This is a genomic window from Streptomyces sp. NPDC001980, from assembly GCF_040296885.1.
Lineage (GTDB): Bacteria > Actinomycetota > Actinomycetes > Streptomycetales > Streptomycetaceae > Streptomyces.
This window is the reverse complement of the sequence record NZ_JBEOYD010000024.1, coordinates 56,513-113,057: the sequence shown is the minus strand read 5'-3', so window position 1 is coordinate 113,057 and position 56,545 is coordinate 56,513. Positions and strand designations below refer to the sequence as shown.

The 56,545-nt window shown below is 71.4% G+C and carries 52 protein-coding genes, 1 tRNA gene and 1 pseudogene (2 of these 54 cut by a window edge); 25 read left to right on the top strand and 29 right to left on the bottom strand.

Going from position 1 to position 56,545, the window contains the following annotated elements:
* On the top strand, positions 1–854 hold the 3' portion of the coding sequence (locus tag ABT137_RS31465; protein WP_351714499.1) for an aldehyde dehydrogenase family protein. 574 nt of this gene lie to the left of the window's left edge; the window shows 854 of its 1,428 coding nt (coding positions 575–1,428); its start codon lies off the left edge, out of view; it ends in the stop codon at positions 852–854.
* 34 nt (positions 855–888) lie between these two features.
* Here the strand turns inward: ABT137_RS31465 and ABT137_RS31460 are convergent, their stop codons facing one another.
* Positions 889–1,038 carry a hypothetical protein gene (locus ABT137_RS31460; RefSeq protein ID WP_351714498.1) on the bottom strand — a complete coding sequence of 50 codons (150 nt, stop codon included), beginning with the start codon at positions 1,036–1,038 and terminating at the stop codon, positions 889–891.
* Positions 1,039–1,133: 95 nt separating this feature from the next.
* Here ABT137_RS31460 and ABT137_RS31455 point away from each other — a divergent pair, with 95 nt between their 5' ends.
* The 3 genes from ABT137_RS31455 (at position 1,134) to ABT137_RS31445 (ending at position 3,521) form a co-directional block, all read left to right on the top strand.
* Entirely contained in the window at positions 1,134–1,610 is a 477-nt protein-coding gene (locus tag ABT137_RS31455; protein WP_351714497.1) for an MEKHLA domain-containing protein, read from the top strand.
* Between the two features lie 116 nt (positions 1,611–1,726).
* Positions 1,727–2,179: a MarR family winged helix-turn-helix transcriptional regulator gene (locus ABT137_RS31450; protein ID WP_351714496.1), complete on the top strand. Its 453-nt coding sequence runs from the start codon at positions 1,727–1,729 to the stop codon at positions 2,177–2,179.
* Positions 2,180–2,300: 121 nt separating this feature from the next.
* Complete coding sequence (locus tag ABT137_RS31445) at positions 2,301–3,521, top strand: low temperature requirement protein A (RefSeq protein ID WP_351714495.1); 1,221 nt, start codon at positions 2,301–2,303, stop codon at positions 3,519–3,521.
* A gap of 83 nt (positions 3,522–3,604) precedes the next feature.
* On the opposite strand, the gene ABT137_RS31440 is transcribed toward ABT137_RS31445, so the two are convergent.
* From ABT137_RS31440 to ABT137_RS31425, 4 genes are all read right to left on the bottom strand, one after another.
* Positions 3,605–5,134, bottom strand: a complete 1,530-nt coding sequence (locus ABT137_RS31440) for a GMC family oxidoreductase (RefSeq protein ID WP_351714494.1) — start codon at positions 5,132–5,134, stop codon at positions 3,605–3,607.
* A 79-nt stretch (positions 5,135–5,213) separates the two neighbouring features.
* Entirely contained in the window at positions 5,214–6,092 is an 879-nt protein-coding gene (locus ABT137_RS31435) for an LLM class F420-dependent oxidoreductase (RefSeq protein WP_351714493.1), read from the bottom strand.
* Between the two features lie 86 nt (positions 6,093–6,178).
* The gene (locus ABT137_RS31430; protein WP_351714492.1) at positions 6,179–6,718 is read right to left on the bottom strand and encodes an HdeD family acid-resistance protein; all 540 of its coding nucleotides are present in this window, start codon (positions 6,716–6,718) and stop codon (positions 6,179–6,181) included.
* 121 nt (positions 6,719–6,839) lie between these two features.
* Entirely contained in the window at positions 6,840–9,734 is a 2,895-nt protein-coding gene (locus ABT137_RS31425; protein ID WP_351714491.1) for an AAA family ATPase, read from the bottom strand.
* 84 nt (positions 9,735–9,818) lie between these two features.
* Here ABT137_RS31425 and ABT137_RS31420 point away from each other — a divergent pair, with 84 nt between their 5' ends.
* Positions 9,819–10,268, top strand: a complete 450-nt coding sequence (locus tag ABT137_RS31420) for a MarR family winged helix-turn-helix transcriptional regulator (RefSeq protein ID WP_351714490.1) — start codon at positions 9,819–9,821, stop codon at positions 10,266–10,268.
* Positions 10,269–10,348: 80 nt separating this feature from the next.
* On the opposite strand, the gene ABT137_RS31415 is transcribed toward ABT137_RS31420, so the two are convergent.
* Entirely contained in the window at positions 10,349–10,939 is a 591-nt protein-coding gene (locus ABT137_RS31415) for a cysteine hydrolase family protein (RefSeq protein ID WP_351714489.1), read from the bottom strand.
* A gap of 79 nt (positions 10,940–11,018) precedes the next feature.
* On the bottom strand, positions 11,019–12,443 hold the full coding sequence (locus ABT137_RS31410; protein ID WP_351714488.1) for an MFS transporter: 1,425 nt from the start codon (positions 12,441–12,443) through the stop codon (positions 11,019–11,021).
* A 348-nt stretch (positions 12,444–12,791) separates the two neighbouring features.
* Here ABT137_RS31410 and ABT137_RS31405 point away from each other — a divergent pair, with 348 nt between their 5' ends.
* The 4 genes from ABT137_RS31405 to ABT137_RS31390 are packed head-to-tail and all read left to right on the top strand — an operon-like array spanning position 12,792 to position 18,593.
* Positions 12,792–14,054 carry a bifunctional glycosyltransferase family 2/GtrA family protein gene (locus ABT137_RS31405; RefSeq protein WP_351714487.1) on the top strand — a complete coding sequence of 421 codons (1,263 nt, stop codon included), beginning with the start codon at positions 12,792–12,794 and terminating at the stop codon, positions 14,052–14,054.
* A 26-nt stretch (positions 14,055–14,080) separates the two neighbouring features.
* Entirely contained in the window at positions 14,081–16,318 is a 2,238-nt protein-coding gene (locus tag ABT137_RS31400) for an ArnT family glycosyltransferase (protein WP_351714486.1), read from the top strand.
* A 20-nt stretch (positions 16,319–16,338) separates the two neighbouring features.
* Positions 16,339–17,085, top strand: a complete 747-nt coding sequence (locus ABT137_RS31395) for a response regulator transcription factor (protein WP_351714485.1) — start codon at positions 16,339–16,341, stop codon at positions 17,083–17,085.
* Positions 17,082–18,593, top strand: coding sequence for a sensor histidine kinase (locus tag ABT137_RS31390; RefSeq protein WP_351714484.1), 1,512 nt, complete (start codon positions 17,082–17,084; stop codon positions 18,591–18,593). Before ABT137_RS31395 ends, ABT137_RS31390 begins: the two co-directional genes overlap by 4 nt.
* Positions 18,594–18,607: 14 nt before the next feature.
* Here ABT137_RS31390 and ABT137_RS31385 read toward each other — a convergent pair whose 3' ends face one another.
* The gene (locus tag ABT137_RS31385) at positions 18,608–19,045 is read right to left on the bottom strand and encodes a PaaI family thioesterase (protein WP_351714483.1); all 438 of its coding nucleotides are present in this window, start codon (positions 19,043–19,045) and stop codon (positions 18,608–18,610) included.
* An 81-nt stretch (positions 19,046–19,126) separates the two neighbouring features.
* On the opposite strand from ABT137_RS31385, the gene ABT137_RS31380 reads away from it, so the two are divergent.
* Positions 19,127–19,552: a MarR family winged helix-turn-helix transcriptional regulator gene (locus tag ABT137_RS31380; protein WP_351714482.1), complete on the top strand. Its 426-nt coding sequence runs from the start codon at positions 19,127–19,129 to the stop codon at positions 19,550–19,552.
* A 6-nt stretch (positions 19,553–19,558) separates the two neighbouring features.
* Here the strand turns inward: ABT137_RS31380 and ABT137_RS31375 are convergent, their stop codons facing one another.
* The 6 genes from ABT137_RS31375 to ABT137_RS31350 form a co-directional block, all read right to left on the bottom strand.
* Positions 19,559–20,182 (bottom strand): DedA family protein, encoded by a 624-nt coding sequence (locus ABT137_RS31375; RefSeq protein ID WP_351714542.1) that lies wholly within the window; start codon positions 20,180–20,182, stop codon positions 19,559–19,561.
* Positions 20,183–20,307: 125 nt separating this feature from the next.
* Positions 20,308–21,489: a substrate-binding domain-containing protein gene (locus ABT137_RS31370; RefSeq protein ID WP_351714481.1), complete on the bottom strand. Its 1,182-nt coding sequence runs from the start codon at positions 21,487–21,489 to the stop codon at positions 20,308–20,310.
* Positions 21,486–22,571 (bottom strand): ABC transporter permease, encoded by a 1,086-nt coding sequence (locus tag ABT137_RS31365; RefSeq protein ID WP_351714480.1) that lies wholly within the window; start codon positions 22,569–22,571, stop codon positions 21,486–21,488. The genes ABT137_RS31370 and ABT137_RS31365 overlap by 4 nt, the downstream gene beginning before the upstream one ends.
* Positions 22,568–24,184: a sugar ABC transporter ATP-binding protein gene (locus ABT137_RS31360; protein ID WP_502984600.1), complete on the bottom strand. Its 1,617-nt coding sequence runs from the start codon at positions 24,182–24,184 to the stop codon at positions 22,568–22,570. The genes ABT137_RS31365 and ABT137_RS31360 overlap by 4 nt, the downstream gene beginning before the upstream one ends.
* A 106-nt stretch (positions 24,185–24,290) precedes the next feature.
* Positions 24,291–27,350, bottom strand: coding sequence for a SpoIIE family protein phosphatase (locus ABT137_RS31355; protein WP_351714478.1), 3,060 nt, complete (start codon positions 27,348–27,350; stop codon positions 24,291–24,293).
* A gap of 128 nt (positions 27,351–27,478) precedes the next feature.
* A complete protein-coding gene (locus ABT137_RS31350) occupies positions 27,479–28,447 on the bottom strand; it encodes a cyclase family protein (protein ID WP_351714477.1) in 969 nt (322 codons plus the stop codon).
* A gap of 295 nt (positions 28,448–28,742) precedes the next feature.
* Between ABT137_RS31350 and ABT137_RS31345 the strand changes: the two genes are divergently transcribed.
* Positions 28,743–29,993 carry a PP2C family protein-serine/threonine phosphatase gene (locus tag ABT137_RS31345; RefSeq protein WP_351714476.1) on the top strand — a complete coding sequence of 417 codons (1,251 nt, stop codon included), beginning with the start codon at positions 28,743–28,745 and terminating at the stop codon, positions 29,991–29,993.
* A 32-nt stretch (positions 29,994–30,025) separates the two neighbouring features.
* Here ABT137_RS31345 and ABT137_RS31340 read toward each other — a convergent pair whose 3' ends face one another.
* Complete coding sequence (locus tag ABT137_RS31340; RefSeq protein WP_351714475.1) at positions 30,026–30,604, bottom strand: TetR/AcrR family transcriptional regulator; 579 nt, start codon at positions 30,602–30,604, stop codon at positions 30,026–30,028.
* Positions 30,605–30,789: 185 nt separating this feature from the next.
* On the opposite strand from ABT137_RS31340, the gene ABT137_RS31335 reads away from it, so the two are divergent.
* The 3 genes from ABT137_RS31335 (at position 30,790) to ABT137_RS31325 (ending at position 32,990) form a co-directional block, all read left to right on the top strand.
* Entirely contained in the window at positions 30,790–32,217 is a 1,428-nt protein-coding gene (locus ABT137_RS31335; RefSeq protein ID WP_351714474.1) for an MFS transporter, read from the top strand.
* 45 nt (positions 32,218–32,262) lie between these two features.
* Positions 32,263–32,336: transfer RNA gene (locus ABT137_RS31330), tRNA-Pro, on the top strand.
* A gap of 48 nt (positions 32,337–32,384) precedes the next feature.
* Complete coding sequence (locus ABT137_RS31325; RefSeq protein WP_351714473.1) at positions 32,385–32,990, top strand: phage integrase N-terminal SAM-like domain-containing protein; 606 nt, start codon at positions 32,385–32,387, stop codon at positions 32,988–32,990.
* Positions 32,991–33,009: 19 nt separating this feature from the next.
* Here ABT137_RS31325 and ABT137_RS31320 read toward each other — a convergent pair.
* Positions 33,010–34,100 (bottom strand): annotated as a pseudogene (locus ABT137_RS31320) (IS701 family transposase); the annotation flags it as partial.
* 344 nt (positions 34,101–34,444) lie between these two features.
* Between ABT137_RS31320 and ABT137_RS31315 the strand changes: the two are divergent.
* The 3 genes from ABT137_RS31315 to ABT137_RS31305 all read left to right on the top strand — a co-directional run bounded on the left by ABT137_RS31315 (position 34,445) and on the right by ABT137_RS31305 (position 36,411).
* Positions 34,445–35,359: an NAD-dependent epimerase/dehydratase family protein gene (locus tag ABT137_RS31315; RefSeq protein ID WP_351714472.1), complete on the top strand. Its 915-nt coding sequence runs from the start codon at positions 34,445–34,447 to the stop codon at positions 35,357–35,359.
* A gap of 175 nt (positions 35,360–35,534) precedes the next feature.
* Complete coding sequence (locus tag ABT137_RS31310; protein ID WP_351435597.1) at positions 35,535–35,939, top strand: Dabb family protein; 405 nt, start codon at positions 35,535–35,537, stop codon at positions 35,937–35,939.
* Between the two features lie 94 nt (positions 35,940–36,033).
* The gene (locus tag ABT137_RS31305; protein WP_351714471.1) at positions 36,034–36,411 is read left to right on the top strand and encodes a nuclear transport factor 2 family protein; all 378 of its coding nucleotides are present in this window, start codon (positions 36,034–36,036) and stop codon (positions 36,409–36,411) included.
* 5 nt (positions 36,412–36,416) lie between these two features.
* On the opposite strand, the gene ABT137_RS31300 is transcribed toward ABT137_RS31305, so the two are convergent.
* Complete coding sequence (locus ABT137_RS31300; protein ID WP_351714470.1) at positions 36,417–36,680, bottom strand: hypothetical protein; 264 nt, start codon at positions 36,678–36,680, stop codon at positions 36,417–36,419.
* Positions 36,677–37,003: a MerR family transcriptional regulator gene (locus ABT137_RS31295; RefSeq protein ID WP_351714469.1), complete on the bottom strand. Its 327-nt coding sequence runs from the start codon at positions 37,001–37,003 to the stop codon at positions 36,677–36,679. Before ABT137_RS31295 ends, ABT137_RS31300 begins: the two co-directional genes overlap by 4 nt.
* A 249-nt stretch (positions 37,004–37,252) precedes the next feature.
* Between ABT137_RS31295 and ABT137_RS31290 the strand changes: the two genes are divergently transcribed.
* A complete protein-coding gene (locus ABT137_RS31290; RefSeq protein WP_351714468.1) occupies positions 37,253–37,951 on the top strand; it encodes a LuxR C-terminal-related transcriptional regulator in 699 nt (232 codons plus the stop codon).
* Between the two features lie 434 nt (positions 37,952–38,385).
* On the opposite strand, the gene ABT137_RS31280 is transcribed toward ABT137_RS31290, so the two are convergent.
* The gene (locus tag ABT137_RS31280) at positions 38,386–38,994 is read right to left on the bottom strand and encodes a TetR/AcrR family transcriptional regulator (RefSeq protein ID WP_351714467.1); all 609 of its coding nucleotides are present in this window, start codon (positions 38,992–38,994) and stop codon (positions 38,386–38,388) included.
* 93 nt (positions 38,995–39,087) lie between these two features.
* On the opposite strand from ABT137_RS31280, the gene ABT137_RS31275 reads away from it, so the two are divergent.
* From ABT137_RS31275 to ABT137_RS31260, 4 genes are all read left to right on the top strand, one after another.
* The gene (locus ABT137_RS31275) at positions 39,088–39,828 is read left to right on the top strand and encodes an SDR family NAD(P)-dependent oxidoreductase (protein ID WP_351714466.1); all 741 of its coding nucleotides are present in this window, start codon (positions 39,088–39,090) and stop codon (positions 39,826–39,828) included.
* Between the two features lie 11 nt (positions 39,829–39,839).
* Entirely contained in the window at positions 39,840–40,493 is a 654-nt protein-coding gene (locus ABT137_RS31270) for an NADPH-dependent F420 reductase (RefSeq protein ID WP_351701064.1), read from the top strand.
* A 120-nt stretch (positions 40,494–40,613) separates the two neighbouring features.
* Positions 40,614–41,006, top strand: coding sequence for an ester cyclase (locus ABT137_RS31265; RefSeq protein ID WP_097283084.1), 393 nt, complete (start codon positions 40,614–40,616; stop codon positions 41,004–41,006).
* 83 nt (positions 41,007–41,089) lie between these two features.
* Complete coding sequence (locus ABT137_RS31260; RefSeq protein WP_351714465.1) at positions 41,090–41,776, top strand: SDR family NAD(P)-dependent oxidoreductase; 687 nt, start codon at positions 41,090–41,092, stop codon at positions 41,774–41,776.
* Positions 41,777–42,587: 811 nt separating this feature from the next.
* On the opposite strand, the gene ABT137_RS31255 is transcribed toward ABT137_RS31260, so the two are convergent.
* Positions 42,588–43,355, bottom strand: a complete 768-nt coding sequence (locus ABT137_RS31255; protein WP_351714541.1) for a TetR/AcrR family transcriptional regulator — start codon at positions 43,353–43,355, stop codon at positions 42,588–42,590.
* Between the two features lie 245 nt (positions 43,356–43,600).
* On the opposite strand from ABT137_RS31255, the gene ABT137_RS31250 reads away from it, so the two are divergent.
* On the top strand, positions 43,601–45,814 hold the full coding sequence (locus ABT137_RS31250; protein ID WP_351714464.1) for an MMPL family transporter: 2,214 nt from the start codon (positions 43,601–43,603) through the stop codon (positions 45,812–45,814).
* 199 nt (positions 45,815–46,013) lie between these two features.
* Here ABT137_RS31250 and ABT137_RS31245 read toward each other — a convergent pair whose 3' ends face one another.
* On the bottom strand, positions 46,014–46,595 hold the full coding sequence (locus tag ABT137_RS31245; RefSeq protein WP_351714463.1) for a TIGR03086 family metal-binding protein: 582 nt from the start codon (positions 46,593–46,595) through the stop codon (positions 46,014–46,016).
* Between the two features lie 85 nt (positions 46,596–46,680).
* On the opposite strand from ABT137_RS31245, the gene ABT137_RS31240 reads away from it, so the two are divergent.
* Positions 46,681–47,292 carry a TetR/AcrR family transcriptional regulator gene (locus ABT137_RS31240; RefSeq protein ID WP_351714462.1) on the top strand — a complete coding sequence of 204 codons (612 nt, stop codon included), beginning with the start codon at positions 46,681–46,683 and terminating at the stop codon, positions 47,290–47,292.
* A gap of 709 nt (positions 47,293–48,001) precedes the next feature.
* Here ABT137_RS31240 and ABT137_RS31235 read toward each other — a convergent pair.
* From ABT137_RS31235 to ABT137_RS31200, 8 genes are all read right to left on the bottom strand, one after another.
* Positions 48,002–48,958: an IS1380 family transposase gene (locus tag ABT137_RS31235; protein ID WP_351714461.1), complete on the bottom strand. Its 957-nt coding sequence runs from the start codon at positions 48,956–48,958 to the stop codon at positions 48,002–48,004.
* Positions 48,859–49,269: a hypothetical protein gene (locus tag ABT137_RS51080; protein WP_502984599.1), complete on the bottom strand. Its 411-nt coding sequence runs from the start codon at positions 49,267–49,269 to the stop codon at positions 48,859–48,861. The genes ABT137_RS31235 and ABT137_RS51080 overlap by 100 nt, the downstream gene beginning before the upstream one ends.
* 670 nt (positions 49,270–49,939) lie before the next feature.
* On the bottom strand, positions 49,940–51,448 hold the full coding sequence (locus tag ABT137_RS31225; protein ID WP_351714460.1) for an aldehyde dehydrogenase family protein: 1,509 nt from the start codon (positions 51,446–51,448) through the stop codon (positions 49,940–49,942).
* Positions 51,449–51,549: 101 nt separating this feature from the next.
* Positions 51,550–52,197: a class II aldolase/adducin family protein gene (locus ABT137_RS31220; protein ID WP_351714459.1), complete on the bottom strand. Its 648-nt coding sequence runs from the start codon at positions 52,195–52,197 to the stop codon at positions 51,550–51,552.
* An 82-nt stretch (positions 52,198–52,279) separates the two neighbouring features.
* A complete protein-coding gene (locus ABT137_RS31215) occupies positions 52,280–52,699 on the bottom strand; it encodes a hypothetical protein (RefSeq protein ID WP_351714458.1) in 420 nt (139 codons plus the stop codon).
* Positions 52,696–54,084: a flavin monoamine oxidase family protein gene (locus ABT137_RS31210; RefSeq protein WP_351714457.1), complete on the bottom strand. Its 1,389-nt coding sequence runs from the start codon at positions 54,082–54,084 to the stop codon at positions 52,696–52,698. The genes ABT137_RS31215 and ABT137_RS31210 overlap by 4 nt, the downstream gene beginning before the upstream one ends.
* Entirely contained in the window at positions 54,081–55,280 is a 1,200-nt protein-coding gene (locus ABT137_RS31205) for an MFS transporter (RefSeq protein WP_351714456.1), read from the bottom strand. Before ABT137_RS31205 ends, ABT137_RS31210 begins: the two co-directional genes overlap by 4 nt.
* Positions 55,277–56,224 (bottom strand): carbohydrate kinase family protein, encoded by a 948-nt coding sequence (locus ABT137_RS31200; RefSeq protein WP_351714455.1) that lies wholly within the window; start codon positions 56,222–56,224, stop codon positions 55,277–55,279. The genes ABT137_RS31205 and ABT137_RS31200 overlap by 4 nt, the downstream gene beginning before the upstream one ends.
* 240 nt (positions 56,225–56,464) lie before the next feature.
* Between ABT137_RS31200 and ABT137_RS31195 the strand changes: the two genes are divergently transcribed.
* Positions 56,465–56,545, top strand: the beginning of a protein-coding gene (locus tag ABT137_RS31195; protein ID WP_351714454.1) for an AraC family transcriptional regulator. Its footprint extends 942 nt past the window's final position; only the first 81 of its 1,023 coding nucleotides appear in the window; the start codon lies at positions 56,465–56,467; the stop codon falls past the right edge of the window.

Below are 56,545 nucleotides of genomic sequence, written 5' to 3'. Positions count from 1 at the left end.
GTCTGCCCGAGGGCGTACTGAACGTCGTCACCGGCACGGGAGACACCGTGGGCGCGGCGCTCGTCGGCCATCCGAAGGTCCGCAAGGTGGCGTTCACCGGTTCCGTCCGGGCCGCCCGCGAGATCGGCCGGATCGCCGCGGACCGCATCATCCCGCTCACGCTGGAGCTGGGCGGCAAGTCACCCAACATCGTCTTCGCGGACGCCGACCTCGCCAAGGCCGCCCAGGGGGCCGTCGAGGCGTTCCTGCCCAACGGCGGCCAGTCCTGCATGGCGGGCACCCGGCTGTTGGTGGACGCGCGGATCCACGACCAGTTCGTCGCGGCCCTGCAGACCGTGCTGACCCACATCACGCCGGGGGAGACCTACGGACCGGCGATCACCCGCGCCCAGTACGACAAGGTCAACGAGTACTTCAAGATCGCCGAGCAGGACGGCGCCACCCTGCTCACCGGCGGCCGGCCGACCGGGGACGGCTGGACCTTCGAGCCGACCGTCTACACGGACGTCACGCCGGACATGCGCATCGCCCGCGAGGAGATCTTCGGTCCGGTGCTCTCCGTCCTGCGCTTCGAGGACGAGGACGAGGCGGTGGCCGTCGCCAACGACTCCGACTACGGTCTCGTCGCCGCCCTCTGGACCGGTGACGTGACCCGTGCCCACCGCGTGGCAGCCCGTCTGGAGGCCGGGCAGGTATACGTCAACGCCTACCCGCCCGGCATGATGGTCGAGGGCTCGTTCGGCGGCTACAAGAACAGCGGGTACGGCCGCGAGAAGGGCCTGGAGGCGCTGCACCACTACACCCAGACCAAGTTCGTCGCCGTGCGCCTCCAGGAGGACCAGCAGGTGTGGTGACACGGCCGCCGGGTGACCGCCCCGGCGCGGGCGGTCACACCGGGGGAGCCGTGAACAGGCCGCGGTCCACTTCGTCGTGCGGCTCCTTCAGGGTCGGCTCGGTCGGCGGATCGGCCGTCCCCCACCAGCCGGTCGCGGCCTCGTCCTGGGCCACCGTCCCGGCGCGGGCGATTGCGGGGCTCACCCTTCCCCTGCCGGTCATCGGCGGCACGCGCTCTGGAACCATCCCTTCGGAAAGCGGCGAAAGAACGGCCAAAGAACGACGAAAGGCGGACCCTGATGGTCGCGACCCACGATGAAGCGCACGGGCGGAGCGCGGCCTTCGCGCAGCTCCTGCTGTCGAGCCATGAGCGGCTGACCGGAACCCCCTTGAGCGCCGCGGCCTTCCCGGACGCCGACGAGGCGGCTCGCTGGCTCTACGGCACCGCCCCCTTCGGGCTGCTCGCGCACGACGCCGGCCCGGACCCGGTCTTCCGCTACGCGAACACCACCGCCCAGAAGTGCTTCGAGTACCCCTGGGAGGAGTTCGTCCGGCTCCCGTCCCGGCTGTCCGCCGGCCCCGACGCGCAGGGCGACCGGGAGGCCCTCGTGCGATCGGTGACGACGCGCGGATACGCCTCCGGCTACCGGGGGCTGCGGACCGCCAGGTCGGGCCGCAGATTCTGGATAGAGGACGTCACCATGTGGAACCTGCTGGACGCGGAGGGTACCTACCACGGTCAGGCGGCGGTCTTCCGTTCGTGGAGCGAGATGTGACTGTCTGTCGTCGCAGCCCTGGTGCGGTGGTCCGGCGCCGCCGTCGACGAGCCGGACAGCCGTGTCGGTGGCGTCACGGGTTGAGGTTGGTTGCTTGAGCACGCTATTCTGTACGGATGACCGCTGAAGATCCGCTGAACGCCCAGGAGGAACGACTCTGGCGCGCCCTGATGCGTGTCATCGTCGCGCTGCCGCGTTCCCTGGACGACGATCTGCTGCGGTCCACGGGGCTCACGCTCACCGAGTACGTGGTCCTGATGAACCTCTCCGAGGCCGAGAACCAGGAACTCCGCATGACGGATCTCGCCTCGGCCACCGCCCTGTCGGCGAGCCGCATCACCCGTGTCGTGGACGCCCTACAGAGCCGCGGCCAGGTCGTCAAGCGGCGCTACGAAGGGGATGCCCGCGGCAATGTCGCGACCCTCACCCCCGAGGGGCTGAAGCGGCTCCAGGACGCCTACCCGGTACACCTGGCGAGCGCCCGCAAGCGGGTCGTCGACCTGCTCGACGGACGGTCGGTGCCGGCCATGGTGCGGCAGTTCGAAGCGGTGGTCGAGAAGCTCGACTGAGCTCTCCTGTCGAAGCTCCCCCGCTACTGTACAAGCGTCAAATAGTTGCCCTGTGCGGCTCCGGCCGGACCGCGACCCGGGGAGAAGCCATGCAGCAGCGCCTTCGGCGGAGACCGTCGGCATGACCTCGCAACCGGAGAGGCGGGAGACCTGGGCCCGGCTGCGCCGACAGTTGTGGCGGCCGCCGCGCGCCCACGGGGAACAGCCGCGGCACCGGGTGGTCGGCCCGCTCGAACTCTTCTACGACCTGGTCGTGGTCGTCCTGGTGGCCCAGGCCGCTCATCACCTGGCGGACCATCTCACCTGGCACGGGCTCGGCGAGTTCGCGGTGGTGTTCGCTCTGGTGTGGACCGCCTGGCTGAACGGCACGCTCCACCACGACCTGCACGGCCACGACGACGCCCGGGGCCGCAGCCTCTTCCTCCTGCAGATTCTCGTCCTCGTCCCGCTGGGGTCGTTCATCCCCGGGGCCGGCGGCGCGGAGAGCGCCCGTTTCGCGGTCAACGCCGGGATCCTGTTCGCGGTCCTGGCCGTGCTCTGGTTCCTGGCCGGACGCGGCAGCTCCGCGGAGTTCCGCAAGCCCACCCGGCTGTACGTGATCGGGACGGCGGCCTGCGCGGCCGTCCTCCTCGCGAGCGCCGGCCTGCCCGCCGCCACCCGGCTGCCGACCTGGGGGCTGCTGGTCCTCGGCTACCTCGGCGGGTTCGCCTGGATGGTCCTGGCGGCCGCGCCGGCCCAGGAGTCGGCGCTGGCCCTCACCGACGCCCTCGTCGAGCGGTTCGGGCTGCTCATCATCATCGTGCTCGGCGAGACCGTGACCGGTGTCGTGGACGGGCTGGCGGGCGAGCCGACCACCGCCATGAGCCTCGCGGTCGGGCTGGTGGCCGTGGTGGTCGGATTCGGCGCCTGGTGGACGTACTTCGACTTCGCCGGCCACCGCCCGCCCCGGCGGACCCGCACGGTGACCCTCCGGTGGATGCTCACCCATCTGCCGCTCACGGCTGCGGTGACCGCCATGGGTGCCGCGATGGTCGGCCTGGTCGAGCACGCCCACGCCCACCGGACGCCCGCCGCCACGGCCTGGGTGCTGTGCGGGGGCGTGGCCGTCGTCCTGACCGGGACCATGCTGCTCGCGACCGGACTCGAGGTCTGGCAGGGCGAGCGGGACCTCTACCGCCCGCTCGCCCGCACCTGTCTGGCCGTGGCCCTCGCGGCCGTGGCCCTGGGCGCCGCCCGCCCCGCCCCCCTGCTCCTCGGCCTCGCCCTCGTCGCCCTCCTGGGCATCCCCTGGGGCCTTGCCGTGACCCACCGGCTGACCCGCGACGAGCAGGCGGTCCTCTGAACGCCGGGGGCACCGACGAAGGCCCCGGGACTCGCGGTGCGGGCCCGTGGGCAGCGCTCGGATGTCCGGGGCCGTCGGTGGGGTCAACTCCCGTACGCGCGGCGGGCGATGAGTTCGGCGAGCATGATGGTGGTGGCGTTGGTCACCGTCGACGGGACCTCGGGCATGATCGAGGCGTCCACCACGCGCAGCCCGGCCAGGCCCTTGACCGCACCGGACTCGTCCACGACGGCCCAGCGGTCCTCGGGTCCGCCCATCGGCACGGTCGACGTCGGGTGCCCGTAGGTGGCGATGCCGCTCTCGATCGCCGCCGCCAGTTCGTCGTCGCCCACGGCAGCGCCCGGAACCAGTTCCGCTGCCACCGCACCGGCGAGCGGCGCGCTGCCCGCGAGGCGGCGCACCAGCCGTACGGCCTCCAGCATGCGGCGGCGGTCCCGGTCGGTCGCCAGGTAGTTGTCGTCGATGACCGGGGCGTCGTAGGGGTCGCGGCTGGCCAGCCGCACCGAGCCGCGTGACTCCGGCCGGGTGACGGCCGCCGCGAGGACCATCGCCCCGCCGGTCGGGCTGAAGGAGCCGTCCAGCAGCTGGGTGCCGACGACGGCGAGGTCCAGTTCGCCGGGGAGCGCCTCGCGGGAGGCGAGCCAGAGGTGGGCGGCGAAGGCGGACGTCATGGTCTGGTGTGCGGGCGCGAGGGCGAACAGCGAGTGGAAGAACGGGTGGTCCTGGAGCCGGCGGCCGACGGGCAGGTCGGCGACCACCTCGATGCCGAGGTTCCGCAGGTCCGCGGCCGGGCCGACGCCGGAGCGCAGCAGGATGGCCGGGCTGCCGTACGAGCCCGCGCTGAGCACCACCTCACCGGCCCGGAAGAGCGTGCCCGACGCGCTGACGACACCGCGCGCCCTGCCGTCCTCGACCACCACCTTGTCGACCGTGACATCGCTGAGCACCGTCAGGTTGGGGCGGCTGCGCACCTCGGACGTGAGATACGCCAGGGCGGTGCTCCGGCGCACCCCGTCCACGATGTTCACCGGGTAGGCGCCGGTGCCGTCCTGACGGTCGCCGTTGAAGTCGTCGTTCCGTCCGAAGCCCAGGCCCGCCGCGCTGTCCACGAACGCCCGCATGGGGGAGGTGAGTTCCTCGTACGTCCACTGCCGGATGGGGAAGGGGCCGGTGCGTCCGTGGTGGGCGTCGTCGCCGGACGGCGTGTTCTCCATGTCCCGGAAGACCGGCAGGACCTCGTCGTACGACCAGCCCTTGATCCCGTAGCGCTCTTCCCAGGCGGCGAAGTCCGCGGCCCGCGCGCGGATCGCCACACCGGCGTTCACCGCGGAACTGCCGCCCATGGTCCGGCCGCGCGGTGCGGCGATGCTCGGGGCGTGGTCGGTGGCGCGGGCGGTGTAACCCCAGTCGTGGTCGGGGTCGGCCAGGAGGTGCGGGGTCAGCAGTCCTTCGGGAACGCTGTCGGCGGAGTAGTCCGGTCCGGCCTCGACCAGCAGGACCGTGCGTCGCGGGTTCTCGCTGAGCCGGGCGGCCAGGACGGCGCCCGCGGAACCCCCGCCGACGATGACGACATCGGCCTCGTGCGGCGCGGGGTGTTCGCTTGTGGTGGTCATCTGCGTCTTTCCTCCAAAATCTGCTTCAGCAAGCAAATAAAATAGAAGTGGTGTCGGTCGGTGTCATGGGTGTGTCCGCTCAGAACCGCATCGCCTCCGGTACGACACGCTCGCCCAGCAGCCGCAGCGCGGCGTGCTGGTCGGCGGCGCGGACCGGGCCGATGACGTGGTCGATACCGATGCGGTCCAGCCGTCGCAACTCCGCGAGCAGCGCGGGGACTCGCTCGCCGTGCGTGCCGGGGTCGAGGGGGAGCAGGACCGTCTTCTCGATCTCGTCGTAGTCCCGCCCGGCCCGTTCGCAGTGCCCGCGGAGCACGTCGAGCTTGTGCGGGAGGTCAGGGCCGTGGAAGAGGTTGCAGGCGTTCCCGTACTCCGCGACGAGCCGCAGCGTCTTCCGCTCGCCGGAGCCGCCGATCAGGATCGGCGGGTGCGGGCGCCGTACCGTGCCGGGGGAGTTGAGGGTGCGTTCGAGGCGGTAGTGGCGACCGTCGAAGGGCTTCTCGTCGTCGCTCCACATCTGCAGGCAGATCCGAAGGGTCTCCTCCAGCCGCTCGAACCGCTCCGCGACCGGCGGGAAAGGCAGCCCGAGCCCGCGGGCCTCGGCGATGTTGAAGCCGGCGCCGATCCCGATGCCCAGGGCGGCGCGGCCCTCGGAGAGCACGTCGAGCGTGGTGATCATCTTGGCCAGCAGTCCGGGTTCGCGGTAGCCCACCGAGGTCACCAGTGCGAGCAGCTCGGCCCGTTCGGTGGCCGCGGCCAGGTAGCCCAGCGTCGTGTACGCCTCCAGCATCTCCTGCTCGGAGGCGCCCACGATCCCGATCTGGAACAGATGGTCCATGACGGCGATCCGGCTGAAGCCGAACTCCTCCGCGCTGCGGGCGAGTTCGGTCACATGGCGGGCGATGCCCGCCGGACCGCCGGGCTGGGTGAAATCCGCGATGGCGATGCCTAGGTTCATGCGGGCCTTCCGTGCTCCGAGCCTGTCGCCATCGAGTATGCCGGGACCACTATGTGCTTTGTCAAGCAAGGAAAATGGAGAGCGGCTCAGCCCCCGAGCGCCTCCGGCCGACGACGGCGGCGCACCTCCGACGAGGCGAACACCGCCGAGATGCCGTGCACGATGCTGAAGAGGCCGAAGACGGTGGCGAGCGAGACCGCACCTATGTCCGGCCGTACGAACAGGACGAACCCGAGCGCGACCGACACCAGGCCGGTCAGCAGGAACAGGGCGCGCTCACCCGCCGTCTCCCCGCGCATGAAGGCCAGGGCGACCTCCATGGCACCCGTCGTCAGGGCCCACGCGGCGACCCAGAGGGTGAGCACCAGGGCCGTGATGCCCGGCCACGCCAGGGAGCTGACGCCGGCCACGACCGACAGCACGGCCAGCAGCAGCCAGCCCAGCACCGGGCCCACCCGGTCGCTGCTGAAGGCGCGGACCCCGTCCATCACCGCGTACATGAACGCGTATACGGCGAAGAGGACGACGAACGCGCCGACGGTGATGCCCGGCCAGGAGACGGAGACGATGCCGATGACGACGGCCAGCAGGCCGCGCCAGAGCAGGGCGTTGGGCGAACTGAGCAAGATGACCTCCGAGAACGAGGGTGCCGCGGCGTCGACTTCCACCCCGGCCCAGGACCGCGATGACGGGCACGAAGGCTATCGGCGGGACGGCCCCGTGTGATCCGTCATTCGACTCATTCGGCTACTGCCCTGCCGCGTCACCGGGCGCGTGGTCGTCCGCCCCGGCGGCGGACAGTGCCTCCAGCGCGCCCCGCAGAGCGGCCCGCGAGGTGATCCCCAGCTTGGGATACACCCGGTACAGGTGCGAGCCGACCGTGCGGTGCGACAGGAACAGCCGCTCGCCGATCTGCTTGTTGCTCAGGCCCGTTGCCGCCAGTTCGGCGATCTGCCGTTCCTGGGCGGTCAGCGGCTCGGGCGCCGTGCCGGACCGGGGAGTGACGGAGACGCCGGTCGCGCGCAGCTCGGCCGCGGCGCGCTGCGCCATCATCGCGGCGCCGATCCGGTCGAACGTCTCCAGGGCCGCGCCCAGGTGCGCCCTGGCCCCGGCCATGTCGTGGGTGCGACGCAGCCATTGGCCGTACGCGAACCGGACGCGGGCGTGGTCCCAGGGCCAGCGGCCGGCGTCCGGAAGGGCCAGCGCGGCCTCGAACAGCCCGGCGGCCGCCGCGTCGTCGGCGGCCACGGCGGCGGCCCCCGCGGTGATCAGCTCGATCCGCGGCCCGATCCGCGGCAGTCCGGCCTCCTGGGCCGCGCGGACATGCGCCCGGGCGTCCTCCAGACGGCCGGTGCGGACCGCCGCCTCCACGTAGTCCAGCACCATCCAGCGGCCCGGCACGCCGGGGGTGGGGGCACCGGGCGGACCGATCAGCGCCGCCTGGGCGAGCGCCTCCTCGTAGTCGCCCTGCCCGATGGCCGCGAGGTTGCGCGCCGACCGTGCGTACCCCTCCGTCACCTCCATGCCGCGGGGCGCCGCCCAGGTGGTGGTCTCCTCGCTGCGGCTGCGGGCGAGATCGGCGTTGCCGCGCAGGGCCGCGCCGGAGGCGAGCACGGCCCGCAGCTGCTGCTCCCAGAACTGGTAGCCGTAGGCCGTCGCCAGGTCCAGCCCCTCCTGCGCGAGCCGCTCCGCCTCGTCCCACCGCCCGTGCACGTAGGAGTCCTGGCAGAGCAGCAGCAGTGCGGGGATCACCATGCCGATCGCGCCGCCGTCGCGTTCCCGCTCGATCATGCGCAACAGCAGACAGCGGTGGTCGGCGAGGGCGTCCATGGCGACGGCGGCGAACCCCAGCGGCACGATCTGCCACGGGGCCGCGTCGGTGGGCAGCTCCGCGAACGCGTCCGCGAGTCCCTCCCGGATCGCGTCCGACTTGCGGATGGGATCGACGTACGCGTCGTAGCAGAGCCGGAAGGGTGTGACCGCCTCGGCGGGGAACCGGGCCATCGCGGTGTCGAGCAGCTTCCACGGCTCGGGCCTGAGGGTGTAGAGGCTGACCAGCAGCAGCGTGTACAGGATGCCGAGCCGGTCCCAGTCGTCGGCCGTGGCCCTGCAGGTGACGTCGTCCAGGGCCCGGGCCAGCAGCCGGTAGGCGGCGTCGACGTCGCCGTCGTCATGGGTGAGGAGATGGGCGGTGGCGGCGAAGACCAGGCCGGTCGGGGTGTCCGGGGTCTGGCCCGCGTCGGTCAGCAGCCGGTTCACCTGGTCGAGTTGGCCGGTCATGGTGGCGAGGAAGGCGGCCTCCACCAGGCGGCGGGAGCGGTCGACCGGGTGCGGACTGAGCTCACCGGCGCGCACGAGCGCCGTGACCGCGCTGGACGCGGCGACCCGCCGCCGGTCGGAGACGAGCGCGCCGACCGGCGCCGGCAGCTCGGCGGGGGCGCTGCCGCCGCGCCGCCAGGCGGTCAGCGCCGCCTCGTCCAGGGCCCGCGCCACCGACTCGTCGGGTCCGGTGGCCGCCTCCGCGAGGTGCCAGGCGCGGCGCTCGGGCTCGCCGGCCAGGGCGGCGGCCAGCGCCTCGTGCGCGGCCCGGCGGTCGCTCGGCGGGGCCAGGTCCACCACGGCCGTGCCGATCAGCGGGTGGCAGAAGGTGAGGCCGCGGCCGGCCGCGGGCGCGTGCACCAGACCGGCCCGCTCGGCCGGGACGAGGTCGTCGAGGTCGGCCGACCCCCGCGCCGCGGCGCGCAGGACGGTGACTCCGGCGTCGGCGTCCAGCGCCGCCAGCAGCATGAGCGTGCGGGTCGGGGCGGGCAGTTCCGCGAGCAGTCCGGCGCAGGTGGCCGCCAGCCGCCGGGACAGCGGCAGCCGGTCGGGCAGCGGGTCCTGGCCGCACAGCTGCCGGTCGGTCAGCGCCGCGGGCAGCTCCCGGAGCGCGAGCGGGTTGCCGTCGGCCTCGGCCAGCAGCCGCCTGCGCACGGCGGGGGCCAGCCCGGGCGCGTGCGCGTCCAGGACGGCGCCGGACCCTCCGGTGTCCAGCGACTCGACCTTGTGCTCGGGCAGCCCGGACCGCCGGAAGAGGTCCTCGGTGCCGGTCCGGGAGGCGGCCAGGAAGACGATGGGGGCGTCCGCGATGCGCCGTACGACGAAGCCGACGACGGCCGCGCTGGAGTCGTCGAACCACGCCACGTCGTCGGTGACCATCAGCAGTCCGCGCTCGGCGGTGATCAGTTCCAGGAGGGCGAGCACCGCGGTCGACACCAGCGGCTCCGGGGCCGGGGTCCGGGTGAGGTCGAAGACCTGGTGGAGGGCGTCCCGGTGGTGCCCGTCGAGCCGGTCCACGTCATGCCGTACCGGGTACAGCAGCTGGTGCAGCGCCGAGTACGGGATCCGGGCCTCGGACTGGACGCCGGCGGCGCGCAGCACCCGCATCCCGAGTGCCGTGGCCCGGGTCGCGGCGGCGTCCAGGAGCGCGGTCTTGCCCACGCCCGGCTCGCCGTGCAGCAGGAGACCCGAGCTGCCCCGGCCGGGACCGGCGAGCAGGGAGTCGATCAGTTCCAGCTCGGCCTTGCGGCCCGGCAGCCGGCCCTCGCCCGACGGTGATCCGGGCGGCTCCTCGGTCCGACGACGTCTCTCGGAGGTGCTCACAGCTCTGAATATAGCCTCCCCAAAATGCTTGACGGCGCAAACAGTTGCGCAAACGGGGAGGTGAGCGCTGGGTAAGGTGGGCGGATGACGAGTGACCCAGGGCCCGAGGCCGAGGTCGCCGCCGAGTTGATGAAGGCGATGACCCGGCTGCGCGCCCGGCTGCGCACCGAGTCGGCGCCCAGCGACCGGCGGTGGAACTGGTCGCAGCTGACCACGCTCGCCCGCATCGTCGAGGAGGGCCCGGTCACGGCCACCGAGCTGGCGCAGGCCGAGCACGTACGCCGCCAGTCGATGGCCGAGACACTCGCCGCCCTGCGCGCCGAAGGCCTCATCGCCACCGGAAAGGATCCCGGCGACGCCCGCAAGACCCTCGTCCACGCGACGCCCGAGGGACGCACGCTGTTCGCGACGATCCCGGCGGCCCGGGCGGCCTGGCTCGGCGCGGCGATCGAGGCGCACCTGCGGGCGGACGAGCGCGAGACCCTGCTGAAGGCCGCCGCGATCATGAACAGGATCGCGGACAGCGGGAGCTGACGGGCGGAGGCCGGCGCCGGGACCGACAGGGGTGGCCGCCCGTGGGCGGCCACGGGCGGCCGGGATCAGGCCGACTCGGCCTACTTGGTCAGGCCGGGCAGTTCGTCGGTCGCGATGACGTGGGCCTGGTGCGGGAAGACCTTCTCCGTGAGGACGCGGTGGACCTCGGGGTCGGGGTCGGCGGTCGCGTCCTTGAGGAGGTAGAGCGCGAAGTCGTCGTCGGCCGCCTGCCGAAGGGTCGTCAGGACCACGCCGCCGGTGGACAGTCCGGCGAGGACGAGCGTGTCGATGCCCTGTTCACGCAGCAGCCCGCGCACGTCGGTGGCGGAGGCGAAGGCGCTGAACCGGGTCTTGCGCACGGTGATGTCCCGCTCCGCCACCTCGAACGACTCGTGCAGATCGGCCTCCGGGCTGCCGTCGGGCAGGAACCCGTTCTCGGCGACGGCGGCGAACGCCTTGTTGAGCGCGGGTATGGCGGCGAAGTCCTCCGGGGCGAAGGCGACGCGGACGTGGACGACCTGGACGTCGTTCGACCGGGCCCAGGACAGGGCCGCGTGGGCCCGGGAGAGCGCCTGCTCCGGGTCGGCCACGGCGGCGAGGACGGCCGGCTGGAAGTCCATCAGGAACAGGGCGGTGCGGGCGGGGTCGAGGTGCGGGACGGTGCTGGTCATGACCTGAACTTTCTTGTCTTGCCGGATGGTTGAAGCCGTACCGGACGGTCGGGGTGGTGCCGGACGGCGGGGGAGAGGGTCAGGGGGCGGGTCGCCGGTCGGCGTGTGCCAGCTGCCGGTCGAGGACCGTCATGACGAGGACGACGGAGGCGATGCCGACCAGCGCCCAGGAGATGTGCCTGAGGCCGGTGTCGTCGACGTGGGTGTGGAAGGCGGTGCCGGTGATGGCCGCCGACGCGATGGAGCCGATGTAGCCGAAGGTGCGCAGCAGCCCCGAGGCGGTGCCGACGCTGTCCGCGGGCGCCTCCTGGTACAGCACCGTCTGGTTCGCCACGGTGCCGGCGCCGGAGGTGAGGCCGAACACCGCCGTGATCGCGATCACCAGGGCGATGGGCGTGCCGCCGTCCACGAACAGGGTGGCGACGGCGCCCACCAGCAGGAGCAGCGCCGAGACGAGCAGCGGCGCGCGGACCCGGCTGCGCCGGGACACCACCCGCGCGGAGACCGCCGACAGGACACCCATCGGGATGAGGACCAGGCCGGACTGGTAGGCGGTGAGTCCGCGGGACGCCTCCAGCCACTGGGTGAGCCCGTAGAGGATCACGTAAGTGCCCAGCAGGGTGAGGCCGTTGCGCAGGTAGGTGCGGGTGAGCGCCAGGTTCGAGGCGAGCAGCCGGACGTTCAGGAAGGGGTTGGCGGCGCGCAGTTCCCAGGCCACGAGGACGGCGGCGAGCGCGACGGAGACGCCGAGGGCGGGCCACTCGGGGCCGGGCAGCGAGGACAGGAACACCAGCAGTGCGGTGAGCGCCCCGCCGAAACCGGCGATGCCGGCCAGGTCGACGCGGGAGACGAGCTCGCGCGCCGAGCGTCCGCGCACCCGGTCGGTGTCCTTGGGGATCCAGACGGCGGCCATGACGAAGGCGACGGCCGCGACGGGGACGTTGATCCAGAAGGCGGTCTGCCAGCCGAGCCGGCCGATGAGCAGGCCGCCGACGGCGGGGCCGACGGCGACGGTGGCGGCGCCCGCTATCGCGAGGCCCCCGAGGACGCTGCCGGGCGGTTCCTGCCATCCGGCGGCCCGGGCCCGGCGGCGGATCAGCAGCATCGCGGAGGGGTAGCCGGTGGAGGTGCCGGCGCCGATGAGTACCCGGGCCGCGACCAGCAGTGGTATGTCACGTGCCACCGCGCCGAGGACCCCGCCCGCCAGGACCAGGAGGATGCCGGCGAAGAACACCCGCCGCGGTCCGAACTCCTCGGCGAGCCGCCCGGCCGCCGGCTGGGCTATCGCGCTGGTCAGATAGAGGCTCGATATCAGGATCGCGGTGCCGCCGACGGAGGTGTGCATCGCGGCCGCGATCGCCACCAGGGCGGGGGCGATCACCGAGCTGTTGATCGGGTTGAGGACGGCGCCCATGTAGAGCGGGGTCACGAAGGCCGCTCCGAACGGCTTGTCCGGCGGAGCCTCCTCCCGCTGTACGGAGGCGGCGTCGGCGGTGGTTTCCAAGGTGCTGCTCCTCCCTTCCCTCGCTGCTGCCGGGCCTGCGTGGAGCCGCTCGGCAATTTACGCAGGCTGCCTGACAAACAATAGCAGGCAGCCTGCCTATTTCTTCGCGGGCGATCCCGAGGGGGGTGGAGAGGGGGTGCAGGGTGTCGTGGGGCCGGAAAATGCCTTGTCAGAGGGGGTGTGAGGGAGGAGTGTGGAGGTGATGGCCGGTTTTCGACCTTGATCTCTGACTCTCCGTCAGTTCCCAGATTTCTTCCCGGCATCCCCCAGTCGCACCGGTAACAGTCGGGAACCGGCCCGCCCCGGGCCCAGGAGCCGCCCCCAATGTCTCCTCCCGCTTAGGAAGCCATGACTGCCACCCCCACACCCGTTCCCACCTTCGCCTTCCAGCGCCCCGCCGTCCTCTCGCTCGCCGGATCGGGTACCGCCACCGTCGACATCGTCATCCCGGTCTACAACGAGGAGCGCGCGCTCCCGGGCTGCCTGCGCACCCTGCACACCCGGCTCCGTGAGGACTTCCCCTTCCCGTGGCGCATCACGGTCGCGGACAACGCGAGCACGGACGACACCCTCGCCGTGGCCCGCCAGCTCGCCGACGAGCTGCCGGGCGTCGCCGTCGTCCACCTGGACCGCAAGGGCCGCGGCCTGGCGCTGCGCACCGTGTGGGGCGACAGCGAGGCGGACATCGTCGCCTACATGGACGTGGACCTGTCCACCGGCCTCGACGGCCTGCTGCCGCTGATCGCGCCGCTGGCCAGCGGCCACTCCGACATCGCGATCGGCAGCCGGCTGGCGCCGGGGGCGCGCACCGTGCGCGGACCCCGGCGCGAGTTCATCTCCCGCTGCTACAACGCGATCATCCGGCTCACCCACGGCGTCAAGTTCACGGACGCGCAGTGCGGCTTCAAGGCCGCCCGCACCGAGGTGCTCGGCCCGCTGCTCGAAGTGACCCAGGACGACGCCTGGTTCTTCGACACCGAACTGCTGCTGCTGGCCGAGCACAACGGGCTGCGCATCCACGAGGTCCCGGTCGACTGGGTGGAGGACGTCGACACCCGGGTCGACGTGGTCGGCACCGCCGGTGACGACCTGCGCGGACTGTGGCGGATGGCCCGCGCCAAGGCCTCCGGGGCCGCCCGCGTCGAGCTCGACCAGCGCCCCGCACCGGCCGCCGAGCACCCGGACGCCGTACTCGCCACTCCCTCCACCCGGCGCACCGTGCTGTCCTGGGAGGTCGGCTGCTTCGTCGCCATCGGCATCGCCTCGACCGTCGGCCAGGCGCTGCTCTACGCCCTGCTGCGCTCCTGGTGGTCACCGGCCCTGGCGAACCTGTTCTCGCTCCTGGTCCTGACCCTGCTGAACACCGAGGCCAACCGCCGCCTCACCTTCCGCCACACGGCGGCCCGCGCGGGCCGCGCCCACCTCGGCGCCGGCGTCCTCTTCGTGCTCGGCTATCTCGTCACGTCACTCGCGGTGGTCCTCTTCAAGCAGGCCGACCCCTCGGCCTCCACGGCGGCCGAGACGCTCGTCCTGATGGCCGCCTCCCTGGTGGTGACCGCCGTCCGGTTCGTCGTCCTGCGCACCGCCGTCTTCCGCAGCGCCGCCCACTGACCCCCGACGAGAGCGACTTCCCTCCCATGAACACATCCGCTCACACGGTGGCGACGCCCGCGACGGCCGCCGACCCCACCGCCGAGGACGGCGCGAGCCGCTCCTTGCCCGCCTGGGCGGCGCCGGCGGCACTCGGCGCGATCCTCGTCCTCGCCGCCGTCCTGTACGCCTGGTCGCTGAGTTCGCTCGGCTGGGGCAACAGCTACTACTCGGCGGCCGTGAAGTCGATGGGCCAGAACTGGACCAACTTCCTGTTCGGCTCCTTCGACCCGGCCGGCGTGGTCACCGTCGACAAGCCGCCGGCCGCGCTGTGGCCGCAGGTGATCAGCAGCAAGATATTCGGTCTGCACGGCTGGACGCTGGTCCTGCCGCAGACCATCGAGGGCGTGGCCGCGGTGTTCGTGCTGCACCGCACCGTGCGCCGCTGGGCGGGCGAGCGGGCCGCGCTGCTCGCCGCCCTGGTCCTCACGGTCACCCCGATCACGGTGGCCATCGACCGGGACAACAACCCGGACAGCCTGCTCGTGCTGCTGCTGGTGTCGGCCGCCTACGCCCTCACCCGGGCCCTGCGCGCCGAGGGCAGGGCGGCGACGTACTGGCTGTGCGCCTGCGGCTTCCTGATCGGCTGCGGGTTCCTCACCAAGATGCTCGCCGCCTGGATGGTCCTGCCCGCCTTCGCCGCCGCCTGGCTGATCGGCGCGGCCGGCACCTGGGCCGCACGGCTGTGGCGGCTCGCGGCGGCCACGGGGGTGCTGCTGGTGTCGTCGATGTGGTGGGTCGCGATGGTGGCCCTGTGGCCCGGCGACCACCCTTACATCGGCGGCAGCGAGGACGGCTCGGCCTGGAACCTGATCATCGGCTACAACGGTTTCGGCCGGATCTTCGGCTCCAGCGGTGACACGTCCCAGGGCTTCGGCGGTGCGTTCGGCGGCGAGGCCGGTGCCGGGCGCCTCTTCAACGACCAGGTGGCCGGGCAGATCAGCTGGCTGCTGCCGGCGTGTGGCGTGCTGCTCGCCGTGGCGGTGGCTTCGGAGGTGCTGCGCCGCCGGGGACGCCTGAGCGCGACCGACCTGCTGCCCCTGTCGGGGTGGGTGCTGTGGGGCGGCTGGCTGGTGGTCTGCGCAGCGGTCTACAGCACCCAGGAGGGCATCTTCCACCCCTACTACACCACCCAACTCGCCCCGGCGGTCGCCGCGTTGTGCGGTGGCGGCTTCGTCCTCCTGGCCCGGCTGCACCGCACCGGGGTCCGCTGGGCGCCGGTGGCCGGGGCCGCTGCGGTCGCCGCCACGGTGATCTGGGCCGCCGTGGTCATCCGCCGCGACCCGGACTGGAACGGCTGGCTGGTCTGGCCGGTGCTGCTCGCGGGCTGTGCCGCCGTCGTCCTGCTGTTCCTGGTACGGCAGCGCGGGAGGCTGGTGCCCGCGACGGCGCTGGCGGCGGTTCTCGCGGTGCTGCTGGCGCCGGGAGCGTGGGCGGTGAGCGAGTCCGGGTCCAAGGACCAGGGCATGGGCGGTACCAACCCGACCGCCGGGCCCATGACCTCGATGTTCGGTGGCAGGGGGATGCCGGGCCCGGGCGCGGCCGGCGGGGCCGGAGGACCGGGGATGCCCTCGGGGATGCCGTCCGGCATGCCGGGCCTGCCCGGCGGAGGCACCGGTGCTGGTTCCGGCTCCGGGATGCCGTCGGGTAGGCCGTCCGGGATGCCGGCCGGTGGTTCGGCGGGCTCGGGAGCCTCCGCGGGCCAGGGCATGCCGTCGTTCCCGGGCGGCTCGGGCGGCAATGAGGGCGGGATGGCCGGGCGGATGGGCGGCATGGGTGGCGGGATGGGGGGCGCCCAGCTCACCGGCGAGCAGCGCAAGATCCTCGCCTATGCCGTCAAGAACGCGCCGAACGCACGGATCAAGCTGGCCGTGGCGAGCGGCGCCACGGCTGCCGCCGCGTTCATACTGAACAGCGACGAGACGGTGATCGGCATGGGCGGATTCACGGGCATGGACAACGTCCCGTCCACCGACCAGCTGGCGAAGTGGACGACGAACGGCGAACTGCGCTACGTGCTCGGCACCGACTCGGGGGCCGGTGGGACGACCGGGGGCCCGCGCGGAGCGAGTGGCGCCGGGCAGCAGCGCACCCAGTGGATCGCGAAGAACTGCACCAAGGTCCCCGCCTCCGCGTACGGCGGCTCGTCCGGTACGAGCACGAGCGGCACCGCCGGTTTCGGCGGCGCCACCGTCCTGTACGACTGCGCGGCCGACCGGCACTGAGAGAAACGGAAGAACGCACCATGACCCCGCCGTCCGCGACCGCGGAATCCAGGTACCGGCTCCTCGTCGTGGAGGACGAGCCCAGCATCCGCACGCTGCTGGAATCGACCCTCCGCCTCGCGGGCGGCTACGAGGTGAGCGGCGCGGACAGCGGGCAGTCCGCGCTGGTCGAGGTGGAGCGGGTGCAGCCGCACCTGATGCTCCTCGACGTCATGCTGCCGGACCTGGACGGCTTCGAGGTGACCCGCAGGCTGCGGGCGGCCGGGAACGACGTACCCGTGCTGTTCCTGACCGCCCGCACCGGGGTCGACGACCGCATCAAGGGCCTGGCGGCGGGCGGCGACGACTACGTGGCGAAGCCCTTCAACATCGAGGAGGTCCTGCTCCGTATCGAGGCCATCCTGCGCCGCACCGCCGCCGCCCCCGAGCCGCCCGCGCCCGTCGGCGTGCTGCGCTACGCCGACGTCGAACTGGACGAGCTCGCGCACGAGGTGCACCGCGCGGGCCAGTACGTCGCCCTGTCCCCCACGGAGTTCCGGCTCCTGCGCTACCTGCTGGTCAACGCCGGGCAGGTGGTGAGCAAGACCCAGATCGTCGACCACGTCTGGAGCTACGACTTCGCGGGGGACCAGCGCATCATCGAGACGTACGTGAAGTACCTGCGCCGCAAGATCGACCGGTTCGACCCGCCGCTGATCCACACGGTCCGCGGCGTCGGCTACTGCCTGCGGCTGCCCCGCGACCACCAGGAGGCGTCGGAGTCGTGAGGCGCCGTCCCGCCGCCGCGCTCACGTCCCTGCGCGGCCGGCTCATCATCGGCGTCACCCTGCTGGCCACCGCCGCGGTGCTCGCGTCCCAGTTGGCCGGGTTCTTCGTGCTGCGCTCCTGGCTGGTGGACCGGGTCGACCAGCAGCTGACCGGCTTCCAGCCGCCGTCGCCCGCGTTCCTCAAGGCTCTGCGGGAGTCCAAGGCGGAACAGAGCCAGCAGTCGGCACTGCCCTCGGACTTCCGGATCTACGTCTACGACGCCGAGAACCACCTCATGAGGACGGCGCTCGGCTCGAAGGACAAGCCGGCGCCCGAGCTGCCCGAGTCCGCCCGGAACCTGAACCTGCGGGAGGGCACGCCCAGCACCCTGCCCGCCGTCTCCGGAGGCGGGCACTGGCGCGTGGTCCTGCGGGACGGCGACGACGGCACGAAGATCGTGGTCGCCCTGCCGCTCGACACGGTCGACGGCACCACGTCGAAACTCCTCTGGCTGGACGGCGTGCTGCTGGCCGTCACGATCGCCGCCCTGCTCGCCCTGGGCCGGTCGGTCGTACGGCTGGGACTGCTGCCGCTGACCCGGATGGAGCGCACCGCGGCCGACATCACCGAGAGCCGGCCGGACCTGCGGCTGCCCGACACCGACCCGCACACCGAGATCGGCCGGCTCGGGAGGGTGCTGAACTCGATGCTGGACCGGCTGCAGCGGGCGCTGGCGGAACGCGAGGCATCCGAGGCCCGGCTGCGCCGCTTCGTCGCCGACGCCGGCCACGAACTGCGCACCCCGCTCACCTCCATCCAGGGGTACGCCCAGCTCGCGCTGCGTCCCGAGCGCCGCCCGGCGGAGGAGGAGCGGGAGGCGCAGCGGCTGATCGTGCAGAACGCCGAGCGCATGGGTCTCCTCGTCGACGACCTGCAACTGCTCGCCACCCTCGACAAGGAGCCGGCGTACCAGTCGGAACCGGTCGACCTGCTGTCGCTGGCGGCCGACGCGGTGAGCGGCGCCGCCGTGCACGGCCGGGGGCATCCGACCGACCTCGGCCCGCTGTGCGACGACGGCGAGGACGGCGGGGAGCTGGACATCGTCCCGGCCGTCGGCGATCCGCACCGGCTGCGGCAGATCGTGGAGAACCTGCTGTCGAACGCCCGTACCCACACCCCGCCGAACACCCCCGTGCACGTGCGGGTCGGCGTCACCACGGCCGGCTTCCGGGCCGGCGGCACCAACCGCCCGGGACGCTACTCGGCCTCCGCTCCGCTGCCCCTGGGCGGGACGGTGGCCGTCCTGGAGGTCGCCGACGAGGGCCCCGGCCTCGCCGCGTCCGACGCCGAGCACGTCTTCGAGCGCTTCTACCGCGCCGACCCGTCCAGGTCCCGCGCCCACGGCGGCAGCGGCCTCGGCCTGGCCATCGCGGCGACCATCGCCGAGGGCCATCGCGGCCGCCTCGAACTCGACACGGCACCCGGCCGCGGCTGCACGTTCCGGCTGGTCCTGCCGGCCGCGGACTGACCGCGGGCGCGCCGTCAGCGGCTGCCGGAACCGTCGGCCGACGCGAACGAGATCGTGCCCTGGGCGACGGCGCACACGCTCTCGCCGCCGTCGGCCCCGACGTTGGCCACCTCGCAGCGGCAGACGGCGAGCGAGCGGCCGGCCCGCACCACCCGGGCCCGGGCGCGCAGGAGTTCGCCGTCCGCCGGGCGCACGTAGTCGATGGTGAACCCGGCTGTCAGGGGCCGGCTCCCCGGCCCGGTACCGGCCGCGAACGCCATCGCGTTCTCCGCCACGTAGGCGAGCACCCCGCCGTGGACGTATCCGTACTGCTGGCGCAGTTCGGCGCGGTTGTCCAGTTCCAGCGTCGCCCCGCCGTCGCCGAAGGCCACCAGCCGGGTACCGACCAGGACGCTGAAGGGCTGGGCCGCCAGGACCTTCCGGGCCAAGGCCAGATCAGGCGTGTCGGTCACACTCGCCACCCCACACCGGGTTTCGATTCACTAGTGAAGTGAGAATGGCGCCGGACCGTCTCCTCTGTCAAGATTCCGCCCATGCCCGAGCCCGACCAGCGCCTCTTCTTCCTGCTGCAACGCGCCGCCCACCAGCTGCGCACCACCGCGGACCGGCGCCTGCTGTCCGCCGCCGGGATCACCACCGCCCAACTCGGCGCACTGCTCGCGGTGAGCGACGAGCCCGGCATCACCCAGCAGCGGCTGGCCCAGGTCCTCCAGCAGCGCGAGTCCGGCATCACCGCGCTGGTCCGGCGGCTCACGGACGCCGGCCTCGTCACCCGGCACCGGCACCCGAGCGAACACCGCGCGGTCGTACTCGAACTGACCGAGCGCGGTGCCGGTGCGCTCGCCCTGGCCCGGCCGGAGATCGACGGCTTCAACGCCGAGCTGCGCGCCCTGCTCGGCGCCGACGGCTTCACGGAGACCGCCGCGGCCCTGCACCGCCTGGCGCACTGGGAGCCCTGAGCGGGGTCAGCGGTCGCGGCGTGCCCGGCGTGCCTCCAGCAGCAGCGGCAGCAGGGACAGGACCACGATCGCGCCGACCAGCGGCAGCAGATAGCGGTCGATGTGGGAGACCGAGGAGCCCAGGGCGTACCCGGCGAGGACGAAGGTCTGGGACCAGAGGACTCCGCCGACCGCCTGCCAGACGGTGAACGGCCGTACCGGCACCCCGAGCGCCCCCGCCGCCGGGTGCAGCACCGACCGGAGCATCGGCACGAAACGGCCGATCACCAGCGCCTTGCCGTACCCGTAGCGGGCGAGCAGTTCCTCCGCCCGGGCGGTGCCCTCCCGCACCCGCGGCCGGGAGGTACGGGCCAGCAGCGGCCGCCCGCCGTGCCGGCCGATCAGATAGCCGACCTGCCCGCCCGCCACCGCGCCGACGGCCGCGCACACCAGCACCTGCCACAGCTCCAGCCGCGGCGCCCGGTCCGCGTTCGCCGCGCACAGCACACCGGCCGGGAACAGCAGCGTGTCACCCGGCAGGAAGAAGCCGACGACCAGCAGCCCGGACTCGGCGAAGATCACCGCCAGGACGCCCAGCGCGCCGAAGGCAGCGAGCAGCGAGCCGCTGTCCGTCGGATTGACGGCGATCACCACGCTCGCCTCCCCGCCCCGCTCGCCGGCCGTCTCCCTCAAGTGTCGCGTGACCGCGGCCGGGGACCTGCCCGCAACACCGCGCGTCCGGACGCCGCTGGGACCGGAAGGCGGGACCGAGCGGCTCATCTGCCCCAGATCCTCCGGTAGGCCTCGCGGTAGCCCGGTGGGTCCCAGGTCGTGGCTCCGGCGCTGTTGGCGGCTGTCGAGACGTGGGTGGGGGCGACGTAGCCGCTGGCCGGACGGCCGGAGAAGGCGCGGTTGAACTCGTCCACGATCTGCCAGCCCTGCTGCGACAGCGGCTCGGGAACGGTGGCGGCCTGGTACTGCCTGCTGTTGATGCGCTGGAAGGCGGACGGGTCGCCGTCCCCGGCCCCGATGTTGAAGGGCGGTCCGGTCCCCTTGCGGCCGGCCGCGCGGAACGCGGGGGCGGCGTCGGCGAAGTACAGGTCGTTGATGGCGACGGAGTGCGTCCACGTGTCCGGGAAGCGGGCGAGCAGCGAGGCGATCTCGCGCGGGGTGCGGCTGCTCGCGTCCGGGATCGGGATGTTCTCGTACGCGAGCAGCCGCACGCCGGCGCAGGTGGCGAGCTTCTTCCTGATCAGCTCGGACTTGGTCCTCGCGAACGGGACCGAGGCGTCGGTGAACAGGACCACCCCGGCCCGGCCGTCGGACTGCGCGATGATCCACTGCGCGCTGATGCCGGCCACGTCCTGGACCCGGGTGGTGACGTTGGTGAAGAGCGGGGGCCGTCTGCTGGGGCCCGGGGCGACCACCGCGTGCCAGCCCACGAGCGGGATGCCGGCCGCGCCGGCCTCGGCGACCTGCTGTGCCGTCGAGCCGGGGTCGAAGCCGCCGATGACGATGCCCGAGGGCCGCAGGGCCACGGCCTCGCTCATGGCCGCCTGGATGCCGGCGGGGCTGCCGGCTCCGTCGATCACCCGGACGTCCCAGCCGATGACGTGCGCGGCCTCCCGCAGGCCGTTCGCGACGCCCGCGACGCCGGGGTTGGTCATGGTCTCCGCGACGAAGACGACCGTCCTGCCGGACACCGCCGCGGGGCCGGTGGCCGGTCCGTTCCAGGCGGTGCCGGTCCGCTCCGCCCGTGCGACGGCGGCCCCGGCCGAGGCCTGGACGGCGGGACAGCCGCCGGGGCCGGTGGTGGTGACCGCGGGGCCGTTCGACGAACCGCGCTGGCAGCCGGCCAGGGCAGCTGCCGCGGCCAGCAGCGCGAGGGCGACGGCCCGGGCCCCGCCGGTCCGGGGAGCGCCGGCCTTGCGGGTGCGGGCGTCCCTGGTGGGGGTCATGGCGCGGTGCCGCCGCCGGATGCCGCCGTCGGCGGGTGCGGCGCGGCGGCCGGTGCGTCGCGGGCCGCGTCGGCCCCGGAGCGCAGCCGGCGGGCGGAGTAGCCGGCCAGACCGACGGCGAGCAGCAGCGTGCCGCCGTAGAACAGGGGGACCGTCCAGAACGCGGCGCCCAGCTGTCCGATGCCGGTGAGGCCGACGGCGAGCACGGCGACGGCGACCAGCGTGCCGAAGGCGTTGGGACGGCCGGGTCTGATCGCGGTGGAGCCGAGGAGCGCGCCGACGAACGCGGGCAGCAGATAGTCGAGACCGACGCTGGGATTGCCGATCTGCTGCTGAGCCGCCAGCAGCACCCCGGCGAAGCCGACGATCAGCCCCGACGCGGCGAACGCGTAGACGGTGTACCTGCGGGTCGGAATGCCGACCAGTTCGGCGGCGCGCGGATTGGCACCGATGACATACAGGCACCGGCCGAGCGGCAGCCGCTCCAGCACCACCCAGAGGACGACGGCGAGGGCGAGGACGTAGAACGCGGGCAGTGGCAGGCCGAGGAGCGTGGCGTCGTAGAGGTCGGTGAAGGCGGCCGGCAGACCGGCCGGGCCCGGGACGATCCTGCCGCCGCCGGTGACCCAGCCGGTCACGCCGTACAGCATGCTGCCGGTCCCGAGGGTCGCGATGAACGAGTCGATCCGGCCGAACTCGACGACCACACCGTTGAGAACCCCCATCACGCCGCCCCCGGCGATCACCGCGAGGCAGGCCCAGGGCCAGGGCCAGGCGGCGTCGACGACGAGCTGCAGCACCATGACGTGGGCCAGGCCGAGACCGTAGCCGAGGGACAGATCGAAGGAGCCGGTCACGACGGGGACCATGGCGGCGAGCGCGAGGACGGCCGGGATCGACTGGTTGGACAGGATCGAGTCGAGGGTGTCCCGGGTGGGGAACGTGTGCGGCAGCGCGAGGGAGAAGACCACGACGAGCAGCGCGGTGAGGACCAGAAGTCCGTAGGCGCCCGCGAGGTGCCGGGCCGGACCCCGCCGGAACGGCCGGAAGCGGGGGGCGGAGGGCGGCGGCGCTGCGGTCATGAGCCCGTGGTGGTTCCGGGGGCCGGCAGGGCCGAGGCCGCCCGGGCGAGCCCGGTGACCGTGAGGTCCGCACCGCTCAGCTCCGTGGTCACGCGGCCGCGGACGAACACCAGGGCGCGTCGGCACACGCCCGCCACCTCCTCGAAGTCGGTCGAGACGAGAAGGATCGCGAGTCCGCCGGCCAGCGCCTCGTCGAGCAGGCGGTGGACCGCGGCCTTGGCTCCGACGTCCACGCTCGCGGTCGGCTCCTCCAGGACCAGCAACCGCAGGTCCACGCCGAGCCAGCGGCCGATCAGGACCTTCTGCTGGTTGCCGCCGGACAGGGTGGCGAGGGGCGCCTCGCCGTCGCGGGGCCGCACCGCGAACCGTTCGATCAGCTCCGCGGCCCGGGCACGTTCGCGGCGGGGACCGGTCCAGCGCAGCGCGGGCAGCCCGCCCGCCCGGGGATTGGCCAGCAGGTTCTCGCGCACGGTCAGCCCCATGGCACAGCCCTCACGCTGCCGGTCGCCGGGCACCAGGCCGACCCCGGCCGCGACGGCGTCCGCGACCGACCGGGGCCGGTAGGGCCGCCCGCCCAGGAGGACCCGGCCGCCGAGGAAGGGCCGGGCGCCGGCCAGGGCGCGGCCGAGCTCCAGGTGCCCGGCGCCCGAGAGGCCGACCAGGCCCAGCGCCTCCCCGGCCCGCAGCTCCAGGGCGATCGCCGCCGTGCCTGCGGTCCGGGCGCCGTCGAGGACCAGGACGGCGGGGCCGCCCGCGGGGACAGTGGGGGGAAGCGGGCGGCCCGGTTCTGCGCCGGCGATGTCGTGGGCGGGCGCTGCGCCGACGATGTCGCGGACCAGCCGGGCGGGACTGTGGCCCGCCAGCGGGCCGTGGCTGACCAGCCGGCCGTCGCGCAGGACGGCGAAGGCGTCGGCCACCTGATACACCTCGTCCATGCGGTGGGTGACGTAGAGGATGCCGTGCCCCCGGTCCCGCAGGGCGTGCAGCACGCGGAAGAGCCGGGCGCAGTCCGCGGCGGGCAGGCGGGCGGTCGGCTCGTCGAGCACGACGAGCCGTGCGCGGGCCGCCAGCGCCCGGCCGACGGCGACCAGCGAACGCTCCGCCGGACCGAGCCGCGCGACCGGCACGTCCGGATCGAGGTGTCCGGCGACCGTCTCCAGGGCCCCGGCGCAGCGCTCCCGGGTCCGCCGCCAGGAGATCAGTCCGGCGCGGCGCGGATATCCGGTGGTCAGGGCGATGTTCTCGGCGACGGTCATCCACTCCACGAGCCCGAGGTCCTGGTGGATGAAGGACATGCTGCGGGCGGCGGCCTGACTTCCGAGCGGATGCCCGGCCACCGTGACCGACCCCGCGTCGGCGTGATGGACCCCGGCGAGCACCTTGATGAGCGTGGTCTTTCCGGCACCGTTGGGGCCGAGCAGGGCGAGGACGCTGCCGGCCCGCACGTCGAGATCGACCCCGTCCAGCGCGAGGGTCCCGCCGAACCGCTTGGCGAGCCCGCGGATCCGTACCAGGGGGTCGGGAGGCTCGTGCACGGACAGCTCCGGGGGTCGGCCTGGCGTCTTCTTCTTCCCGACTCTCCCCGGTGATACTAGTGGGACAAATCTCCGCATTTCGGATTACACACCTGAATGCCGGATGGGATGCCGGATTCGATGCCTGTGGTGACACCAACGGGTCAGCCATGTGGGCCGCCCCACGGCTCGGCCGCCCACCGCCTCAGGCGGCGTCGAGCCCGCACTCGGCCCAGATGACCTTGCCCTGCCGGATGTAGCGGGTACCCCAGCTCCGCGCCAGCTGGGCCACCAGGAACAGGCCGCGGCCGCCCTCGTCGGTGGTGGCCGCCCGGCGCAGGTGCGGGGCGGTGTTGCTGCGGTCGGAGACCTCGCAGATCAGGGTCCGGCCGTGCAGCAGACGTACCCGGACGGGGCCGGAGCCGTGGCGGATGGCGTTGGTGACCAGTTCGCTCAGCACCAGCTCCGCGGCGAACCCGGCATCCTCGAGTCCCCAGTCGGTCAGCCGGCGCAGCGCCGAGGAGCGGACCTCGCTGACGAGGGAGGGGTCGGCGGGCAGGTCCCAGGTGGCGATCCGATGGGGGGCCAGGGCGTGGGTACGGGCGACGAGCAGGGCGATGTCGTCACGGGGGTGGTCCGGGGCCACCGTGTCCAGAAGCGTCTCGCAGATCTCCTCGGGTGTGCGGTCCGGGCGGGCGAGGGCGCCGCGCAACCGGTTGAGGACCAGGTCCACGTCGCGGTTGCGGCCCTCGATGAGCCCGTCGGTGTAGAGGACCAGTCGGCTGTCCTCGGGGAGGTCGATGTCGACGGCTTCGAAGGGCAGGCCGCCGAGGCCCAGCGGGGGCCCGGCGGGCAGGTCCGGGAAGGTGACCGTGCCGTCGGGGTGGACGAGCGCGGGCGGAGGGTGCCCGGCGCGGGCCATGGTGCACTGCTGCGTGGTCGGGTCGTAGACGGCGTACAGGCAGGTCGCGCCGAAGATGCCCGTCTCGCCCGCGGCGGGGTCCTCCCGGTCGAGGCGTCCCACCAGGTTGTCGAGGTGGGTGAGGACCTCGTCCGGGGAGAAGTCGAGTTCGGCGAAGCTGCGGGCGGCGGTGCGCAGCCGTCCCATGGTGGCGGCCGAGAGCATGCCGTGGCCCACGACGTCACCGACCAGGAGGCCGACCCGGGTGCCGGAGAGGGGGATGACGTCGTACCAGTCCCCGCCCACGTCCGACTCCGCGGGCAGGTAGCGATGGGCCACGTCGACGGCGTCCTGGTCGGGCAGCCCCTGCGGGAGCAGGCTGCGCTGCAGGGTCAGGACCATGGTGCGCTCCCGCGTGTAGCGCCGGGCGTTGTCGATGGACAGGGCGGCGCGGCCGGCGAGTTCCTGGACCAGCGAGCGGTCGTCGTCGTCGAAGGGCGCGGGGTGCCGCCCACGGTAGAAGGCGGCCACGCCGAGGACGACGCCGCGAGCCACCAGGGGGACGGCGATGAGCGAGTGGACGTGGGCCAGCATCACCTCGGTGCGCGGCGGGTCGTGGGCGAGCCAGCCCATGGCGGCCCTCAGGTCCGGTTCCAGCACGGCCTGCCCGTCGGCCAGGCAGCGCAGGTGCGGGGTGGCCGGGCCGTAGTCGACGCGCTTGCCGACCGGGTGGAACGGACAGTCGTCGGCGATGCCGTGGACCACCGTGCGGTACAGGTCGGAGAAGGGATCGGTGGCCTCCTCGCCCCGCAGCACGGCCTCGGGCAGGTCGATCGTGACGTAGTCGGCCAGCCGCGGCACCGCCGTCTCGGCGAGTTCCTCGGCGGTCCGCCGCACGTCCAGGGTGGTCCCGATGCGCGTGCTGGCATCGGTCAGCAGCTCCAGGCGGCGACGGGCGGCGAGGGCGTACCGCCCCACATGCGGCTCTCCCACCAGCACGAGCCCTCTGGCCGGGGGCTCCGCCGGGGATTCTGCCGGGGGCTTCGCCGGGGGCGGCGAGCCGCGACCGTCTGTCGCGGCGCCGGGGCCGGTTCCGGCGCCGACCTCGTATCCGGCCTCGTATCCGGAACGGCCCGCCGTGCCGCTGGGGCCGCCTGCGGTTCCGATGCCCTCGCCCGGCGCGCCGCCCGGACCGCCCGCCGAGGCAGCGGCGCCGCGCGATTCGGCGCGGAGAGGTACGAGGCCGGGCGCAGCGGTACCGGTCACGGTGCCGGGCGCCACGACGACGGGGACGGCCGCGGTCGGCGGGACGGTGAAAACGGCGGACGTCACCCGGACGGCAGCGCCGGGCACGGACGACGCCGCAGGTTCGGCGGACCTGGCGAGGTCGTGGGCGAAGTCGGCGGGGAGGAGGGTCGGGCGCCGCGGCTCCTCGGCCGGCCACGGGACGAGGAGGGGCTCGTGCGGTGCGGGTCCGGGCAGGACGGCCTCGATGACGAACCCCTGCACGCCGGTGGCGGTCGTCGCGGGACGGCTGACCAGCGTGACCCGCCGGCCGTCGGACAGGGTCACGTGGACGGCGGCTCGCTGCGCCCAGGAGATCAGCTCGACGGCCTTCTCCATGAGGGTCGCCCGGTCACCGGGGCGCATCCCGAGGGCCGGCTCGCCGAGCCCCAGGCGGTGGTGAGGTCCGGCGGCGGTCTCGGCGCCGGTGTCCAGGTACGCCCGCAGCAGGGCCCGCTCGCGTTCGGAACTCTGTCCGAGCAGCCGCCTCTCGATGGCGTGGGCCGCCCGGCGTATCACGGTGGCCAGCGCCGGGTCCTCGGCGCTGCGCGGGTAGCCGAGGCACAGGACGCCCTCGATGCGGCCGCTGATCGGGTCGCGGACGGGCAGTGCCCGGCAGGCGTTGCCCTGCGCGCGCTCGGCGAAGTGCTCGGCGCCGTAGACCTGGACGAGCTGCCGCTCCGCCAGTGCGAGCCCGATCCCGTTGGTGCCGGCGTACCGCTCGGCGAACACGAACCCGGGGACGCGCTGGAACGCCGGGAGGCTTCTGGCCAGCGACGCCTCTCCGAAACGGCGCAACAGGACGGTCCCGTTCGCGTCCGCGACGGAGATGTTCATCCTGCTGCCGGCGAACCAGGACTGCAGCCGGTCGAGCACCGGCACGGCCGCACGGATGATCCTGGCATCACGCTCGAAGTCGTCCCGGAAGGGGAGCCCGGGCTGGTCGGGGGAGAGTCCCAGGGCCCGGCAGCGTTGCCACGAGTGCGAGATGGGAGTGCGTACGCCTGCCTCGACCGCCTCGCCCTGCAGAAAACGCTCACGTGAGCGGGCGGGCCCCTTGCCGTCTGTCGCACGCCCCATCGCTGCCGCTTTCCCGCCGCCCCGAACCACGCTTCGCCTCACTCGCGTCCGCAGAGGCCGTTTCGCTCCAAGAAGCTTTACTACAACAATAGGATATACGTGAGATTACGGACCTCGCGTACTGGCTGTCACAGGACGGCGACCGGGTTGACCGGCGAGCCCGTCCCGCCCGGGATGTTCAGCGGCGCCACCACGAGCAGGAACTCGTACCGCCCCGCCCGCCCCGTCGCGGCCGACAGGGCCTCCAGGTCGAGGTTGTCCAGCAGCGGCACCCCCATCGCGGCCACGACGAGGGCGTGGACGGGCGAGTGCACACCGGCCACGGGGGAGGGCCGTACGTCACTGTCGCCGTCACCCCCGAGCAGCGCGATGCCGCGCTCGGCCAGCAGAGGTACGGCGTCCACGTGGAAGCCCGCACAGGCCGCGTCCGGGTCCCAGGCGCCGAGGTCCGCGCGACGGCGGGTCCGCCCCGAGCGCAGGAGCACCGCGTCGCCCTCGCCGATCCGCACGTCGAGTGCCCGCTCCGCGGCGATGACGTCCTGCTCGTGCACCGCCAGCCCCGGCTCCAGCCAGCGGACCCCGAGGACGGCGGGGAGGTCGAGGAGCACGCCCCGGGTGACGAGGGGGCCGAGCGCCGACACCGCTCCGAAACGGGCGCCCGCCGCGCCGACGACGTCCTTCGCCGTCCGGCCGTCGTACAGCCGCCCCCGGTAGGAGACGTGGCACAGCGCGTCGAGATGGGTGACGGCCTTGCCGTGGTAGTCGGCGGCGATGAAGTCCTTGTGGGTGGCGGGCTCCGGGCTCTCCACGTCGCCGAGATCGGTCATGTGGTGCAGGGCGGGCCTGGGGTTGTCGGGGCCGGGCACGGTGTTCCACGGCAGCGCCAGCGGTACGACCAGGCCGGATCGCACGGCGGTCGTAGCCTGTCGTACCTGCTCCGCGGTCACCCGGTTCCAGGCGCCGCGGTCGGCCGGGGTCCAGCGGCCCCAGGTGCGGACCGCCTCGAAGAGCGCGTCGAAGTCCCGACGGGAGACCGCGGGTCCGTTCCGGGCACCGGTGGGACCGTGGTCCGGGCCGTCCGCGGCGCTCGTGCTCATCCGTACTCACCGCTTTCGTACTCACCGCTGTCCGCGTCGATGCACAGCCCGGCGGCGGGCTCAGCGCTCCGGCGGCCGTACGCGGCACAGCGGCCCGGTGACCCGTCGCGGGCCCGCCGGCCCGGATTCCCAGCCTGGCACGACCTGCCCCGACGCGCCGGGTGCCCGCGGCCGGCCTCCGGGGCAGGTCCCCGGAGGCCGGCCGGGCCGGTCCGTGAGGCCGCACAGCGGGCAGGGCCGCAGGGCGGACCGTAGATTGAGGACGGAGCCGTTGAGGCGGGAAGGAGCGTCAGCGGTGGCATCGCGGGTTGATCACACGGCGCTGTTCGCCGCGACGCCGAGCCCGTATCTGGTGCTCGGTCCGGATCTGGTCATCGTCGACGTGAACCGGGCCTATCTGGCGGCCACCGGACGCACCCGGGAGGACCTGATCGGGCGGCACATCTTCACCGCGTTCCCGGACAACCCCGCCGACCCGGACGCCGACGGGGTCAAGAACCTCGGCGCCTCCCTGCACCGGGTCCTCGCCACCGGCCGGCCCGACACCATGGCGCTGCAGAAGTACGACATCCCGGTCATGGGCCGGCCCGGGGTCTTCGAGGAGCGCTGGTGGTCCCCGGTGAACACCCCCGTGCTCGGCGCGGCCGGCCAGGTGGACTACATCATCCACCGGGTCGAGGACGTCACCTCGTTCGTCAAGGAGTACCGGGCCACCCACCCCGACGGCGTCCGGGCGACGGAGCGTCCGCAGGAGACGCAGGCCCTGGAGGCGGAACTGTACGCCCGGGCGCGGGAGCTGCAACGGCTGAACGAGGAACTGCGCCAGGCCCACACCCGTGAACGCGAGGTCGCCGTCATCCTCCAGGAGGCCATGCTCCACGTCCCCGACCTGGCCCACCACCGCGACATCGCGGTGCGCTACCTGCCCGCCACCGGCTCCCTCAACGTCTGCGGCGACTGGTACGACGTCATCGACATCGCGCCCGACCGGCTGGCCGTCGCGGTGGGCGACGTGATCGGCCACGGTCTGGAGGCGGCGGCCGTCATGGGCATGCTCCGCAGCGCGCTGTCCGCCGCCACCCGGGCCCTGGAACGCCCCGCCCAGGCCCTGGAGGTGCTCGGTCTGTACGCCAGGTCCGTCGAGGGGGCGCTCGGCACCACCGCCGTCAAGGCGGTCGTCGACATGCGCAGCCGTCTGATCACCTACAGCAGCGCGGGCCATCCGCCGCCGATGCTCATCCACCCCGACGGCAGTTGCGAACTGCTGGACCAGGCCACCGACCCACCGCTCGGCGCCCGCCCGCAGCACGTCCCGCGCCCGCAGGCGAGCCTGCCGTACAAGCCGGGCGACACCCTCGTCCTGTACACCGACGGGCTGATCGAGCGGCGGGACCAGGACATCGACGTCGGTCTGCGTCAACTGGCCCACGTACTCGGTGAGTTCGCCCATCTGGCCACCGAGGAGCTCGCCGACACCGTGCTGGCCCGCCTGGGCGTCGCCAACGGCGGCCGGGACGACATCGCGCTCATCGTCGTACGGCTCTGAGCCGCGGGACTCCGACGGGGGACCGGCGCCCGCTAACGGCCGGCGCGTACCCCGTCCAGGGCGATGCCGAGGACGCGGTCGCGCTGGGCGTCGTCGTCGAAGGCCGTCGCCGTGATGCCGGAGACCATGCGGAGCAGGTCGCCGATCTCCATGTCGGTGCGGACCACCCCGGCCTTCTGGGCCCGCTCCAGCAGCGGGCCGCCGGCCGCGTACATCGAGTCACGGCAGGCCTGGAAGATCTCCGACTCGTCGTTGAGGGCCTCGCGCACCGCCCGCTTGGTGACCATGTAGCCGGTGAAGCGGTCCAGCCACGAGGTCAGGGCCTCCCACGGCTCCAGCCCGGCCAGGTCCACGGCGGCCCGGCACAGCGCGTTGACCTCGTCCGCGTACACGCTCTCGAAGAGGTCGCGGCGGGTCGGGAAGTTCCGGTACAGGGTGCCGATCCCGACCCCCGCGCGGCGGGCGACGTCCTCCAGGGAGACGTCCGCGCCGCGCTCGGCGAACGCCTCGCGGGCGGCCGTGACCAGCGCGTCGTAGTTGCGGGCCGCGTCCTTACGGTGCGGTCTCCGGGACGCGACGATCTCGCTGACGGGGAACGGGCTGTCCGTCACTGCTGCCTCCCGAGTGACAGGGGTGAACCGGAGGGTTTCCTCGACTTCGGTTGAAGCGGAGGGTCGCCTCCAGTAGAGTGGAGGGGTACCTCCACTTTAGCAGTGCGGAGCGGTACCGCCATGGCCGGACGCGGCCCGGTGTCTCCCTCATCCTTCCCTCCGTTCCGATTTCGGAGAGGCCCTTCATGCCCCGGAAGTCCACCCGCCTCACCTTCGCGGTCCTCGCGACCGGTGCCGGCGTGTTCTCCATGCTCCAGTCGCTGGTCGCACCGGCCCTGCCGACCGTCCAGCACGCCCTGCACACCTCCCAGTCCACCGCGACCTGGGTGATGACGGCCTACCTGCTGTCCGCCTCGGTCTTCACCCCGATACTCGGCCGGGTCGGCGACCTGGTCGGCAAGAAGCGCACCCTCGTCGCCGTCCTGCTGGCCGTCCTGGCCGGCTGTCTGGTCGCCGCCCTCGCGCCGAACATCGGCGTCCTGATCATCGCCCGGGTCGTCCAGGGCATCGGGGGCGCCCTGTTCCCGCTCTCCTTCGGCATCATCCGCGACGAGTTCACCCCGGCCGAGGTCAGCGGCAGCATCAGCAACCTGTCCGCGGTGATCGCGGCCGGCGGCGGCGTCGGCATCGTGGCCGCGGGACCGATCGTCTCGGCGCTCGGCTACCGCTGGCTGTTCTGGATCCCGGTCGGCGTGGTCGCGGTCACCGTCCTGATCGCCGCCCGGTACGTTCCCGAGTCGCCCAAGCGGGCCGAGGGCAGTGTCAGTTGGCTGGGTGCCGGGCTGCTCTCCGCCTGGCTGGTGGCGCTGCTGCTGCCGCTGAGCCAGGCCGGTCAGTGGGGCTGGGGCTCGGCCAAGGTGCTGGGCCTGTTCGGCACGGCCGTCGTCCTGTTCGCCGTCTGGCTGCTCACCGAGTCGCGCTCCGCCACCCCGCTCATCGACCTGCGCGTGATGCGGCTGCCCGCCGTCTGGACCACCAACACGGCCGCCCTCCTCTTCGGCGCCGGCATGTACGCGATCTGGTCCTTCCTGCCCGGCTTCGTCCAGACCCCCGCCGCGGCCGGCTACGGCTTCGGCGCCACCGTCACCGAGTCCGGCCTGCTCATGCTGCCGATGCTCATCGCCATGTTCCTCTCGGGCGTCCTCGGCGGCCGCCTCGAACCCCGCGTCGGCGCCAAGGCGCAGCTCACCGCGGGAGCCGCGCTCGGCGCGCTGGCCTGCGGCTTCCTCACCCTCTGGCACGACGAGCAGTGGCAGATCGGAGTCGTCGCCGGACTGTTCGGCCTCGGTATCGGCCTGGCCTTCGCCTCGATGGCCAACCTCATCGTCGGCAGCGTGCCGCCCGAGCAGACCGGCGCCGCGACCGGCATGAACGCCAACATCCGTACCATCGGCGGCTCCATCGGCGCCGCGCTCACCAGCGTCCTGGTCACCGGCCGGCTCCAGCCCTCCGGACTGCCGTACGCCTCCGGCTACACCCACGCCTGGGCGCTGCTCGCGCTGTTCTGCCTGACCGCAGCCGGTGCCGCCCTCCTCGTCCCGGTCCGCCGGGCGAGCCGGGCCGCCGACCCGGTCACGGAGCGGCCGGCGGCAGCACCCGTACGCGTGCGGTAGTGTTGACCTGCGTGATCACGCGGAACCCACCGCGTGACCCCGCAGCGGGACGTGGCGCAGCTTGGTAGCGCACTTGACTGGGGGTCAAGGGGTCGCAGGTTCAAATCCTGTCGTCCCGACGGTGCGAGGGGTCTTCGCAGGCGAGAGCCTGTGGGGGCCCTTTTCGTATGGGTCGTTTCCGATCTTCGAGGTTGAGCATGCCGCTCATCGGCACCTTTACTCGGAGGTCGGCGCAAATGCCGTTGCTGGACCTGGACAAGATCACTACGGATTTGTCCAAGACCTGGTCGGGGTTTCTGCGGGACTGGGACCGCTCGTTGCGGGCGGGGAACTATCCGGAGACCACCCGCTACAACTATCTGTTGGCAGCTGCCCAGTTGGGCCGCTACCTGGGGGAGTATTCGCCGGACCCTGAGGCTGACGAGGCGGCCAAGGATCCGACCGCAGTCAGTCGCGCGCACATCGAGGCGTTCCAGGCTTGGATGATCGAGACGCGGTCGGCGTCGACGGCGCTGAACAAGCACAAGGCACTGCAGCAGTTCTTCAAGTGGCTGATGCTCGACGAGGGCGAGATCGACCGGTCGCCAATGGAGCGGGTCAGGCAGCCGAAGATGCCGCAGAAGCTGATTCCCTTCCCGCCATCTCCTGCGCTTTTCCCTCGTCTGCCGGGTCAGGGCCGGCGCGCTGCCCAGGGAGATCGGGTTCTGGTTCTGGGTCGGGGTGGCGGGCGTGCTGGACGGTTAGGAAGGCCAGGGCGAGCATCGCGCAGGTGACGTGCCGGTGCCAGGAGGTCCAGCGGCGGACCTGGTACTGGCCGAGGCCGGTGATCTGTTTGGCGAGTTCGTTGTTCTCCTCGATCTTCCAGCGGACCCCGGCCCTCACGATCGCCTCGGTGACCGGGTCGGCGGCCGGGACATGGACGAGGAAGTACGCGTACTCGAAGTCGACGCGGCCGCCGGCCAGTTGCTTCTTCTCGGTGCTGCGGCGGATCAGCAGCTGGTGGGCGAAGCCGTCGGCCGGTACCTGTCCGGCCAGGGAGACCGCGAACCAGGTCCAGTCGTAGGCTCGCTGTCCCTTGGAGCCCTCGCCCTGGCTGCGGCGTTCCCACTGCTCGCGCACCGTGGCGTAGTACAGCAGGTCACCGGGCGCCGCGACCTTCGGCAGGTACGGCTTGCCCGGCGGGCCCTGAACCGGCAGCGTGAGCGGCACCGCGAGCACGTAGCGGATCCTCTGCCCGTGCAGCCAGGACCTCAGAGTGGGGTCCTTGCCGTAGTCCGCGTCGGCAGCCACCCACGAGAACGGCAGCCCACCGGCCACCGCGCCCTGCAGTATGGCGATGCCCAGCTGCGGCTTGGTGGCGAAGGCGACCTCATCGGGACTCCGGCCGTCCGACGCCGCTCACGATCGCCGGTCCAGGACTGCGGCAGGTACAGACGCCGGTCGTAGAAGGTGTGGCCACTCGCGGCGGCATAGGTGAGCATCACCATGACTTGGCAGTTGCGGACGTCACCGGTCGTCCCGCAGTGCTGGTGGCCGACCCCGACGGACTTGTCACCCTTCTTGATCACCTGGGTGTCGTCCATCACCAGCGTCGCGCCCGGATCCCCCAACTCCCTTGCCGCGTAAGCCTGCACCTCGGCCAGCAGTCCGTCCGCACTCCAGGATGCCTCGCCCAGAAACTTCTGGATCCGGTGCGGGGTGGCATGCCCGGCTCGCCCTGCCATCGTCCAGCCGTTCTTCCGGCCCAGGTCAGACAGCAGCCCCTCGATCAGATCGGCGAACACCTCCCGCGGCTCCGGCCGGGCGAACAGATGCCCCAACCCGCCCGTCAGGGCAGCCAGTTCCTCTGCCCACCCCTCAACGTGCTCCACCCTCACATCCATCAGCGTGACCGGACAAACGGTCAGCACCGATCACCAGTCACAAGATCTGAGGTAGTACCTGACAGTGTTAGAAAAATCTATCTCTGCCAAATCGCAGCGAGGCCCGGATAGCGTCACGACTCGTGCGACTCCACCGGTGACCAAGGACGAAGACGGACGACGAGATTGCTACGAGCCCTTGGCTCACTCGACAGGCGGCAGCAGACGGAAACGTGAAGAACCGCCGATCCGAGGTCTGCCCTGCGGCCCAATCTCAGGCCGATTAGTTTCCACAACGGCCATCGACGAACTTTGTTCTGAGTCTTAACGAACCCGGGACACCTATCTATGTGAAAGAGCTCATCATGGCCATACATGTCGTTATCGGGGCCGGTTCCATCGGCACAAATGTCGCTCGCCTGCTCGCCGACCGCGGTGAAAGCGTCCGCATTGTCACGCGCAGCGGCTCGGGCCCGGAGTATCCGCAGGTCGAACGGGTCGCCGCGGATGCTTCCGACCCGGGCCGCTTGACCGAACTGGCTCGCGGCGCAAAGGTAATCTATCACTGCGCGAACCCGCCTTCCTACACAATGTGGGAACAGCTGTTGCCGCCCATACAGAATGCGGTCATCGCGGCCGCGAAAGCAAACAGGGCCGTGTTGGCAATTACTGGCAGCATGTACGCTTACGGCCCGCAGCCTGGCGGTATGATGAACGAAGACACCGCCATGGCCGCCACTGGGCCTAAAGGCCGTCTCCGTAAACGGCTGTGGGAGCAGGCCCTTAACTCCGGAGTTCGCACTGTGGAGGTTCGCGGGTCCGACTACATCGGCAGGGACTCGAATGGCCTGTATTCCATAATCATTGAGCCGGCAATGAAGACGGGCCGAGCAGCCTGGGTGCCTGCCGATCTAGACGCGCCACATACCTTCACCTTCAACGGAGACATGGCTCAGGCCCTGGTCGCACTTGGAAATGATGAGCGTGCGTGGGGTCAGGCGTGGCATGTGCCGTCGCCACCGGCCATCAGCATCCGTGAACTGGCGCGGCGCTACGCCGCCGCTGCAGGTCGGCCCCCGGTCAAACTGATCCCGATGCCACGCGCGGCAATGCGCACAGCTGGGCTTTTCGTGCCGACAGCGCGTGAAATGGCCGAAATGGACTATCAGTGGTACTCGCCGTTCCTCATGGACGCCTCAAAAACGGCTGACACCTTCGGCCTCACCGCCACCGACCTGGACATCATTATCAATGATCAGGTGAGCGCGGCCGCGGCTTGATCCCGCCTCCCGATTTCGACGGAAAGCAGCGATTCCGGCACTGCGCTTCGTCATGACACGTCCGGCGAATCGGTCCTCATCGCATTTGCGTCAATCCTGCGATGAGGCCCACCATCTGGGCTGTGTCATGAAAGGTATCCCTCTTCGGCAGTGAGAAACAACGACAGGAGTAGCCATGATCTACCACATCAACCGCGCGAAGGCCAAGGCCGAAGTCACCCCCGAGCAAATCGAGGCTGCCTTGGAAAGTTGGCGCAACCAAGGACGGTCCAACCCGGCCGTGAAGTCTTTCATGGTTGGCCGCGATCTCGGCGGAGACTTCGACTACAGCTGTGTCTTCGTCGTTGAGGACCTCGACGGCCTCTACGAGTACCTGACCCACCCCGCGACTATCGGGACTGACCATCTGGGCCTGGCGCTGCTCGAACGCCTCGACATCTTCGACATCAGCGACGACGATGACCCTGACCTGTACGCGAAAATCGAAGAACTGCACCGCCGCCGCAGCGCCCTGAACCCGGAGATTCCCGGCATGCTTTCGGACGTCCCAGACTTTCGCGGCGCCGGCGCGAACGACTAATCGATCCTAATCGATCAGTGAGGCCCTGGCCAGATATTCCGATGCGGCCAGGCTAGGATCGAATGACACGCAATCCTTGAGAGGGAGTAGTTCTGTGCACCTAATTGACGCGGTAGGTCGCCTTTGTGACGCCATCAATTCGCATTCAGCGCAACGAGTCGCCGACTGCTTCACCGCCGACTACGCGGCGGAGGTGCCGCATCGTCCTGCAGAAAGTTTTACCGGGCGGAAGCGTGTGCTGATGAACTGGTCCTTGATATTTACCCGAGTTCCCGATCTGCAAGCAAGGGTGCTGCGGACAGCGGTTTCGGGATCCGAGGTGTGGTCCGAATGGGAAATGAGTGGAACTTCTTTTGAGGGACTACCCGCTCTCTTGGTCGGACCCGTAGTAATGACCGTCCGCGACGATCGGATAAATTGGACTCGTTTCTATGTGAGTCCAGTCCCGCCCGTCTCATCCCAAGGTAACTAATCAGGTCAGTCGATCGCGGGTACCCACGGTCGGCCGGATGCCAATGGGACGAGCGCGTCGAGCAGATTGATGCCGTGTTTGGTGGCGGTGGCAGTGGCGGTGGCGAGGTAAGAACGCAGATGGCAGAAATGTTCCGCGCCGGTCAGGGCCCGCATGCCACCGGAGATCTTCTGCCGGAATTTGCCCATGCGGTCTACCCGTTCGGCGGCGTTGTTGTCGAACGGAGACGGCGACCGAGCGGACCGGCACCACACCATCGCCCGCTTCACACCCCCGTCTCAAACACAGGGGAAATCACAGCTCGCGGCGGCTCACTCCGCGCGCTTCGGAGCTCGGCCAGGTAGTCGGCGATCGCGTGACGATCGCGCGGTGATTGCAGGCAGGGAAGGATCGCGCGGATTGCCTGCGTCGACAGGCCCGCGTTGAGCGGTTCTCGGATCTGCTGGACGCGGCCCAGGGCTGCTTCGCTGTAGTCGTGGTAGTTGTTGGGCCCGCGGGTCGAAGCGATCGAGCCCTTTGCCTCGTAGAACCGCACCTGTCGAGGAGACGCACCACGTGGCGCACCTGTGGGGTGGCCATCGCGATGCGGCACGCACACGGCCCTGGCAGCGCGACACTCACCGCGATCCACCGAGCCCTCGGTGCCGACTGAGCGCGCGGCGGCATCCGGCGAAGATGTGACCCAGACCACAAGAATGCAGTTTCGATAACCGCAGCATTAACCCAAAGTGAACGAAATCGTTTCGTTCAGATTGGGTGGGGCGATGACTGAGCACACCACCCACTCGCAGCGATCACAGCCCGGGCCGATAGTCGGCTTCCCGTTGGGAGAACGCCCACCATGACCTCCGTACTCATTGTCAATGAGCAGTCCTTGCAGCGCCGCGGACTGCGCATGCTCCTGGCGGGGGAGCCCGACCTGACTGTCGTCGGCGATGCCTCGAGCGGGGCCGAGGCGGTCCGCATGAGCGCCGCACTGTGCCCCGACGTCGTGGTGATGGACAGTCACATTTCCGACTCGGACGGCACCGAGAGCATCCGCCGCATCACACGGCCCCCCACTCTCCCCAGGACCCCCGAACTCTCCAGAACGCAAGGGAACCGTCCACGCGTGCTGATCCTGACCCCCGCCAGCCACGAGCAGCGCGCCTACGCCGCCCTGCGCGCCGGCGCCGGTGGATTCCTTCTCCACGACGCCACCCCCGGCGAACTGACCGCGGCCATCCGTGTCGTAGCCGCTGGAGACGCCGTCATCACCCCCGGCCTGACCCGCGCTCTCATCGACGCCGTCCGACAGTTGCAACCCGCGCTCCCTGCCGAGTGGGAAGTCGGGATCGGCACGCTCACCGAGCGGGAGCGTGTCGTGCTCACCGCCGTCGCCTCCGGCTGGTCCAACGCGGAGATCGCTGTGCGGCTGTCCATTGCCACGACCACCGTCAAGGCCCACGTCAGCAGCATCCTCGCCAAGATCGGTGCCCGCGCCCGTGTCCAGGCGGTGGTCTTCGCCTACGAATCGGGCCTGGTGCGGCCGGCCGCCTGAACAGCCCGAAGTCCTGCCGCGGCCTCCAGCTGGTCGACCGCTGTGGGAGGCGGGCCACCTCCGACCTGGACATCGCCGAGCAGGTGAACGGCCTGGTCCGACTGTCGCGCCAGGCCGCGGACCTGGTGGTGTGGGTGCTGCACTCCGAGCCCGGCACCGGCGACGTCTTCGACCCGGCCCTCTGCCATGTCGGGCTCATGGAGGAGCTGGAGCGAGCGGACGGGGTGCAGATATACCACCACCGCGGCCAGCCGGGGCCCGTACTGCACCGGCGCGTCCACCCCAGCCGGAGCATTTGCGCAGGTCGCCGTCGCGCATCCGCACCGCCACGCCACGAACCGGTGCTCGACAACCCGGGAAGTTGCCCATCATGCCGCCGAGAGATGATCACCCGCCAGGTCCGCACGGCACGGCCCCCCGTCGCCACGGCGGTGTCAGGACAGGGGCCAGTGGCGCAAGGCGGCGTCGGCCAGCTCCTGCAAGTCGTCGCGGGCGACGCCGCTCGCGGCCTGGACGGCGATGCCGTAGGCGAGGGTGGTGAGGTAACGGGCCAGGAGGCCCGGGTCGGTCTGCGGGGGCAGATCGCCGTCATCGACGGCACGCCGGAACCGCTCGCGGATGCGGGCGTATCCGGTGGTGCGCCAGTCGACGAGGAGGGCGCGGACGTCCTGGCCGGAGTCACTGGTGGTCAGGGCCCCCTGGACGCCCAGGCAGCCGTGGGGGTGGCCCGCGCGGGTGGTGGTGCGCACGGTGCCGGCCAGGATGGCGGTGGCGACGTCGAAGGCAGTCGGCTGCTCCAGTGCCTGGGCCAGGTAGGCGCTCGGGCCGTCGGTGTAGCGCTCCAACACCTTACGGAACAGCTGCTCCTTGTTGCCGAACGCGGCGTACATGCTGGTGGTGGAGATCCCCATCGCTTGCGTCAGGCCGGCGGTGCTGGCCCCCTCGTAGCCATGCTGCCAGAACACCAGCATGGCGCGCTCAAGGGCGGCGTCGGCATCGAATCCTCGCGGTCGGCCGATCGGGCCGGTCGGTTTCGTCTCCACCCCCACACCCTACCCCTTCCGCACTGATCGCTACAGAAGTGCTACGGTCCACTTCTGCAGCGACCGCTGCAGAAGTGGAAAGGGGCGGCACACATGGGACTGCTCGACGGAAAGAGCGCTCTGGTCACCGGGGGCAGCGCCGGCATCGGCCTGGCCACTGCAGCCCGGCTGGCAGCTGAAGGTGCGCACGTCTTCATCACCGGCCGGCGCACGACCGAACTCGACGCGGCCGTCGACCTGATCGGTCCTGCGGCCACTGCGGTGACCGGCGACATCGCGAACCTGGGCGACCTGGATCGGCTCTACGCCACCATCCGCAGCCGGGGCGGGGGGCTGGACGTGCTGTTCGCGAATGCCGCCGTCGCCGCGCTCGCTCCGCTGGAGCAGGTCACCGAGGAGCACTTCGACACCCTGTTCGGCATCAACGTCCGTGGCCTGCTGTTCACCGTCCAAAAGGCCCTGCCGCTGCTCAACGACGGCGCCTCGGTGATCGTGAACGGCTCGACCAACGGAGACGTCGGCGATGCGGAGCTCGGCGTCTACGCGGCGACCAAGGCCGCCACGCGCTCGTTCGCCCGGACCTGGGCAAACGAACTCAAGGGACGCGGCATCCGGGTCAACACCCTCACCCCCGGCCCGACCGACACCCCCGCCCTGGCGGGGCTGACCCCCGACCCGGAACGGTTCAAGCAGCACCTGGTGACGCGGGTGCCACTGGGCAGGCTCGGGCGCCCGGAGGACGTGGCCGCTGCCGTGGCCTTCCTGGCATCCGAGCAGAGCAGCTTCATCACCGGTTCGAGCCTGTACGTCGACGGCGGCCTGAACCAGATCTGAGAGGCGGACCCATGCCCACCATCGGGATCATCGGCGCCGGCGAGGTCGGCAGCCAGATCGCCCGGGCGGCCCTGGCCCACGGCTACAGCATTGTGATCGCCAACTCGCGCGGACCGGAAACCCTGCAGCACCTGGTCGCGGAACTCGGCCCGTCCGCGCGGGCCGCCCGCGCCGCGGACGCTGCAGCCGCCGGCGATTTCGCCGTCGTGGCCGTCCCGCTGAAAACGGTCAACAACCTGCCGGTCGACGCCCTCGCCGGCAAGATCGTATTGGATACGAACAACTACATGATCTGGCGCGACGGTCACTTCGCCCGCATCGACTCCGGCGAGACGACCGTACTCGAGCTGCGCCAGGAGCACCTGCCCGCCTCCCGGGTCGTCCAGGCATTCACCCATATCCAAGCTCCCCGCATCACCACCGCCGGCCGCCCCGCGGGCGCCCCCGACCGGCTGGCGCTTCCGACCTCCAGCAACTTCCCCGACGCCGTCGACCTCGTGACCCGGCTCTACGACCAGTTCGGATTCGACACCGTCAACAACAGTCCATTGAGCGCCTCGTGGCGCACGGCCCCCGGTCAACCCGCCTGGGCCGCGCTGGCGCACCAAACGCGCGACGAGCTCATCGCCAACCTGGGCCGAGCACAGCGTCTTGCTCCGACGTGACGCTGACCGGCGGGCCCCCTCCGCAGCCGCGGCCGTCCGGCGCGGCCGCGGCGGGCATTCCCGCTCTGACCCTCCACGCGCGGCCCCGATCCGGAGCCTCCCCACAGAAAGGCCCCTCACATGTCCGACAGTGATCTGCGCACGTTCTACCGGCGCTACCTCGAAGCGCTCAACGCCCACCAATTCGATGGCATGGACGCATTCATCAACGACCGGACCACGTTGAACGGGGAGCCCGCCACCCGCGACGACCTCCTGGCAGTGCAACGGCAGGACGTAGACGCGGTACCGGACCTGCACTGGGAGTTGCAGGAGCTGCTCTTCGACGGTGATCGTCTGGCTGCGCGCCTGGTCAACACCGGCACCCCCGTGAAGCCCTGGCTCGGCGTGGCTCCCACCGGCGCCTCGTTCGAGATCGTCGAGTACGCCATCTACCAGGTCCGCGACGGGCGGTTCGTGCACATGACCGCCCTCCACGACGCCGGTGAACTGCGCCGGCAGCTGACCGGCTGACCTGCAAGTTCGCGCCTGACCCAATTGGACATGTCCGCATACCGAGAACGGCCCGCTCGGGCACTTCACTTGCGAGGATCTGCATGACCATCACACTGATCACCGGGGCCAACAAGGGCATCGGCTTCGAGACCGCCCGACAGCTGCTGGCGGTGGGCCACGTGGTCTACCTCGGGGCGCGGGACGTCGAGCGCGGACAGCAGGCCGCGGCGGCGTTGGACGCGAGATTCGTGCAGCTCGACGTGACCGATGACGCCTCCGTGCTCAGCGCGTTGGCGGCCATCGACGCGGCCGAGGGCCGGCTCGACGTCCTGGTCAACAACGCCGGCATCTTGGGGGACGGAGCCCTCGACGGCCCCACCGCCCTGCGCGCCTTCGACACCAACGCGGTCGGCCTCGTGCGGGTCACGGAAGCGGCGCTGCCCCTGCTGCGCAAGTCCGCGAACCCCACCGTGGTGACCGTCTCCAGCAGCGCCGGATCCTTCTGGGCCGTGACCAACCCGGACCGTCCGGAGTACGCCTTGCCGCTGGCGCTGTACTCGGCGTCCAAGGCCGCCGCCACCATGCTCACCGTCCAGTACGCCAAGGCCCATCCGGGCATCAAGTTCAACGCCGTCGAACCCGGCACCACCGCGACGGACCTGACGGCGGCCTTCGGTGTCGGCAGGACGCCGGAGGAGAGCGCGAGGGTCGTCGTACGTCTCGCCACACTCGACGCGGACGGCCCGACCGGCACCTTCCAGGACGAAAACGGGGAGGTGCCCTGGTAGGCAGGCCAGCGCGGCTGGGAGGGCCCAGCCGCGCCCAGGCCGGCGGGTCACCGGCCACATCCATGCGGTGTCCCGTCCCCTGCGGGCGAGCGGCGCCGGACACATCCTCGACGTCGTGCACGCCGACCGCCTCGCCCCCGCGCATCCACGCCAGAGCGCTCTTCGCCATGGACCTCATCGCCCGCCACCCACACGGACGCGCTGCTGTCCAGCATGCAGTGCATGGTGCGGACCCTCGCCGCCGCCGGCGAGGGTCCGGCGCGAGCGCTGGTCGGCCGGACCCGAGGCGAGGGCATGAAGCTGACCGGCGCGGTGGTCTGCCGCAGCAGATGACCCAGCGAGTGCTGGAGTCCGCTGAGGAGGGCGAGATCACCGGCCACCTCGGTTGTGACCAGGTGGGAGGTCCGGGAGTGCGGTGGGCACGCCACCACATGTGAACGGATCGGTCAGGCGCTCGCAGGTCTGCGGATTGCTTGCCCGATTGCGAAGCACCTTTCCCCGTGAAGGCAAGGTGACGACACCAGGCGCCCCCAGATACGGGGCGAGCGCCATACAGCCCTTTCCCGGCCGGCCTGTGGTCCGACCCGCTCCGCGCCCCGGTGAGTTCACTCAGTTCAAACGGCTCCGTATCGCCCGAAGCACGCCTCGACCGCCCAGCGGCGGTCGGCCACCCGGTGCTGCCGGTCGGGTCACTGCCAGGAGGCGGACTTCGGCCCTCGCTCAGTTGTGGACGCGCGGGCCGTGCACGCCGTTGCCGCACGAGCGGCGCTCTGACGCCACCGCCCGGACGCGCCTCACATCTGGACGCACCTCACACCACCCCGGCTCCAACGGCGCCCGCGCTCCCCGAAATCCGCCGGTGGATGTCCGCGAGCATGTTGCGCATCGCAAGGTGGAAGAGCTCAGCCTCGTGGTCCCCGAGGAACGAGGTGTGTCCGAACACCTCGAGGACGACCATGCCGTGCATGCGCCCCCATGCCTCCATAAGCAGGGCGATCGCGGGCGGCGGGAGGACTCCCGGCCCGTCCGGCGGCAGGTGGTCCAGGTAGGCCCGGAACTGGGGCGAGAGCGGGGGCATGTCGGCCGCCGCGAGCTGCTCCGGGCTGAAGCCGCCGAAGAGCTCACGCTGGAAGATCGTACTCATCCGGCGGGCGGCAATGGTGGAGGCGCCGTCGGCCGGGGCCGCGTAGCCCCGCAGTGGTGTCCCGAACAGGAGCTTGAACCGCTCTGGATGGTTGACGGCCCAGCGCCGGTAGCCCTCGGCCGCGTCCAGCAGACGCGACACGAACGGCCGGTCCGCCACCGAATCCGCCGCAGTGCCCCCAGCGCCCGCAGCCGAGTCGGCCGTCGAGTCGACGGCGGCCTGGACGGCGGCGAACAGGTCCTCGTACCCCTTGGTGACGAGCATCGTGACGAGGGCATGCCGGTTGGGGAAGTAGTGGTAGAGCGCCTGCACGGTCATGCCGAGGCTGCGCGCGACGGCCCGCAGGGACAGCCCCTCAGGACCGTGCTCGGTGATGTGCAGTTCGGCGGCGTCCAGGATCTCCCGCACCGCTGTGGCCCGCCGCCGCTCCCGCAGCGTGGGCGAAGCAGATGAGGCGGATCGAGCGGCCGGAGCGGAGGGAGCAGACGGCGCGGACGGAGCCGCCGGGGCGGCGGTCTTCGGCAGTTCGGGTACGGGCACGGGTCCACCCTACGGTGCACCTCTGACACCTGAACATAAACCGAGCACTGTCAGGTAAATCTCGCACTGCCAACTTCCCGGTGGCCTCCCCTAGCGTCGTCGCGTCCCCGCAGACACATTGACCTCAAAGGAGATTCCGCGTGTTCGAACGCATAGCCGAGCTGGCGATCCGCCGGGCCCGGCTGGTACTCATCGTCGCCGTCGTGGCGACAGCTCTCATGGGTGCCCTCGGTAGCGGCGCATTCACCAAGCTGCTGGGCGGCGGTTTCGACGACCCGGCTTCCCAGTCCACCCGGGCACGCAATCTCATCGACAAGAAATTCGGCGGCGAGACCAACCTCGTGCTGCTGGTCCGCGCCGGCGACGGCCGGGTCGACACCCCGTCCGCCGAGCAGAACGGCAAGGCACTGGTCGCGAGCCTGAAGAAGGAGAAGACGCTCGCGAACGTTGTCTCCTACTGGGACACGCGGAGCGCCCAACTCCTGTCCAAGGACGGCCGCGAGGCCATGGTCCTCGCCCACGTCAAGGGCGACCCGACCCAGCAGCAGAAGAACGCCACGAGCCTGCTCGACGATTACGACGGCACGTACAACAAAGCCCTCACGGTTCGGGCCGGTGGGGTGGCCGCCGTCGGCAACGACATGTCGACGCAGGTGGTCGAGGATCTTGAACTGGCCGAGCTGATCGCGATCCCGCTGACCCTCATCCTGCTGCTGTTCGTTTTCGGCAGCGTGGTCGCCGCGCTGCTGCCGCTGGCCATCGCCGTCATCGCCATCCTGGGCTCGTTCGCGGAACTGTCCCTGCTCGCCGACGTCACCAGCGTCTCGAACACGGCGACCAACCTCACCACGGCTCTCGGCCTGGGACTGGGCATCGACTACGGCCTGTTGATGATCAGCCGGTTCAGGGAACAGCTCGCGACCGGCGCGAGCGTGGAGGACGCCGTCCGCCGGACGGTGCACACCGCCGGCCGCACCGTCGCGTTCTCCGCCTCCACCGTGGCCGCCGCACTCGCGGCGCTTCTCGTCTTCCCGCAGTATTTCCTGCGCTCGTTCGGCTTCGCCGGGGTCGGCGTCGTCGCCATCGCGGCCGTCAGCGCGCTGTTCGTCATGCCGCCGCTGCTCGTCGTCCTGGGGCACCGGGTCAACAAGGGGCAGATGCCCTGGGCGAAGACCGCGAACGTCACCACGCACGTCTCCGTATGGGCGCAGCTGGCGCGTACCGTCATGCGGCGGCCCGCGCTCACCGCGCTGCCCGTCCTCGCGGTTCTGCTGGTGGCGGCGAGCCCGCTGCTCGGCATCACCTTCGGCACCCCGGACGAACGCGTGCTGCCCAAGGACGCCGAGAGCCGCCAGGTCTCCGCGACGCTCCAGAAGAACTTCAACGGCAACGACAACGCCGCCCTCCAGATCGTCATCGGCCAGAACGTGGACAAAGCCCCGTTGGATACGTACGCCGATCAACTGTCCCAGCTCAAGGGCGTGGTACGGGTCGAGACCAGCACCGGAACCTACACCCACGGGCAGGAATCGGCGGCCGGTCCCGGCAGCGCCAACCTCAGCCGCCCCGACGGCCAACGGATCAGCGTCGTCAGCTCCTTGACGCCGAAGTCCGACGCGGCACAGAGCCTGGTCGGCGACGTACGGGCGCTCATCCCGCCCCCCGGCACCCACCCGCTGGTGGGCGGCATCGACGCCGAACTGGTCGACGCCAAGCACTCCATCAGCGGCCAACTCCCGCTCGCCATCGGCCTGGTCGTCCTGACCACGTTCGTCCTGCTCTTCCTGTTCACCGGCAGTATCGTGCAGCCGCTGCGCGCCTTGGCCCTGAACGCGATCACCCTGGTGGCGACGCTCGGCGTCATGACCTGGATCTTCCAGGACGGCCATCTCTCCTCCCTGCTCGGCTTCACGGCGCAGCCGATGGAGATGTCGATGACCGTGCTGATGTTCTGCATCGTCTTCGGTCTGTCGATGGACTACGAGGTGTTCGTCACCAGCCGGATCAAGGAACTCCACGACCAGGGCGAGGACACCGAGTCCGCCGTCACCAACGGCCTCGGGCACACCGGGCGCATCGTCACCGCCGCCGCCTGCCTGCTCGCGGTGAGCTTCTTCGCCTTCGGTACGGCCAAGCTCAGTTTCATGCAGATGTTCGGCCTGGGCAGCGGACTGGCGATCCTGATCGACGCTGTTGCCATCCGTGGTGTCCTCGTCCCGGCCGCGATGCGCCTGCTCGGCGGCTCGGCCTGGTACGCGCCCGGCTTCCTGCGCAGGTTCCACAGCCGGTTCGGCCTCAGCGAAAGCGCGCCCGAGCCCGCTGCCGCGCGCGAACCCGCAGTCTCACGGGGTTGACTCCGGCCCACAGCGTCCCGCCCCTCGCGGAGTCCGGCTGGGGTGACACCGCCCAGCGGGCCGCGAGCCTGCTGACGAGGCAGCGCCCCCGGCGGTTCTCGGCGTGCGGATGATCCAGGGCGCACGGACCGGCGGGGCGGGCGGCAGCTGCTGCCCGCCCCGCCGGTCCGTCAAGCGAGGACGACGCCGCAGGCGCTGATCAGCGCAGCTGAACGGGGGGCGCCCAAGCGGGGTCGCGGCCGGTGAAAGCGACCAGCCGGTCCAGAGGTGGTGCGCTTGCGTCGATGGCGATTTCGGGGCCGAAGGGCAAGCCGGGGCCACGGTATTCCGGCTGGATCACGCCTTCGAGCACGGTGAGGGCATGCTGGCAGGTTTGCGGGTCCGGGTCCCATCGCCGGCCGGTCGCACGGGCCAGGTCCCAGCCGTGGCCGAGCGTTTCGATCAACAACAGGTCGATGACCACGGAGCCCGGATAGGCGCCGCCCAGCAGCGGAACGTTCACGGTAGCTGTCGCGAGGCCGCCGGCCAGGGCCGACCGGATCGTGGTGGCGAGGTGCGCGATCACGGCACTCGGGTCGTCGGGGCCGGTGAACGCGGACGGGTCGGGCCTGTCGCTGCCGGACGGGTCAGTGAAGGTGGCGTCGAAGTAGGTGAGCCAGCCCAGCAGGTGGCGGCGCAACGTGCTCACGTCGAAGTCGTCGCACGGTGTGGGGAGCTTGTCCTGCTCAGGAGCGATGCCGGGGAACTGGTGAGCCAGGTCCTCGAGTACCGGAAAGATCATGGAACCACTTTCTCTGATAGGTGACTATATCGAGTATAGGACACTGTCAACGATCAACGGTCGGGCAGGGTCTACAGTCATAGGGGTGGTGACACAAGAGGCCGGACGGCGGGCCGAGTACGCAGCTGCGACCCGTCAAGCGATCCTGCTGGCGGCGCGGGCACTGTTCGTCGAACGGGGCTATTTCGACACCCGGGTGCAGGACATCGCCCGCGCAGCGCGGGTAGCAGCGCCCACCGTCTACGCGGCGGTCGGAGGCAAGAGCGGTGTGCTACGCACACTCATCGAGGACGGGGTGCGCGCCGCTGAGGCCGGCGGCATCTACGAGCGGATCGCTGCACAGACCGACCCCGACGCGCTGCTTCGCATGCTCGTGGACGGCACTCGAAGCGAGTTCGAGCTCTGGTCGCCGATCATGCGTCAGGCGATCGCCGCCGCACCCCAGGACGCCGGGATCCGGGAGACCGTCGGCGCGGCGCACGACAGCCTGCGCCGCGGATTGCGGGCCACTGCGGCCCGACTCGCAGAACTGGGCGCACTGCGTGCCGACGTCACTGTCGACGAGGCTGCGGATGTGCTCTGGTACTTCCTCGGCAACGCCTCCTACTTCACACTGACCGACGACTGCCACTGGCCGCTCGCCCGCTCCGCCGACTGGCTGCACCGATGCCTCACCGCCGCGCTGCTCGGCACGTAAGGAAGTGGCCGGCCAGAACCGCACGCCGTCGTGGGCGCGGCGGCCGCGCGATGTTCAGCCGCCGGGAACGGCCGGCGCCTCGGCTGTAGACCTCCTTCGACCCGACTCGGCTGACGACCTGCGTCGAAATCCCCGACGGCCCGCTGCCGCACTTCCGCCAGGCTGACGTTCGCCCGGTCACACAGGAACCACGCCGAGGAACGGTCGACAGGCGTAGGCGGCGCATTCCATGCCCGGCGATCGCGGTGCCGGATCACTGTGGCGGAGCACTTTGCGGGTGTCGCGGTAGAAGGGCTCCAAGACACACACAGCCACCTCGGAAGAGCAGCTTCAACCCGCGCCGTCTTGCCGTCCCTCTGCGTTCGACCGGGCGGCGTTCGGTCCGACCGTGACGCTCGCCGAACTCCTGGGTACGCAGGGGGTTCGTCGTGGACTGCGCGGAACCCCTTGGGCGCCCTTCGATACGGCGCGCACCTCGATGATCTTCCGGTGAGCTGTTCGTCCAGGCGAGCCCCGACGCTCCGCTGTCCGCGTGGGGCCTTGACCCAAGCCCTGACTACCCGGCCTTGCGTCAAGGCCCGCCTACCACCTCCAGCAGCATCACTGGCGAGCCCTGCACCAGACCCGGGCCACCGTCAGCCACTACAACCGCCGCGGCGACCCCCTCCCAGCCCGCCTCCGCCCCTGGCGACAACCCGAGCAGAACCGATCACAACCTCAAGATCTGAGGCTGTAGTACGAGCCACGCGGCATTGGCCTGGAAATGACCGGACGGCGCGTGGGCGAAGCCGCTGTTCTTGACATCGGCGATCACCTGCTCGACGACAGCGTGCCGGCGGTGATCACGCTCGGCATCCCTCACGGCGAGCGGGGAGTCGGTGAACGCGGCGTGGTAGCGCCAGGCGTCGAAGAGCGTGCCCTGCCCGGCGGAGACGGTGCCGGCGCTCAGGCGCTTGACGCGGCGCACGATCAGTCGGGCGGTGACTTGCTGTTTTTTCGGCTTGGAAGTGAAAGCGGTGTAGAGGATCTCGGCTATCTCGGCGTCGGAGATCCAGGACTGGCCCTCCTCGTCCCAGACCGCTTGGGGATATTTGATCGGTGTCCAGGCGTCCTCGTCGATGCGGGCGATGGTGGCCTTGACGGAGGCGTTCATCCGCATGGTGATGGAGAAGCGGGCACCCAGGGCCCGGCAGGCGTTGATGACGTCGGCGCCGTAGAACGCGGAGTCCGCCCGCAGCACCAGCAGGCCGCCGGCGCCGCAGGCGCGTGCGGCGCGGATGGTCTCAGCGACGAACGCTGCCGCCCCGCGCGCGGAGTTCGAGGGTCCCTTGCGTAGCCTGGTGGCGAAGATCACGGGGGCGGACAGGGGCGTGGAGACGACGCCGAGCAGTGCATTCAGACCCTTGACCTTGCCGTATCCGTAGCCAGCGCCCTGTTTGGCGTAGCTGTGGGTGCGGCGGATGGTGTCGTCGATGTCCACGTATGCGGCCTGGTCCGCGCCGGGCAGCAGCGGGGTGTGACGGGCCAGTTGGTACAGGAACCGGCGGGCCACGGCGTGCAGTTGCTTCACATGCCCGTGGGTGAAGGAGCGCAGGAACGACCCCAGCGTGGACGGGGCCCGCACTCCGGAGAACAGGCGCTGCTCGGCGATGCCCTCGGTGCGCACAGCGGTCTGCCGTGCATCCGGCCCGGCCTGACCACCCCGCTGAACAGGGTCCGCCCCTGGCCGCCGCTGAACGTGGTGGTCTTGATGGTGGTCTGCTTCTTCTTGGCGGACACGAATGCCCTGCGGCCTGGACGGCCCGCGTGCGGGCGACGGACTTGCACCTCGGTCCCGTCGATCCGCAGTTCCACGTCCTCCGCGTCGGCGTAGGCGAACTGGTCCTCCAGCGTACGTAGCCGCACACCTGGACGGTCGGGGACGGCGAAGCCGCGGGCCGCGAGCAGCGGGCGGACCTCGCGGATCGCTCCGGACACGGTGGAGCGGTCCACCCGTACAGCCGGCCAAGCGCAGCGTGCGGTAGCCCCAGCCGCAGGTGGACCAGCGTGGCCAGGAGTCGGTCGGTGAACACCAGGCGCTGCTTGGGGCCCGCTCCGGCGGCCCGCCGCCGGACTCCGCCGCGGCGCTTGTGGAGTGCCGACTCCCGGGCCGCTTCCCACTTCGGGGCGAGTTCTTCGAGCACATCGCCCCGAAGTGTGTGCGAGAGGTGCCGGACAGGGCTGGATGAGAGCAGGCCGCACGGGCCCAGGCTTGCGTCACAACTTGCCCAACCCGTGCGGCCCTTCTCACGTCACGGCTCGGGACGAGGCGCGATACTCGACCAGTGGACTCGATCTACCGCAGTACGACGGGCAGGGAGCTCATCCGACGCTGGTGCCTCGACCAGCTCGCCGCATGGCCGGTGCCGCACGTCTGACAGCCGGCGAATACTCCTGGGCCGGCGGCACGATGCGGCACGAAGAGTGGATGGCCCCATGCGGACCGCTGGGCCTACCCGTACCCGGCCCGTACGGGAACCGGAGGCGGGGGGACACGCCATGTGCCGTATCGACGCACTACCGAGACCGGACCCGGTCGGCGTGCAGTCGATCTGGCGGGCTCGGGATCGGGGCGAGGCCGTCGCTGATGCCCCGGGTGCTTTTGCGGCTACCTCCTCGTCCTGCGCCCGTGGAGCAGGCCGATCACCCGAGTGAACACCCTGTCCGTCTTCTCGGTGCGGTCGAAGGTGGTCAGTGTGAGCATCGGCCTGAACCTCTGCAGGGCGATCGCCTTGGCGAAGGTGAACTCCTTCAGGCCGTCGGGCCCGTGGATGCGGCCGAAGCCGGATTCGCCGACGCCGCCGAAGGGCAGGCCCGGTATGCCGGCGAAGCTGATCACGCCGTTGACCGCGGACATGCCCGAGCGGATCCGCTCGGCGACTGCCATGCCGTGGCGCTTGCTGAAGACCGTGTTTCCGAGGCCGTAGGCGGTCGCGTTGGTCAGTTCGATGGCCTCGTCCATGTCCCGCACTTTCGCGACGGTCATGGTCGGTCCGAAGGTCTCCTCCTGCACCGCCAGGGAGTTCTCCGGCACATCGACCAGGATGGTCGGCTGCACATAGCGCTCGCCCACGGCGTCGAGGCCGCCGACCACCGCGCGGCCGCCCTTGTCGAGGGCGTCCTGCACGTGCCGGCGGATGACGTGCAGCTGGCTCGGCATGGTGATCGGTCCGATCTCGGCGCCGGAGCCCGCGCACAGGCCGGCGGCCTTGGTCGTGAGCGCGTCGACGAACTCGTCGTACACCTGCTCGTGGACGTAGACCCGCTCGACGCCGATGCAGGTCTGCCCGGCGTTGCTGCACGCGCCCCAGAGCGCCGCGTCGGCCGCGGCGGGGACGTCGGCGTCGGCGTCGACGATCAAGGCGTCCTTGCCCCCGGCCTCGATGACCACCGGTGTGAGCGTCTCGGCGCACGCGGCCATCACCTTCTTGCCGGTGGCCGTCGATCCGGTGAAGGCGATCTTGTCGGCCCCGGCGTGGCACAGTGCGGCGCCGGTCGCGCCGAGGCCGGTGACGACCTTGAGGACCGGACGGCCCACGGCCTCCTCGAATCGCTCGGCGAGCCACACGCCCACACCCGGGGTGTACTCGCTGGGCTTGAAGACCACGGCGTTGCCGGCCGCCAGTGCGTAGGCGATCGACCCCAGCGGTGTGAAGACCGGGTAGTTCCACGGCCCGATCACGCCGATCACCCCCAGCGGTTTGTAGGCCACCGACGCGGACTGATGGACCATCAGCAGGCCCGAGGAAACCCGGCGCCGACCGAGTACCCTCCTCGCGTGTCCGGCGGCCCACGCGATGTGCTCGATCGCAAGCCCTGCCTCGAGCGTCGCGTCGCCGACCGGTTTGCCGGTCTCGCGGTGCACCGTTTCGATGAGCTCGGGCAGTCGCCGGACCATCGTGGCCTTCCACGCCGTCAGGTGCCGCCTGCGCTCCGTGAAGCTGAGGCCGGCCCACCAAGCGGCCTCGGTGCGGGCGAGGTCGACGGCCGCGCGTACCTCCTCCTCGGTGTGCACCGGGTGGGTACCGACGACCTCGTCGGTGGCGGGGTCGAGCGAGTCGAACGTGGCGGCGGTGGCTCCGCGCCGACTGGCGGCTGCTTGGCTGGTAGGACTCACGAAATCCCTTTCGCTTCGACGTGGCGTGGCTCGGAGGGCGGGTCGTTCCGGTGCTTCGTGGCCGCCCGCGGGCCTTATGGCGCCGACGCCCGGAGGTTGGGTCAGGGCTGGTAGCCGCTGGCTGTGGCACGGCGCCATACGTCTTCGAGCTGCTCGCTCGTCAGCGTTGCCGGCTCTGCGACCTGGGCTGCCCGCAGGTACAGGCGTGCGAGCCATTCGACCGATTCGGCGTTGTGGACCGCCTCGGCCAATGTGGCGCCACTGGCGACCGCGCCGTGGTTGCGCATGAGCGCGGCCTTCCGGTCGAGCATCGCGAGGCGCACGTTGTCGGCGAGTTCCTGGCTGCCGAAGGTCGCATAGGGCGCCACTCGGATCGGGCCTCCGAGCAGGAGGATGGAGTAGTGGACGCTGGGCAGCTCGTCGCGCACCAGGCCGAGGGCGGTGGCCCACGGCGCGTGCGTGTGCACGATGGCCTGGGCGTCGGTTGTGCGGTAGATCCCCAGGTGGAGGGGGGTTTCCGAGGAGGGTGAGCTCGCGCCCGCGTCGAGGACTTCACCGTCGAGTGTGACGCGGGCGATGTCGGCGGGTTCCAGCGTCTGATAGCTCACTCCGGACGGTGTCACGAGTGCCTGGTCGCCGATGCGGACGCTGAGGTTTCCCGATGTGCCGGTGACGAGCCCGGTGTCGTGGAGGTGACGGCTCGCGTCGACCAGAGCTGTCCGGGTCTTCAGTTCGTGTGTGTCGTCCACTGCGTATTCACCGCGTCCGTTCTTGTGCCGTTGCTTCTTGCCGTTGCATCGGGTGATGGCTGTTCGGGCTTGTTCGGGCGGCTCAGTGCGTCAGGGCGCCGGCCGTTACGTTGCGGACCACGACGGGGAGCTGCCGTGCGAGTTTCCCGCCGAGCAACGCGGCGTAGAGGCGGTGCAGGGGGCCGTCGAGGACGATGCCGTGGGTGGTGCGCATGCCCTCGCCGACGGGCTCCATGTCGTGGGTGATGGTCAGGGTGGCCAGTGGCAGCCGGATGACGAAGTCCATGGCGCGTTCGTGTTCGACGCGGGTGAACTCGATCTTCTGAGCCGGGGCGCCGTGGTCCTTGACGACTCCGGTGGTTCCGACGGTGAGGGGGCCGTCGATCTGGGCCCATGCGACGCCGGGGTCGTCGAGCTGCCACAGGGCGGCGTTCGTCCATCGCTCCCACAGCTGGCGGGCGGTGGCGGTGGTCAGCTGGCTGTGGTGGGTGCTCCAGGTCATCGGCTTGCCTTCTCGTCGTGCGTGGTGGTGGTGAGTTCGATGGCGGTCTCGCGGGCGGCGCGTTCGCCGGCCGCGACGGCGCCGTCCATGAATCCGGCCCAGCGTCGCGCGGTCTCGGTGCCGGCCCAGTGGATGGGGCCGACCGGCTCTGTCAGCCGGGCGTGCAACGAGGCGACCGCTCCGGGGCCCGGTGCTGCCGTGGGCCCGCCGCCGAGCCAGTCCTCCTCGCCCCACCGCTGGTCGGTGTAGCCGCGTGGTTCCAGGGCGCGTTCACCGAAGAGGTCCGTGAGCGCCGAGAGCGTGCGCATACGCCGTTCGTCGGCGTCCACTGCGTCCCACTCGCGTGCGTAGTCGCCTCCGATGAAGCCGAGGAGGACGCCGCGGGAGGCGTCGGGAGGGCTGGCGTCGAAGGTGATGAAGACGGGGCCTTCGTCGGAGACCGTCATGCCGCTGAGGCCCTGTTCGCGCCAGAACGGCGTGTCGTAGACGGCGTAGATCTTGGACAGGACGCCGGGCGACCAGCGCTGTGAGAGGCGCCGGTGCGCGGCGGGGAGTTCGGGGACGAACCGGATCCGGCGTCGCATGGCCGGCGGAACCGCGATGATGACACGCCGTGCGGTGGTGGGGCCGTCGTCGGTGTGGACGGTCACGGCATCGTCGCTCCAGTCGATCCGCAGAACCGGCGACCCCAGGCGGACGGTGTCCGCACCCAGTCCGTCGGCGACGCGGACCGCGACCTCGTGCGAGCCCTCGACGAAGTGCTGCTCCTGGGCGCCGCCGCGGGTGTCGAGCATCGAGTCGAGCCCGCCGGCCTGGGCGATGTAGTGCAGCACGTACAGCAGCGAGATCTCCGAGGGTTCGCAGCCCCACGAGGTCTTGCACACCACCGCCATCAGGTCTTTGGTGGCCTGGCCGGCGTGCTTGGCGGTGAGCCAGCTGCCGAGGGTCTGGGCGTCGAGGCCCGCCGCGTCGGGGGCGTCCAACGGGCGGCCGACGGGGATCCTGCGGCTCATCCGCTCCAGGGTGGAACGGATACGGGCGAGGTCCAGCAACGAGGTCGCACCGATCGGGGGGACGGCCCCGCGGTACCGCTTGCGGTCCTTGCGCCACAGCAACAGGTTGTCCCCGGCCTCGTGCGTGAGGTAGCGGCCCACGCCGACCTCGTCGGCGAGGGAGTTGATGTGGTCGTGGTCGGGGCCGACGAAGGTGCCTCCGAGGTCGACACGCGCATCGGCGACGGTGGCTGAGTCGACCCGGCCTCCGACCCTGTCGAGCGCCTCGAACACCTTCACGCGCAGCCCGTACCGCTGCAGGCTGCGGGCGGCGGCGAGGCCGGAAAGCCCGGCTCCCACCACCACGACATCGACATCGACGCTGTCGGTCATGCTGGTTCTCCTTCGAGAAGAGGCTTGGGGGATGCGGAGATACGGGTCGGGAGGCGGCGGGCGAGGGGCAGCACGAGCAGGAGCGCGAGCGCGGGTGCCACGAACCCGAGCCGGAGGGCGGCACCCGCGCCGAGCAGGCCCGGGACGACGGCTCCGGTGACGGCGCCGGCATAGTTGAAGACGTTGACGCGGGCGATGACCTCGTCGCTGCGGGCGGGCAGCAGCTGACCGGCGGTCTCGAAGGCGATCGGCACCAGGACGCCGGTGGCGATCCCGGCGACCGCGAATCCTGCGACCGCCGCCGCGGCGCCCGGGCCGGCGACGACGAGGGCGCACCCGATCGTTCCGAGGGCGAGGGCGCCCACACCGACGCCGCGTCGGCCCCAGCGCAGCACGGCCGGGTCGGTCACGAGCCGGGCGAGCAGGACCATCGCCAGGTAGGCCGCATAGCCGACCGGCGCGACGGCATCGGAGGTCTTCAACCCGTCGGAGAGATAGACGGTGCTCCAGGTCGAGACCGCCGCGTCCAGCACGTAGGCGACGAGGACGAGCGACCCGACAGCCCAGATCGCCGCTCGCGGGAGCGTGGTGCGCCGGCGGCCGGGCGAGGTGGTGTCCGCCGGGCGGGCCGGAGGCTGCGGCACGAGCCAGATCCGGCCGGTGAGCGCCACGGTGAGCTGCAGCAGAGCAGCGCCCCCGACCAAGGTCAGCGCGGAGACACCGCCGGTGGCCAGAGCCGCGCTGAGGAGCGCTCCGATGATGCCGCCGACTGTGAAGGCCGAGTACAGGCGGCCCATCATGGGCACCCCGGTGCGGTTCTGCAGGGCGACGCCCTGCATGTTGTTGCCCGCGTCGACCGTGCCCAGGCCCAAACCGTAGACGGCGACCGCGCCCAGGTAGACGACTCGGTCGGGGGCGAGGCTCATCCCGGCAAGTGCGGCGGACTGCAGCAGGAATCCGAGGCACAGCGCACTCCGGCTCCCGCGGCGCACAGCGACCGCGTCCGCCAACACCGACCCGAACACCGCGGCGACGCAGACCCCGAGCAGGATCATGGAGAGGACGGTGTCGCTGAAGTCCATGCGGTCCTTGGCCGCGGGAAGCGCGGTGACAACCGCGGCGTAGCCGAGGCCCTGAGCGGCGTATCCTGCGCAGACCATCAGCGTCGTCGCGATCGGTCTCCTACGGCGGCTCACCGCATGTCCAGGCGGCCGGCGGTCGCGGCGAATGCGCGGACGTCGTCGAGCGTGTAGGTGCCGGCGTCGGTCCCGAGGCCGCCGATGACCTGTGCCGACGTCGCGCAGCCGAGCTCGGCCGCCTCCCGCAGCCGGAGCCCGAGCGACCGGGCGCGCAGGAAGCCCGCGCTGAACGCATCGCCGCACCCGGTGGTGTCGACGACCTTCACCGCGTAGGCCGGGACCTCCACCACCTCGTCCGCGGTCACCACCACCGCGCCACGGGCGCCGTGGGTCACCGCCACGCACCCGGCGCCGGCACTCACGAGCGCGCGGGCGCCGGTGACCAGGTCGTCGGCGCCGGTGAAGCCCAGCACCTGCTCGTGGTTGGGCAGCAGGTAGTCGGTGTGGGGCAGCGCAGCCGCGATCCACTCCAGGATTCCCGGGTCGCCGGGGGCGAGGATGTCGACCGAGGTCGTCGCACCGCACGCGCGTGCCCGGGCCAGCAGCGAGGCGGCGGCGTCGCCGCCCAGGAACTCCGGACCGCCGAGGTGCAGATGCGTCAGGTCACGCAGCAGTGCGTCGGAGACGTCGGCGAGGGTGAACGCCGCGTTCGCCCCGATGCAGTGCCAGGCCGGGCGGTCGCCGTTCGGGCGGACAGGCAGCACGGAGGCCGATGTCTGGTGGCCCGCCTTGCGTACCAGGCCGGAGGTGTCCACGCCTTCGCGGACCAGGAGCGCCAGGAGAGTGTCCGCGAAGACGTCGTCCCCGATCGCTCCGATGCTGCGGACATCGGCTCCCAGCCGCGCCGCCACCAGCGCTGTCCCGCCGGCGGTACCGGCGGCGGTGGCGCGGATGGTCTCGACCACCTGACCGTCGTTGTGCTCGGGGATCGACTCGATCCCGATCACCAGATGGTCGAGCACGTGCACGCCCACGCACCCCAGCTTCATCACGTCGCTCATCGCGTGTTCCTCCTCCGCTTTGCTCCGGCTCCCGGCTCGTGGTGCGACGTCCATCGCTGCGCGGCGGCCGATTGCCTGGCCGCGACCACGAACGGTTGAGTGACGGTAGGAAGCGCCGTTTTGAATCTGGGCGCCGCGTGACGCTTGTGGCAACATTTCCCCCCGTCGTGGCGCAAACGCGCACCCTCCTCGCCTCGGGCGGAGGAAGACTGCGGCGGCAGGATGTCGAGGAGGCGGACTGTGGAGAAAACCAAGCTGAACCAGGCCACGATTCCTCCGGTGATCCTGACCGGGTTGCTCGAACTGGCCGACCACGACCGA

Bases quoted from the DNA above. Each gene is read 5' to 3' on its own strand.
- ABT137_RS31455 (WP_351714497.1), top strand. From the start codon at position 1,134: ATGGTCGCGACCCACGATGAAGCGCACGGGCGGAGCGCGGCCTTCGCG.
- ABT137_RS31450 (WP_351714496.1), top strand. From the start codon at position 1,727: ATGACCGCTGAAGATCCGCTGAACGCCCAGGAGGAACGACTCTGGCGC.
- ABT137_RS31445 (WP_351714495.1), top strand. From the start codon at position 2,301: ATGACCTCGCAACCGGAGAGGCGGGAGACCTGGGCCCGGCTGCGCCGA.
- ABT137_RS31440 (WP_351714494.1), bottom strand. From the start codon at position 5,134: ATGACCACCACAAGCGAACACCCCGCGCCGCACGAGGCCGATGTCGTC.
- ABT137_RS31435 (WP_351714493.1), bottom strand. From the start codon at position 6,092: ATGAACCTAGGCATCGCCATCGCGGATTTCACCCAGCCCGGCGGTCCG.
- ABT137_RS31420 (WP_351714490.1), top strand. From the start codon at position 9,819: ATGACGAGTGACCCAGGGCCCGAGGCCGAGGTCGCCGCCGAGTTGATG.
- ABT137_RS31415 (WP_351714489.1), bottom strand. From the start codon at position 10,939: ATGACCAGCACCGTCCCGCACCTCGACCCCGCCCGCACCGCCCTGTTC.
- ABT137_RS31405 (WP_351714487.1), top strand. From the start codon at position 12,792: ATGACTGCCACCCCCACACCCGTTCCCACCTTCGCCTTCCAGCGCCCC.
- ABT137_RS31400 (WP_351714486.1), top strand. From the start codon at position 14,081: ATGAACACATCCGCTCACACGGTGGCGACGCCCGCGACGGCCGCCGAC.
- ABT137_RS31395 (WP_351714485.1), top strand. From the start codon at position 16,339: ATGACCCCGCCGTCCGCGACCGCGGAATCCAGGTACCGGCTCCTCGTC.
- ABT137_RS31380 (WP_351714482.1), top strand. From the start codon at position 19,127: ATGCCCGAGCCCGACCAGCGCCTCTTCTTCCTGCTGCAACGCGCCGCC.
- ABT137_RS31370 (WP_351714481.1), bottom strand. From the start codon at position 21,489: ATGACCCCCACCAGGGACGCCCGCACCCGCAAGGCCGGCGCTCCCCGG.
- ABT137_RS31365 (WP_351714480.1), bottom strand. From the start codon at position 22,571: ATGACCGCAGCGCCGCCGCCCTCCGCCCCCCGCTTCCGGCCGTTCCGG.
- ABT137_RS31360 (WP_502984600.1), bottom strand. From the start codon at position 24,184: ATGCGGAGATTTGTCCCACTAGTATCACCGGGGAGAGTCGGGAAGAAG.
- ABT137_RS31355 (WP_351714478.1), bottom strand. From the start codon at position 27,350: ATGGGGCGTGCGACAGACGGCAAGGGGCCCGCCCGCTCACGTGAGCGT.
- ABT137_RS31350 (WP_351714477.1), bottom strand. From the start codon at position 28,447: ATGAGCACGAGCGCCGCGGACGGCCCGGACCACGGTCCCACCGGTGCC.
- ABT137_RS31335 (WP_351714474.1), top strand. From the start codon at position 30,790: ATGCCCCGGAAGTCCACCCGCCTCACCTTCGCGGTCCTCGCGACCGGT.
- ABT137_RS31325 (WP_351714473.1), top strand. From the start codon at position 32,385: ATGGGTCGTTTCCGATCTTCGAGGTTGAGCATGCCGCTCATCGGCACC.
- ABT137_RS31315 (WP_351714472.1), top strand. From the start codon at position 34,445: ATGGCCATACATGTCGTTATCGGGGCCGGTTCCATCGGCACAAATGTC.
- ABT137_RS31310 (WP_351435597.1), top strand. From the start codon at position 35,535: ATGATCTACCACATCAACCGCGCGAAGGCCAAGGCCGAAGTCACCCCC.
- ABT137_RS31290 (WP_351714468.1), top strand. From the start codon at position 37,253: ATGACCTCCGTACTCATTGTCAATGAGCAGTCCTTGCAGCGCCGCGGA.
- ABT137_RS31275 (WP_351714466.1), top strand. From the start codon at position 39,088: ATGGGACTGCTCGACGGAAAGAGCGCTCTGGTCACCGGGGGCAGCGCC.
- ABT137_RS31270 (WP_351701064.1), top strand. From the start codon at position 39,840: ATGCCCACCATCGGGATCATCGGCGCCGGCGAGGTCGGCAGCCAGATC.
- ABT137_RS31265 (WP_097283084.1), top strand. From the start codon at position 40,614: ATGTCCGACAGTGATCTGCGCACGTTCTACCGGCGCTACCTCGAAGCG.
- ABT137_RS31260 (WP_351714465.1), top strand. From the start codon at position 41,090: ATGACCATCACACTGATCACCGGGGCCAACAAGGGCATCGGCTTCGAG.
- ABT137_RS31245 (WP_351714463.1), bottom strand. From the start codon at position 46,595: ATGATCTTTCCGGTACTCGAGGACCTGGCTCACCAGTTCCCCGGCATC.
- ABT137_RS31215 (WP_351714458.1), bottom strand. From the start codon at position 52,699: ATGACCTGGAGCACCCACCACAGCCAGCTGACCACCGCCACCGCCCGC.
- ABT137_RS31210 (WP_351714457.1), bottom strand. From the start codon at position 54,084: ATGACCGACAGCGTCGATGTCGATGTCGTGGTGGTGGGAGCCGGGCTT.
- ABT137_RS31200 (WP_351714455.1), bottom strand. From the start codon at position 56,224: ATGAGCGACGTGATGAAGCTGGGGTGCGTGGGCGTGCACGTGCTCGAC.